51 protein-coding genes are annotated in these 48,890 nt (G+C 44.5%); 21 read left to right on the plus strand and 30 right to left on the minus strand.

All coding sequences use genetic code 11. From position 1 onward, the window contains the following. Nucleotides 1–92: 92 nt before the first annotated feature. The 3 genes from AB4161_RS19170 to AB4161_RS19180 all read right to left on the minus strand — a co-directional run bounded on the left by AB4161_RS19170 (nt 93) and on the right by AB4161_RS19180 (nt 2,978). Nucleotides 93–584, minus strand: a complete 492-nt coding sequence (locus AB4161_RS19170) for a VOC family protein (RefSeq protein WP_102393691.1) — start codon at nt 582–584, stop codon at nt 93–95. A 246-nt stretch (nt 585–830) separates the two neighbouring features. After that, nucleotides 831–2,207: a uracil-xanthine permease family protein gene (locus AB4161_RS19175; protein WP_372083948.1), complete on the minus strand. Its 1,377-nt coding sequence runs from the start codon at nt 2,205–2,207 to the stop codon at nt 831–833. Between the two features lie 279 nt (nt 2,208–2,486). Next, a complete protein-coding gene (locus tag AB4161_RS19180) occupies nt 2,487–2,978 on the minus strand; it encodes a VOC family protein (protein ID WP_017065982.1) in 492 nt (163 codons plus the stop codon). Between the two features lie 461 nt (nt 2,979–3,439). On the opposite strand from AB4161_RS19180, the gene ahpC reads away from it, so the two are divergent. After that, on the plus strand, nt 3,440–3,997 hold the full coding sequence (gene ahpC, locus AB4161_RS19185) for an alkyl hydroperoxide reductase subunit C (protein WP_016798107.1): 558 nt from the start codon (nt 3,440–3,442) through the stop codon (nt 3,995–3,997). A gap of 198 nt (nt 3,998–4,195) precedes the next feature. Beyond that, nucleotides 4,196–5,788 (plus strand): alkyl hydroperoxide reductase subunit F, encoded by a 1,593-nt coding sequence (ahpF, locus tag AB4161_RS19190; RefSeq protein WP_372083950.1) that lies wholly within the window; start codon nt 4,196–4,198, stop codon nt 5,786–5,788. A 136-nt stretch (nt 5,789–5,924) separates the two neighbouring features. Here the strand turns inward: ahpF and AB4161_RS19195 are convergent, their stop codons facing one another. Further along, nucleotides 5,925–6,524 carry a LysE family translocator gene (locus AB4161_RS19195; protein WP_372083952.1) on the minus strand — a complete coding sequence of 200 codons (600 nt, stop codon included), beginning with the start codon at nt 6,522–6,524 and terminating at the stop codon, nt 5,925–5,927. Between the two features lie 122 nt (nt 6,525–6,646). On the opposite strand from AB4161_RS19195, the gene AB4161_RS19200 reads away from it, so the two are divergent. Continuing rightward, nucleotides 6,647–7,132 (plus strand): Lrp/AsnC family transcriptional regulator, encoded by a 486-nt coding sequence (locus AB4161_RS19200; RefSeq protein WP_017065258.1) that lies wholly within the window; start codon nt 6,647–6,649, stop codon nt 7,130–7,132. A gap of 99 nt (nt 7,133–7,231) precedes the next feature. Here AB4161_RS19200 and AB4161_RS19205 read toward each other — a convergent pair whose 3' ends face one another. After that, entirely contained in the window at nt 7,232–8,602 is a 1,371-nt protein-coding gene (locus AB4161_RS19205) for an L-serine ammonia-lyase (RefSeq protein ID WP_017065257.1), read from the minus strand. Nucleotides 8,603–8,628: 26 nt separating this feature from the next. Next, nucleotides 8,629–10,170: a sodium:solute symporter family transporter gene (locus AB4161_RS19210; protein ID WP_017065256.1), complete on the minus strand. Its 1,542-nt coding sequence runs from the start codon at nt 10,168–10,170 to the stop codon at nt 8,629–8,631. Nucleotides 10,171–10,518: 348 nt separating this feature from the next. On the opposite strand from AB4161_RS19210, the gene AB4161_RS19215 reads away from it, so the two are divergent. The 4 genes from AB4161_RS19215 (at nt 10,519) to AB4161_RS19230 (ending at nt 15,534) form a co-directional block, all read left to right on the plus strand. Then, nucleotides 10,519–11,823, plus strand: coding sequence for an MFS transporter (locus AB4161_RS19215; protein WP_017065255.1), 1,305 nt, complete (start codon nt 10,519–10,521; stop codon nt 11,821–11,823). A 125-nt stretch (nt 11,824–11,948) separates the two neighbouring features. Beyond that, entirely contained in the window at nt 11,949–12,965 is a 1,017-nt protein-coding gene (locus tag AB4161_RS19220; protein WP_017065254.1) for a nuclear transport factor 2 family protein, read from the plus strand. A 248-nt stretch (nt 12,966–13,213) separates the two neighbouring features. Further along, a complete protein-coding gene (locus AB4161_RS19225; protein ID WP_372083954.1) occupies nt 13,214–14,299 on the plus strand; it encodes a porin in 1,086 nt (361 codons plus the stop codon). A 197-nt stretch (nt 14,300–14,496) separates the two neighbouring features. Continuing rightward, a complete protein-coding gene (locus AB4161_RS19230; RefSeq protein ID WP_017065252.1) occupies nt 14,497–15,534 on the plus strand; it encodes a LacI family DNA-binding transcriptional regulator in 1,038 nt (345 codons plus the stop codon). A gap of 56 nt (nt 15,535–15,590) precedes the next feature. On the opposite strand, the gene AB4161_RS19235 is transcribed toward AB4161_RS19230, so the two are convergent. Together AB4161_RS19235 and AB4161_RS19240 are read right to left on the minus strand one after the other, a co-directional pair. Further along, the gene (locus tag AB4161_RS19235; protein WP_372083957.1) at nt 15,591–17,093 is read right to left on the minus strand and encodes an arylsulfatase; all 1,503 of its coding nucleotides are present in this window, start codon (nt 17,091–17,093) and stop codon (nt 15,591–15,593) included. Between the two features lie 9 nt (nt 17,094–17,102). Further along, nucleotides 17,103–17,492 carry a DUF4345 domain-containing protein gene (locus tag AB4161_RS19240; RefSeq protein ID WP_017071827.1) on the minus strand — a complete coding sequence of 130 codons (390 nt, stop codon included), beginning with the start codon at nt 17,490–17,492 and terminating at the stop codon, nt 17,103–17,105. 138 nt (nt 17,493–17,630) lie between these two features. Between AB4161_RS19240 and AB4161_RS19245 the strand changes: the two genes are divergently transcribed. After that, nucleotides 17,631–18,401, plus strand: coding sequence for a DUF481 domain-containing protein (locus tag AB4161_RS19245; protein WP_102320542.1), 771 nt, complete (start codon nt 17,631–17,633; stop codon nt 18,399–18,401). A gap of 111 nt (nt 18,402–18,512) precedes the next feature. Here the strand turns inward: AB4161_RS19245 and AB4161_RS19250 are convergent, their stop codons facing one another. From AB4161_RS19250 to AB4161_RS19265, 4 genes are all read right to left on the minus strand, one after another. Further along, nucleotides 18,513–18,932 carry a globin gene (locus tag AB4161_RS19250; protein ID WP_017065249.1) on the minus strand — a complete coding sequence of 140 codons (420 nt, stop codon included), beginning with the start codon at nt 18,930–18,932 and terminating at the stop codon, nt 18,513–18,515. A gap of 136 nt (nt 18,933–19,068) precedes the next feature. After that, complete coding sequence (locus AB4161_RS19255; protein WP_017062185.1) at nt 19,069–19,449, minus strand: VOC family protein; 381 nt, start codon at nt 19,447–19,449, stop codon at nt 19,069–19,071. Nucleotides 19,450–19,594: 145 nt separating this feature from the next. After that, nucleotides 19,595–20,044 (minus strand): redox-sensitive transcriptional activator SoxR, encoded by a 450-nt coding sequence (gene soxR, locus AB4161_RS19260; RefSeq protein ID WP_017062186.1) that lies wholly within the window; start codon nt 20,042–20,044, stop codon nt 19,595–19,597. 153 nt (nt 20,045–20,197) lie between these two features. Then, nucleotides 20,198–21,157 carry a LysR family transcriptional regulator gene (locus AB4161_RS19265; protein WP_372083958.1) on the minus strand — a complete coding sequence of 320 codons (960 nt, stop codon included), beginning with the start codon at nt 21,155–21,157 and terminating at the stop codon, nt 20,198–20,200. Nucleotides 21,158–21,287: 130 nt separating this feature from the next. Here AB4161_RS19265 and AB4161_RS19270 point away from each other — a divergent pair, with 130 nt between their 5' ends. Continuing rightward, on the plus strand, nt 21,288–22,100 hold the full coding sequence (locus AB4161_RS19270; RefSeq protein WP_136975921.1) for an enoyl-CoA hydratase/isomerase family protein: 813 nt from the start codon (nt 21,288–21,290) through the stop codon (nt 22,098–22,100). 118 nt (nt 22,101–22,218) lie between these two features. Here the strand turns inward: AB4161_RS19270 and AB4161_RS19275 are convergent, their stop codons facing one another. Together AB4161_RS19275 and AB4161_RS19280 are read right to left on the minus strand one after the other, a co-directional pair. Next, nucleotides 22,219–22,740 (minus strand): NADPH-dependent FMN reductase, encoded by a 522-nt coding sequence (locus AB4161_RS19275; RefSeq protein WP_372083960.1) that lies wholly within the window; start codon nt 22,738–22,740, stop codon nt 22,219–22,221. Between the two features lie 325 nt (nt 22,741–23,065). Beyond that, complete coding sequence (locus tag AB4161_RS19280; RefSeq protein ID WP_372072968.1) at nt 23,066–24,628, minus strand: glutamate synthase-related protein; 1,563 nt, start codon at nt 24,626–24,628, stop codon at nt 23,066–23,068. A 435-nt stretch (nt 24,629–25,063) separates the two neighbouring features. Here AB4161_RS19280 and AB4161_RS19285 point away from each other — a divergent pair, with 435 nt between their 5' ends. Both AB4161_RS19285 and AB4161_RS19290 read left to right on the plus strand, forming a co-directional pair. Beyond that, nucleotides 25,064–26,725 carry an amidohydrolase family protein gene (locus tag AB4161_RS19285; RefSeq protein WP_017071822.1) on the plus strand — a complete coding sequence of 554 codons (1,662 nt, stop codon included), beginning with the start codon at nt 25,064–25,066 and terminating at the stop codon, nt 26,723–26,725. Between the two features lie 17 nt (nt 26,726–26,742). Further along, nucleotides 26,743–27,129 carry a hypothetical protein gene (locus AB4161_RS19290; protein WP_017071821.1) on the plus strand — a complete coding sequence of 129 codons (387 nt, stop codon included), beginning with the start codon at nt 26,743–26,745 and terminating at the stop codon, nt 27,127–27,129. A gap of 59 nt (nt 27,130–27,188) precedes the next feature. On the opposite strand, the gene AB4161_RS19295 is transcribed toward AB4161_RS19290, so the two are convergent. Next, entirely contained in the window at nt 27,189–28,097 is a 909-nt protein-coding gene (locus AB4161_RS19295) for a LysR family transcriptional regulator (RefSeq protein WP_017039121.1), read from the minus strand. A 583-nt stretch (nt 28,098–28,680) separates the two neighbouring features. On the opposite strand from AB4161_RS19295, the gene AB4161_RS19300 reads away from it, so the two are divergent. From AB4161_RS19300 to AB4161_RS19310, 3 genes are all read left to right on the plus strand, one after another. Then, nucleotides 28,681–29,892: a carbohydrate porin gene (locus tag AB4161_RS19300; RefSeq protein ID WP_017039122.1), complete on the plus strand. Its 1,212-nt coding sequence runs from the start codon at nt 28,681–28,683 to the stop codon at nt 29,890–29,892. An 80-nt stretch (nt 29,893–29,972) separates the two neighbouring features. Next, entirely contained in the window at nt 29,973–30,176 is a 204-nt protein-coding gene (locus tag AB4161_RS19305; RefSeq protein ID WP_017069640.1) for a hypothetical protein, read from the plus strand. A gap of 2 nt (nt 30,177–30,178) precedes the next feature. Then, nucleotides 30,179–30,337: a hypothetical protein gene (locus AB4161_RS19310; RefSeq protein WP_372050963.1), complete on the plus strand. Its 159-nt coding sequence runs from the start codon at nt 30,179–30,181 to the stop codon at nt 30,335–30,337. A 216-nt stretch (nt 30,338–30,553) separates the two neighbouring features. Here the strand turns inward: AB4161_RS19310 and AB4161_RS19315 are convergent, their stop codons facing one another. Next, a complete protein-coding gene (locus AB4161_RS19315) occupies nt 30,554–31,111 on the minus strand; it encodes a DUF1439 domain-containing protein (protein WP_372083961.1) in 558 nt (185 codons plus the stop codon). 162 nt (nt 31,112–31,273) lie between these two features. Here AB4161_RS19315 and AB4161_RS19320 point away from each other — a divergent pair, with 162 nt between their 5' ends. The 4 genes from AB4161_RS19320 (at nt 31,274) to AB4161_RS19335 (ending at nt 34,495) form a co-directional block, all read left to right on the plus strand. Next, complete coding sequence (locus AB4161_RS19320) at nt 31,274–31,660, plus strand: thiol-disulfide oxidoreductase DCC family protein (RefSeq protein ID WP_017062190.1); 387 nt, start codon at nt 31,274–31,276, stop codon at nt 31,658–31,660. A 397-nt stretch (nt 31,661–32,057) separates the two neighbouring features. After that, nucleotides 32,058–33,401 (plus strand): ABC1 kinase family protein, encoded by a 1,344-nt coding sequence (locus tag AB4161_RS19325; RefSeq protein ID WP_372083963.1) that lies wholly within the window; start codon nt 32,058–32,060, stop codon nt 33,399–33,401. Between the two features lie 84 nt (nt 33,402–33,485). Beyond that, a complete protein-coding gene (locus tag AB4161_RS19330; RefSeq protein ID WP_372072976.1) occupies nt 33,486–34,031 on the plus strand; it encodes a glutathione peroxidase in 546 nt (181 codons plus the stop codon). Next, nucleotides 34,028–34,495: a DUF3429 domain-containing protein gene (locus AB4161_RS19335; protein WP_017062213.1), complete on the plus strand. Its 468-nt coding sequence runs from the start codon at nt 34,028–34,030 to the stop codon at nt 34,493–34,495. The genes AB4161_RS19330 and AB4161_RS19335 overlap by 4 nt, the downstream gene beginning before the upstream one ends. A 74-nt stretch (nt 34,496–34,569) precedes the next feature. Here the strand turns inward: AB4161_RS19335 and AB4161_RS19340 are convergent, their stop codons facing one another. From AB4161_RS19340 to AB4161_RS19360, 5 genes are all read right to left on the minus strand, one after another. Then, a complete protein-coding gene (locus tag AB4161_RS19340; RefSeq protein WP_017062214.1) occupies nt 34,570–35,004 on the minus strand; it encodes an N-acetyltransferase in 435 nt (144 codons plus the stop codon). A gap of 151 nt (nt 35,005–35,155) precedes the next feature. Continuing rightward, nucleotides 35,156–35,770: a LysE family translocator gene (locus tag AB4161_RS19345; protein ID WP_102320553.1), complete on the minus strand. Its 615-nt coding sequence runs from the start codon at nt 35,768–35,770 to the stop codon at nt 35,156–35,158. A gap of 130 nt (nt 35,771–35,900) precedes the next feature. Continuing rightward, a complete protein-coding gene (locus AB4161_RS19350; RefSeq protein WP_017070274.1) occupies nt 35,901–36,218 on the minus strand; it encodes a hypothetical protein in 318 nt (105 codons plus the stop codon). A gap of 75 nt (nt 36,219–36,293) precedes the next feature. After that, entirely contained in the window at nt 36,294–37,730 is a 1,437-nt protein-coding gene (locus AB4161_RS19355) for a lipopolysaccharide biosynthesis protein (protein WP_017067059.1), read from the minus strand. 16 nt (nt 37,731–37,746) lie between these two features. Beyond that, complete coding sequence (locus AB4161_RS19360; RefSeq protein ID WP_017062218.1) at nt 37,747–38,673, minus strand: glycosyltransferase; 927 nt, start codon at nt 38,671–38,673, stop codon at nt 37,747–37,749. Nucleotides 38,674–38,989: 316 nt separating this feature from the next. Here AB4161_RS19360 and AB4161_RS19365 point away from each other — a divergent pair, with 316 nt between their 5' ends. After that, entirely contained in the window at nt 38,990–40,138 is a 1,149-nt protein-coding gene (locus AB4161_RS19365; protein ID WP_372083966.1) for a glycosyltransferase family 4 protein, read from the plus strand. Nucleotides 40,139–40,323: 185 nt separating this feature from the next. Here the strand turns inward: AB4161_RS19365 and AB4161_RS19370 are convergent, their stop codons facing one another. From AB4161_RS19370 to AB4161_RS19390, 5 genes are all read right to left on the minus strand, one after another. Next, nucleotides 40,324–41,097, minus strand: coding sequence for a ribonuclease H family protein (locus AB4161_RS19370; RefSeq protein ID WP_136982855.1), 774 nt, complete (start codon nt 41,095–41,097; stop codon nt 40,324–40,326). An 81-nt stretch (nt 41,098–41,178) separates the two neighbouring features. Continuing rightward, the gene (locus AB4161_RS19375; RefSeq protein ID WP_136982856.1) at nt 41,179–41,484 is read right to left on the minus strand and encodes an NIPSNAP family protein; all 306 of its coding nucleotides are present in this window, start codon (nt 41,482–41,484) and stop codon (nt 41,179–41,181) included. Nucleotides 41,485–41,546: 62 nt separating this feature from the next. Beyond that, nucleotides 41,547–41,876 carry an AzlD domain-containing protein gene (locus AB4161_RS19380; RefSeq protein WP_050644634.1) on the minus strand — a complete coding sequence of 110 codons (330 nt, stop codon included), beginning with the start codon at nt 41,874–41,876 and terminating at the stop codon, nt 41,547–41,549. Nucleotides 41,877–41,878: 2 nt separating this feature from the next. Beyond that, a complete protein-coding gene (locus AB4161_RS19385; protein WP_136982857.1) occupies nt 41,879–42,607 on the minus strand; it encodes an AzlC family ABC transporter permease in 729 nt (242 codons plus the stop codon). 104 nt (nt 42,608–42,711) lie between these two features. Further along, nucleotides 42,712–43,545, minus strand: coding sequence for an AraC family transcriptional regulator (locus AB4161_RS19390; RefSeq protein ID WP_372083968.1), 834 nt, complete (start codon nt 43,543–43,545; stop codon nt 42,712–42,714). 236 nt (nt 43,546–43,781) lie between these two features. Between AB4161_RS19390 and AB4161_RS19395 the strand changes: the two genes are divergently transcribed. Further along, entirely contained in the window at nt 43,782–44,120 is a 339-nt protein-coding gene (locus AB4161_RS19395) for a hypothetical protein (protein ID WP_017084570.1), read from the plus strand. A 64-nt stretch (nt 44,121–44,184) separates the two neighbouring features. On the opposite strand, the gene AB4161_RS19400 is transcribed toward AB4161_RS19395, so the two are convergent. The 4 genes from AB4161_RS19400 to AB4161_RS19415 all read right to left on the minus strand — a co-directional run bounded on the left by AB4161_RS19400 (nt 44,185) and on the right by AB4161_RS19415 (nt 47,342). Continuing rightward, nucleotides 44,185–44,724 (minus strand): lipocalin family protein, encoded by a 540-nt coding sequence (locus tag AB4161_RS19400; protein WP_017062226.1) that lies wholly within the window; start codon nt 44,722–44,724, stop codon nt 44,185–44,187. A gap of 52 nt (nt 44,725–44,776) precedes the next feature. After that, entirely contained in the window at nt 44,777–45,244 is a 468-nt protein-coding gene (locus AB4161_RS19405; RefSeq protein WP_017062227.1) for a MarR family winged helix-turn-helix transcriptional regulator, read from the minus strand. Then, a complete protein-coding gene (locus AB4161_RS19410) occupies nt 45,207–46,220 on the minus strand; it encodes a DUF2955 domain-containing protein (RefSeq protein ID WP_017070267.1) in 1,014 nt (337 codons plus the stop codon). The genes AB4161_RS19405 and AB4161_RS19410 overlap by 38 nt, the downstream gene beginning before the upstream one ends. 72 nt (nt 46,221–46,292) lie before the next feature. Then, entirely contained in the window at nt 46,293–47,342 is a 1,050-nt protein-coding gene (locus AB4161_RS19415; RefSeq protein ID WP_017062229.1) for an HlyD family secretion protein, read from the minus strand. A 286-nt stretch (nt 47,343–47,628) separates the two neighbouring features. Here AB4161_RS19415 and AB4161_RS19420 point away from each other — a divergent pair, with 286 nt between their 5' ends. Then, complete coding sequence (locus AB4161_RS19420; protein ID WP_372083970.1) at nt 47,629–48,390, plus strand: transporter substrate-binding domain-containing protein; 762 nt, start codon at nt 47,629–47,631, stop codon at nt 48,388–48,390. Nucleotides 48,391–48,890 lie beyond the last annotated feature (500 nt).

Below are 48,890 nucleotides of genomic sequence, written 5' to 3' on the forward strand. Positions count from 1 at the left end.
TGCTCGGCGCACCAAAAAAAGGATTGGTATCTCTACCAATCCTCTTTAGGGGGTGTTTCGGTTTATCTACCTTATGGAAGGTAGTAACGCGATTACTCGTAATCAGTCGCGTACGTGTCTTCGTATGTGTGCGAGTAGAACTCGAACAGGTTGCCAAACGGGTCTTCTAGGTAAACCATTTGTGCTTGTTTTAGTTCGTCTTCTGGGTGGTAAGGCATGATGTCCATACGAACCTTACCGCCAAACTCTTCAACACGCTTAATCGCTGAATGAAACTGCTCTTTTGGAAGTTGCAGACAGAAGTGGAAGATACCTAAGCGAGAGAAATCAACTTCGTGACGCTCTTGACGCTCTTTCATTTCGAACAGCTCAACACCGATGCCATCAGATGTTACTAGGTGAGCAATGTTGAAACCTTTAAAGCCTTCACCAAATACTGCAATACACATGCGGCCGATTGCTGATTCGCGCTCTTCCATCACTTTAGTGTTGTTCATTACGATTCTTAGACCTAGCGCTTTTGTGTAAAACTCGACTGCTTTGTCCATGTCGCCAACCATGATGCCTACGTGATTCATTTTCATAACTTTCTCCAAATTCTCTTTAATTCTGTATTTTTCGAAGACTCGCTTCGGTGTTTCGTTTCGATGGAGAGAGTATATGGAGATACGACGATTAACTGAAATTATCATAATTTATATTAATGATAATTTTATGTTATTTACCAAGTTAAGTGAGATGCCAACACGTCACACAATAAGTTAAAGTTGAGAGCCACATATGTCATGTGGCTCTAGTTAAACATCCTTAGTTCAGCACGAAGAAGCCCGTTACGCTTTACTGGTCTGTACGACGTTCGAAATCTGCTTGGCTTTTGTTTCAGGCACCAAAGACATCAACCCGGTAGTCACAAGCGCGGCAATACCAGACATGGTTACAGGTGACCCAAATATGCTTTGCACTAGCTTGGGTGCTTCTTTCAATAAATCCGGCACTAGCATCACCCCAAGCCCTAAGCCTAGTGAGATGGCAATCGTCATAATTCTGCGGCGATCCAGTTTTTCATTGGCGATGATTTTGATGCCCGCCGCAGCAACCGTACCGAACATCACTAATGTCGCCCCGCCCAATACTGGCTTTGGAATCGTCATTAAAACCGCACCTAAGATGGGAAATAACCCTAACAGAAAAAGAATCGCGGCAATGAAGTAGCCGATGTAGCGACTCGCGATCCCCGTAAAATGGATCACACCGTTGTTCTGGCTGAAAGTCGTGTTCGGAAAAGTATTGAATACCGCTGCGATGAGCGAGTTCACACCGTCACCTAGCACGCCAGCCTTGAGTCGATTGATGTATTTTGGCCCCTTAACTGGCTGCCCTGAGAACATACTGTTGGCGGTAAGGTCACCCGTGGTTTCAATAACGGTAATCAAGTAAATAAAAGCGATAGGCAGGAAGGCTTGCCAATCAAAAGCGAAGCCATATTTAAATGGGACAGGAATACTCAATAGCGGTTGAGAAGCAAAAGAAACCATAGACGCTTTACCCATCAAAATGGCAACGCCCCAGCCAACTACCAACCCAACTAAAATCGACGACAGCCTAACCATATTATTGTTACTCAGGTTAAGCACGACTATGGTTCCGAGGACGATGGCACCCAACATCAGATTGCTTCCAGAGCCAAAATCTTCGGCACCAACGCCACCAGCAATATCTGTGACGCCAACTTTAATCAAAGAGATGCCAATTGTGGTGATAACGATTCCGGTTACAACTGGGGTGATCACCACTTTCAACTTTTCGATAAAGCGCGATAGTACGATTTCAACAAATGCACCAAAGAAGCAGACACCGAAAATGGTAGCGAGCATTTCATCTGGCCCACCTCCATTCGCTTTAACCAGAAAACCTGCACCTAATACAGATCCCAAGAACGCAAAGCTGGTTCCTTGGACACAGATCATCCCTGCGCCAACTGGCCCTATTTTTCTCGCTTGAATGAAGGTACCGACCCCAGACACCATCAGTGCCATGCTGATCAGATAAGGAATGTGCTCACCCAACCCAAGCACACCGCCAATAATGAGTGTGGGCGTGATAATACCAACGAAACTGGCTAATACATGCTGCAACGCTGCGTAACTGGCTGCTTTAACTGATGGTCGATCGTCTAATCCGTAGATCAATTCACTGTTCTGTTCCATGTGACTTCCTTTATGTATTTTTTATTGTATACAATTTACATAAAGGCAATAGAGCAACATATATGCCAATGGTTTAACATCATATTTATCAATCAGTTAAGTTTTCAATCAGTCCAATGTTGCACTATAGAGCAACAATGTCGGCTTGTTTTAGTGCAACCGATAGTTTATCCGATGTTCCCAAATTTAGCCCTACAGACACAAAAAAGGATTGGTATCGCTACCAATCCTCTTTAGGGGGTGTTTCGGTTTTTCTACCTATGGAAGGCAGTAACGCTATTACTCGTAATCAGTCGCGTAGGTGTCTTCGTATGTGTGCGAGTAAAATTCGAATAGGTTGCCAAACGGGTCTTCTAGATAAACCATTTGCGCTTGTTTTAGTTCGTCTTCTGGGTGGTAACGCATGATGTCCATACGAACCTTACCGCCAAACTCTTCAACGCGCTTAATAGCTGAATGAAACTGCTCTTTTGGAAGTTGCAGACAGAAGTGGAAGATGCCTAGACGAGAGAAGTCTACTTCGTGACGCTCTTGACGATCTTTCATTTCGAACAGCTCAACACCGATGCCATCAGATGTGACTAGGTGTGCAATGTTGAAGCCTTTGAAGCCTTCGCCAAATACTGCGATACACATACGGCCGATTGCTGATTCGCGCTCTTCCAAAACCTTAGTGTTGTTCATTACGATTCTTAGACCCAGAGCCTTAGTGTAAAACTCGACTGCTTTGTCCATGTCGCCAACCATGATGCCTACGTGATTCATTTTCATAACTTGCTCCAAATTCGTTTTTAATTCTGTGCGTTTCGAAGACTGGCTTCGATGTTTCGTTTCGATGAAGAGAGTATATGGAGATGTGACGATTAACTGAAATTATCATAAATTATATCAATGATAATTTTTTGTTATTTACAGATTGGTATAACAACTCAACTCGCGTAAAGAAACCGTACTTCCCCTTACCTACATAGATACTAAACCAAATACTGCTTACCTAAATAGAGAACAACCTAAAAAGCATAGCTACTCAAATTGGGGTTGTTGATGTTTGATGGCTTTTGTTAATTGTTTTTGTTGATAGCTTTTACCGATAGCCTTTTCCTTTCGAAGATAGGATTCGCCTATTGAATCTATAGAAATGTCCGATTTCACTAATTTTCGGTGGCAATGCAATATATCTACATCGACGCGGGATAGCGTTAAACACTATAAATTAGAAAGAGAGTCAAATCATGATCAACACAGAAATCAAACCATTCAACGCAACAGCATTCAAAAACGGCGAATTCGTAGAAATCACTGAGCAAGACGTTAAAGGCAAGTGGGCTGTATTCTTCTTCTACCCAGCAGACTTCACGTTTGTATGTCCAACTGAGCTAGTTGACCTACAAGACAAATACGCAGAGCTTCAATCTCGCGGCGTAGAAGTTTACTCAGTATCAACTGACACTCACTTCTCTCACAAAGCATGGCACGATACTTCTGACAAAATCGGCACTATCGAATACTTCATGGTAGGCGACCAAACTGGCAACATCACAAATAACTTCAACGTTATGCGTGAAGGTCAAGGCCTTGCAGACCGTGCAACGTTCCTAATCGACCCTGAAGGCGTTATCCAAGCAATGGAAATCACAGCTGAAGGCATCGGCCGTGACGCAGAAGACCTACTACGCAAGGTTAAAGCAGCACAATACGTAGCCGCTAACCCAGGTGAAGTTTGCCCAGCTAAATGGAAAGAAGGCGAAGAGACTCTAGCGCCATCTCTAGACCTAGTAGGCAAGATTTAATCTAAGCCTAGCTAACAAGAATAGCTAAACGGTTCTACAGGCGCGCTTCGGCCCCCCTCCTAAAGGGCAGTCGCGCGCCACCCTTTCAAAACATCAACACCACAATATTTGCCGACTTGCGCCCCCTTTTTATTTTCCTTTTTCAGCAAGAAGGTATTGGTCAATACCAAGACACAGAATTTAAGAGCAGGCACGATTATGTTAGATCAAGCAATGAAGCAGCAGCTAAAAGCATACCTAGAAAACCTAAAAACCAATGTTCAGTTAGTGCTTAGCCTGGATGGCAGCGACACCGCGAACAAACTTCAAGATCTGGCGAATGACATCTCGTCTTTAACCGATAAAATTGAAGTGACTCGCGATGACAGCGCAAGCACTCGCAGCCCTATCATGCAGGTCGTGAACCAAGAGAAAGGCACCGCGATCGGTTTTGCCGGTTTGCCAATGGGTCACGAATTTACGTCACTGGTTCTAGCACTGCTTCATAGTGGTGGTCACCCTATCAAGCTTGAAGCGGACGTAATCGAGCAAATTAAAGAACTCGATCAAGAGCTTAATGTAGAGATTTTTATCTCGCTCTCATGCCAAAACTGTCCAGAAGTGGTTCAAGCCTTCAATATGATGTCGGCGATTAATCCTCTGGTTAAGACAACGATGATCGACGGCGCAGCATTCCAAGATGAAGTGAAGTCTCGCGACATCATGGCAGTACCAAGTGTATTCGTTAATGGTGAGCTATTTGGTCAAGGCCGTATGTCACTGGCTGAAATCCTTAACAAGGTTGATTCAGGCGCAGCGGAAAAGAAAGCAGCAAACCTAAACCAACAAGCACCGTTTGATGTATTGGTTGTAGGCGGCGGCCCTGCAGGTTCTTCAGCGGCAATTTATGCTGCACGTAAAGGCATTCGTACTGGTGTGGTTGCTGACCGATTCGGCGGCCAAGTGATGGACACCATGGCGATTGAGAACTTTATCTCAGTAAAAGCGACAACTGGCCCTAAATTAGTGGCAAGCCTTGAAGAGCACGTAAAAGAGTACGGTGTTGAAGTGATGACTGAGCAGCGCGCTGCAAACATCATTGCAGCAGAAGACACTGAAGACGGCTACATCCACGTTGAGCTAGAGAGCGGCGCAACACTACGAGCTCGCACGGTTATCACAAGTACCGGTGCTCGCTGGCGTGAAATGAACGTTCCGGGTGAGCAAGAGTACCGCAATAAAGGCGTCGCTTACTGCCCACACTGTGACGGTCCATTGTTCAAAGGCAAAAAAACAGCGGTTATCGGTGGCGGTAACTCAGGTATTGAAGCGGCTATCGACCTAGCAGGTATCGTGGAACACGTAACTGTGCTTGAGTTTGCGGACACACTGCGCGCTGACCAAGTACTTATCGACAAAGCGAACGCAACGCCAAACATCGAAATCATCAAGATGGCTCAAACCACACAGGTATTGGGTGATGGAACTCGCGTAACTGGTCTGGAATACAAAGACCGCAACACCGATGAACTTAAACAGATCGAACTCGCAGGTATCTTTGTACAAATCGGCCTGATGCCAAACAGCGAATGGTTGAAGGGTTCAAAGGTAGAGCTTTCACCACGCGGTGAAATTGAAATTAACGCTCATGGCGCAACATCTATGAAAGGTGTGTTCGCAGCGGGTGACGTGACAACCGTACCTTACAAACAGATCATCATTGCGATGGGTGAAGGTGCGAAAGCAAGCTTAGGTGCATTTGACCACCTAATCCGTAACTCAGCTCCAGTTAAAGAGGCTGAAACCGCTTAACCTTTACACTGAAAAGCTTAAAGCTTTTAACTCAAGTTCCTTAAATATTTGTTAACTTAATTCTTTACTGTTAACGACTTAGTCGACATTTAGACGCCACTCCTATGGATTTATGAGTGGTTTTTTTCTTTGTGATTTACGCCGGTTGATAAAGCATAAAGGCAACCACCATCGCTAAGCTTCCGCCCAAGCAACGGTTCACAAACATCATCTGTTTTGGTGATTGCAGTAGCTTTTTAAGCATGGTGCCGCAATACGCCCACACCAACATGCACGGTACACCGGTAATCACCATACCCGCGATAATGGTCACGACTTGAATCAAGTAATCTGCATTCGGAGTGATGAACTGCGAAAACACGGTTAATGACGCTATCCAACCTTTAGGATTTAACACCTGCACCAACACACCCGACACAAAGCCTGAACGATTGTCGGTGGTGCTTTCTTCGATTTGCATATTCGCAATCGACCACGCCATGAACAGCAAATAAGCCGCACCCGCGTATTTCAAAATGCTGTATAGCTCTGGGTAAAGGGTAAATAGGCTCACCAAACCGACACTAGAACCCGCCAGTACGATGATGATGCCAACAGCGTTCCCAGAGATAAAAGGTAAAGTCGCAGCAAATCCATAACGACTTGAAACCCCAAGTAATGCGATATTGCCTGCCCCAGGGGTAATTGCAATTGATGTTGAAAATAGCAAGAACGCCAGCATTAATTGAGAGCTCATTTCCTCTCACTCCTAATAAGTAAAGTATTTATAGGGGGAGAGTTTACAGATTCGACTAGGAATTAAATTGCTATATAGGCTAATATTAATCCAAATTTGAGCAAGACTTTTCTAAAATAGCCATGAAACAGAAAGAATCCACCAAAGAAGTGTTAGATGACACAGATATCGCCATCTTAGAGCATATCCAGCAAGACGGACGCATGAGCAACAGCAAGCTCGCAGAGAAGGTCAACCTCAGCGAAACCCCATGCTGGCGTCGTTGGAAACGCATGGAGGAAACTGGCTATATCGATGGTTACGCCGCTAAGCTGAATCGTAAGAAATTAGGCTTTCATGTGGCTGGTTTTACTCTTGTGACCTTGGGTAACCATGAAGTTGAAAACACAGAACCATTCGAAGAATTTGTCGCGGTAACCGATTGGATTCCTATGTGTCACTGCATTGCAGGCGGCGCCGATTACATGGTGCAAGTGTTGGCCAAAGATTTGGAAGAGTACTTTGAGCGTATTAGCTCGATCAGACGAGTCAAAGGCGTGAGTGCGATTCAGTCGAACATCTCAGTAAAAGAGTTGAAAAACAGCTATCGATTACCGCTTTCAGATTAGCTCCCTAAAACACATAAAACAAAAAGCCCAGCCGCGATAGATTTCTAAAGTCTAAGGCTCTGGGCTTAACGTTATTATTTACTGGGTTAACTGGCTTAGCTATTCACAAGGATGAGCTAAATGGATCAAGGCTAAACCACCGAGTGATGTTTCACGATATTTCTTGTTCATGTCTTTACCGGTTTGGTACATGGTTGCGATGACCTTATCGAGTGAGATCAAAGACTTGCTGTTTCGCTTCAATGCCATGCGAGATGCATTAATTGCCTTCATCGCACCCATCGCATTTCGCTCGATACACGGCACTTGAACCAAGCCGCCAATTGGGTCACAAGTCATACCCAATGAGTGTTCCATCGCGATTTCCGCCGCAATACAGATCTGCTCATTGCTGCCACCGCGTAGTGCCGTTAATCCCGCAGCCGCCATAGAGGATGATACGCCTACCTCACCTTGGCATCCCACTTCCGCACCAGAGATCGAAGCGTTAGTTTTGTACAGAATACCAATCGCGCCCGATACCGCTAAGAAATCTTTTAACTGCTTAGTATCCAACTCTTTAATGAAGCGATGGTAGTACATCAACACAGCAGGAATAACGCCCGCCGCACCATTGGTTGGTGATGTTACCACTTGGCCACCAGCCGCATTTTCTTCGCTAACCGCAAACGCAAACAAGTTAATCCAATCCATGATTTCCATTGGGTCGTTTTCAACCGCCGCATTCGCTTCTAACTTTTTCAGTAGGTTAGGCGCACGACGAGTTACGTTCAAACCACCATCAAGAATGCCTTCGGTTTCAAAGCCACGCTCCATACAACGACTCATCACTCGCCAGATTTGATCCGCTTTCTCTGAAATAATGTCAGCGCCTTCGAACTCCGCTTCATTTTTTAGAATCATACCACCGAGGCTCATCCCACTATTGTCAGCTTGTTGAAGCATTTCATCGGCGTTTTTGAACGGGAAAGGAACTTCTACCGCTTGGGTTTGAGTACCATTTTGCAGTTCATCAGCAGTTGCGATAAAACCGCCGCCAATCGAATAATAAGTTTCATCGACAATCACGTTGCCACTCTGGTCAAACGCAGTAATCATCATGCCATTTTCATGCAGAGGCAGATTGTCTTTGTGGAACAACATGTCGGTTTCGTAGTTGAAGGCAATGTGCTTGGTGCCCGCTAAATCCATCTCACCACTGTCTACGGCATGACGCATTGCTTGGTTTGCGCTGGTGATTTTGATGGTGTCTGGTTTATTGCCGAGTAGCCCCAATATTGTAGCTCTGTCGGTGTGGTGACCTATGCCAGTCAATGACAAAGAACCGTATAAATCCACCTGAATACGCGTCACTTCTGCGATTTTATCAGCGATTAATTGTGTGAAATGGAAACCCGCAATCATTGGGCCGTTGGTGTGAGAGCTCGATGGCCCAACACCAATTTTGTAGATATCAAAGATCGATAACATAGATATACCAGTAAAAAATCGGTCAATTAAGAAAGAGCGGCATAAAGCCAATCAGGGATAACAGTACAAGCAGCAATCGTCACAACAGCGAACACCAACAAGCCATAATGACTCGCGGTAGGCTTTGCAAACAAATGCTTTTGCTTTTCTATAAATTCATTTTGTTGCTCGGTTACCTCTCCCCAGAAGCGGCTCACAACAACACCTAACACTAAGAAAACCACAGTGCCAATCAAGGCAAACCAAGGCCAAGCTATTCCGCTGTATTTGGCGATGAATACGACGGCCACACTGCCAATACTGCCCGCAATTACGCCTTTCTCGTTTGCTTGTTTGAAGAACAAACCCAAGATGAAAGAGCCAAGGCGAATACCAACAAAAATAGAGGTTAAGCTCGCAATCGTTTTAAGCACTGATTCATTAGAAACAGCCAGTAACGCAGGCACAACAACCGACGCTGCAGCAACCAGGCTCATTTTTCTAGCCACTGATTCATAGTGCGCGTCAGAGGCTTGCTTACGGAAGAAGCGCTTATAGAAATCGAACGTTGCGACCGTCGCCATTGAGTTATAGGTGGAATCCAATGTCGACATTGCCGCAGCCGAAAGTGCTGAGATCACCAAACCAACAATGATTGGGTTGGTATGGTTAAACACAAAATCGAGAATCACTTCGTTGCTGTTTTCAAAACTGCTGTCTTGATAAAAGACACTTAACAGCACCCCCATCACAGCAAAGAACAGATAAACAAAAAATGCGCCGTAGCCACAAAGCAACATCGATTTTTGCGCTGTTTTAACACACTTAGTCGCCAATGTTCTTTGAATAATCAGTTGGTTAGTGCCATACACACTCAGGTGCAAGAAGCTCACAGCCACTACGCCGGCCCACAATGTGGTATCGACGCCTAAGTCAAAATCGAGATTGATGATATTCAAATGTTCAGGAGACAACATCTCGCCCGCATCGATTTTCATCAGCAATAAAACAAAGATCGCAATGCTGCCGATAATCAACACTGCTGACTGAAGCATGTCAGTCCAGATTACAGTCGAGATACCACCCGCATAGGTATACAACGCAGTAAATACGCTGATGTAGATGATCGCCTCAGAGATACTCACTGGCAGCACTTGCACTAAGATCAGGGCTACCGCATACAGAATAACCCCTGCCGAAATACACTGAACCACAATGAACACGATGGAATTGATCGTGCGAGCAACAACGCCAAAGCGGTGCTCTAGGTATTCGTAAATCGAGGTTAGGCCGAGCTTGTAAAACACCGGAACAAAGAAAAGCACAGTGAAAAAGATCACTATTGGATAGTTCAAATGTACGCTCATCGCTTCCATGCCTGAGCTATAAACCCAGCCCGGCATGCCAACGAACGTCATTGCGCTGATGTAGGTTGCAAGAATCGACACACCTGCCGTAAACCAACCAAACTGTTTTCCACCAGTCGAAAAGTCGCCACCGACGCTATAGCGCCTATTAACTAAGTAGCTGATAAACAAAGTAGTTAGCACATAAAGAGCAATAACCACAAAACTTGAGTACGTAACCATTTTTAGATTCCGTTTATTGTATGTCGCAATTAATTCGCTGCCAATAGTACTCAAAAATGGATGTTTTCCCTCAAAAACCCACAATAAGTGTGACTATTATCACTAAGATAGACGATTAAACACTCAAACCACCCCACAAAGCACAAAAACCCAGTTAAATGAGATCAAGATCACTAAAATGCACAAAATGGGTACGCACTCATTTTAAAATTGACTTTGATCACGGATCTAACAACCACAAAAATTCTATTATCTCTCCCGAAATGAAGACGGTGTGATGAAACTAAACAATCAACACACAATAATTAAAACCAAAACCACCCTATATAAAATAAAGGTTTATCGGTCATGACCATTAAAAAACACATGAGCGAAGTTCCTATGATTCAAAGGGTAGCCGCATATCTAGCAATTCTAGTAGGTTACTTTTTTTATTGTTATAACTTTGTAATTATTGACTACGTACGCCCATACATTGTGGAAGAATATGCTGGTATTAGCCTTTCTGATACCGCTCAGTTCTACACTTGGCAGTCGGTTGGTGCTCTGATTGGTGCTCTGAGCTGTGCATGGTTCGCAACCAAGTTCGGCAAGAAGTCCACACTAATAGCAATTACGGCATTAAACGGTGGTGCAACCATCATCAACATGATGTTTACCGACTACGCCACTTGGGCTGCAATGCGTTTCATCATTGGACTATCTTTAGGTGGTTACTTCACTGTAGCTGTATCTTTGATGATTGGCCTATTTACACCAACGGTTCGCGGTAAGTTGACTGCTTTTGCTTCTTCAATGTTCTCTGTTGCTTTAGTGGCAATGGGCGCTTACGCAGCCTTCATTACAAGTGTTGATGCACCTTGGCAGAGCCTAATGTGGGTAGGTGGTATTCCACCGCTTGTAGCAGCAGCGTTAATGATCTTTGTATTACCAAGCGACAAAACTGTGATCGCCTACGGTGAAGAAGATCAACAAACAACAACCAATACAGCTGGGGAAGTAACCGAAGCTAAAAAAGGTTCTTGGGGTGAGATGTTAAGCAAGCCTTACCGCAAAATTACGATTACTTGTTTACTTCTTTCTGGTCTTAACTTCTACGGATTCCAATTCTTCGGTGGCTTTGTAACTACCTACCTGAAAGATGTTCGTATGTTTGATGGTGCAACCATCGGTTTGATCTTCTCTATCTCAGCATTTGGTTCACTCTTCGGTGCTTGGTTCTGGGGATGGGCAGCAGATAAGTACGGTCGTAAGATCAACGCGTTCGGCTTCATCCTCGCAGGTATCATGGTTTCTATCTTCTTTGTCGCACCTGGCGACATGATGATTGGCGGCCTAAACATGCTGGCTCTTCTGGGTCTTATCTACAACTTCGGCCTGTCTGCTTCTGCAGTATGGGGCGGTTACTTCTCTGAATTGTTCCCAGCACGCTTGCGTAGCTATGGTGCAGCTTTATTCCATGGCGGTCGTATTATCGGCATGTGGGCACCAATGGTTCTTATCTTCATCCAAGAGCGTACCGACCTACAAACAGCAATGTGGGGCTCACCAATCGTATGGATTATCGCCGGCCTACTATGGCTAACACTGCCTGAAACTCTAAAAGGTGGCGTCTTCGATAAGAGCAAAAAAGCTGAAGCAGCAAAAGCTTAATTCGACACTCATACGCTGAAGTTCAAATACGAAAAGTTTAAAGCCGGCTGATAAATCAGCCGGTAACAAAATCCAAATCGAGTCCTGTTCCGAATGTTGACTCGACAACACAAAGAGAAATTATTATGTCTAAATATCAAGAAGCGAAACGCATTGTTCGTGAATACTTCGATGCAATGGAAAACGCAACTCACGAGAACGTTGCTGAAGTTTTAAAAGCACACACTTCTGAAGATTACTTGTGGCGCGGTGTTTACCCATTCCGTGAGCAAGAAGGCGCACAAGCAGCAGCTGACGTATTCTGGGCACCAATGATGAAGTCAATGACTCGCATGCAGCGTCGTCAAGACATCTTCATCGGTGGTAACAACGAAGTTAACCCAGATGAGATTTGGGTAATGAGCATGGGTCACTTCATGGGTCTATTCGACGCTGAATACCTAGGTATGCGCCCAACTGGCAAGATCATGAACGTTCGCTACGCAGAATTTAACTGTGTTGTTGATGGCAAAATCACTAAGACAGGCCTGTTTCTAGACCTACTAGGCATGATGGATCAAGCGGGTTGCTACCCACTTCCACCATCAACTGGTAAGCACTTCGTATACCCTGGCCCACGTAACCACGACGGTCTGCTATTCGAAGACGCGGCTCCAGAAGAAGGTGTTGCGACACTTGCTCTAGTAAACAAAATGGTTGATGACCTGTCTGCTCTTAACGACAGCGGCGCGATGGGTTGCCCACCAGAAGTACTAGCGAAGAGCTGGTCAAAAGACATGATTTGGTACGGCCCATGTGGTATCGGCGCGTCTTACACAATTCCTCGCTACCAACAACAGCACCAACTTCCTTTCCGTAACAACCTGAAAGACAAGAAGTTCAACGGCCACGTTTGTCGTTTCGCTGAAGGTAACTTCTCTTGTTTCTTCGGTTGGCCAAACCTATCAAACACACCAACAGGTGGCTTCCTAGGTATGACTGGCGGTGAAGTACGTGCAAACATGCAAGTAGTTGACGTTTACTACCGTGACGGTGACAAACTGTCTGAGAACTGGGTTCTTATCGACCTTCCTTACTGGCTACAACAGCAAGGTCTAGATGTGTTCGAACGCACTTCAAGCATCATGAACCCAACGCTGTAATCGATACGCTTTAATCCAAAAGATTGAAACGAAATAGTGGCAACCTAAATAGACATCTGATTTAGGTTGCCACGCTTACTGGGGGACCCTTCTCGCTCCTAGTAAGTGCTCCAACCAATTCATTATTGCTCCACTAATAACTGAATCTACTAGTGCCTCATGGATGGGGTACACCCTGCCAAACCATTACCAATATAACGGGCTTGAAAGCACGGTGGCTTTCTACGGCCTGAATAAAGAGAATTACAATGAAAAAGTCGATTCTTTCAGCAGTGATCCTGACAGCACTTACCTCAGGTTCTGCTTTTGCTGCACACACTTTTACCAATGACGCGGGCGATAGCCTTACTTTAGACGGTCGTTTCGACGTTCGTTACCAAGATAAGGGTGGCGACCACAACGGTGAGTGGAACAGCGGTAGCTCTCGTTTCGGCCTTAAAGGTCAAATGGGACTCGATAACGGCTGGACTGGCTTTGGCCATGCTGAATGGGGTTACAACTCAGGTGCTAACGGCGACAATATTTACGACCGACTTCTATACGCAGGCGTAGAGCACGACAAATACGGCAAGATCGCAGCAGGTACTAAGCAATGGTCTACTTTTTATGACGTAGCATGGTACACCGACTTAGGTCGTGTCTTCGGTACTCGCGGCTCAGGTGTTTACAACCTTTCTGACTGGGGTATTGCATCTGGTACAGGTCGAGCAGAAAACTCCATTACTTACCGTAACTCGATCAACGACCAAGTAAGCTACGGCTTCACTTACCAAACGACACGTGAAGAAGTGGCACTAGCGAGTAATGCGACAGCTTCATTGAAAAACGGAATGGGTGCGTCAATCACTTACAAACCGGTTGATGGCGTAACACTAGGTGCAGCTTACCACCAAAATGAAATTGCAGACCTAGACTCAGGTGTGGTTGGCGTAGAAAATGGCGACAACATGCGCATCATGCTATTGGGTGCGAACTACAGCAACGGCGGCTTCTACGCAGGTGCCACTTTCCATGTTGGCGAAAACTGGGAAGCTGTAAGCCAAGGCGGTACGGATGTAATGTTCGATACCCTAGGTGGTGAAATCTACACTTACTACCACTTCGACAATGGCCTACGCCCTACGTTGAACTACAACTACATGGAAGATCGTGATGACCAAACAGATGGCTATGAGCGTAACCTGCTTATTCCTGGTGTTGAATACCACTTCCAGAAGAACAAATTCCTAGTTTGGACTGAGTACCAATTCGACCTAGGTAAAGATCAGTTCGTTGGCGGTAAATTCGAAAACAGAGACGACCAATTCGCTGCAGGTATTCGTTACTACTTCTAACGCCCAGTTAGTCGATTCATAAATTCTTTAAACAAAGCTCTGCTCTTACGCAGAGCTTTTTTGGGTCATACCCAGAATAATATTCAACACTCTCTATTAACCCTTATTTTTCATCCAATCATGGCATATTGTATTTTTGAGTACGTACCTAATTATGTTACTCTATGCACAATCAATTTGGTTCAAAAGTATGGTCTATGAGCTCTCCAAAACACTCCACGGCGTCAAAGCCAACCGTCACCTCTAAAGATGTCGCTAAACTTGCTGGCGTTTCTCAATCAACTGTATCTCGTGTATTTGTCCCGGGCAGTTCAGTGTCTGAAAAGACCAAGCAAAAAGTGTTCGATGCAGCAAAATCGTTGAACTATCGTCCCAATGCCTTTGCCCGCAGTCTGACGACAAATGAGTCCAAATTGATTGGCTTAGTTTTCCCAGATGCCGACTACCCTATCCACATGAAAACTCTGCAGCTTATCTCTACTGAGCTACAAAAGCAGGGTTACTCTGCGGTATTGATTCCTTGGCAAGTGGATGGAAACGACAACCACTCGATTCCTAATATCTTCCAATACCGAGTTGATGGCGTAATTGCTGCTTCGGCGACCTTTAATAAGTCGCTTTATGAAGAGTGTGAAGAGTTCAACATCCCCATTGTTCAGTATGCTCGTGTAGTTGAGGGGACTAAGAGTAGCCATGTAATAAGTGACAACTACGCCGCAGGCCAAGTCGCCGCTCAACATTTACATAGCGTAGGAACAAAGTCAGCGGTTTACCTGACAGGTAACGTGCCAACCTACACCAACGGCGAGCGTGAATCGGGCTTTTGCTCAGAATTCGAAGATCTAACAGGCAAGCAAGCTCGTGTTATTGAAGCTGACTATGACTACCTTGATGCTCTAGATACCATTCGGACTCTGTTTTCAGAACCCACACATCCTCAAGCGATTTTCTGTGCGACAGATAACCTCGCGATGGCAGTAATGGATGTGGCGCGCTTAGAATTTAACCTGCGTATTCCAGAAGATCTTCAAGTGATTGGTTTTGACGATATCCCACAGACTCAATGGTTGAACTACCAACTCACTACCTTCAAGCAAGATTTCAGACGCCTTGCACGTGAATCAGTGAAAATTGTCGTTAGCCAGATTCAAGAGCAAGACACAAGCTTGGTTAAGCTGATGGTGCCAGTGAAGTTCATTGAACGAAACACGACGCTAAAACAGAACCAACGTTAAGACGCTTTCAAACAAAAATCCCGCTCAGTGTGAGCGGGATTTTTTATGATATTTAACTAGTTACCTACACCACCGGTCTTCTCTGCCGGAGAGTCAGGCGTCTTAGGTGGCCACTCTTTGAAGGTCGCTAGGTGTTGCTGTACCGCCGCTTGAGCCGGGCCAAATGCCCACATTTTTTGTCCCATCCACTTCAAGTACATGCCCGATTCTTCGGCCGCTCGCTCATACGGGTCACGGCGCAAGTTAAACAGTAATGGGGCGTTTAGCTCTTCTTTAGGGCCACTCCAACCGTGGTTTTGCACGATGAAATGCGCCTTCCAATCACCAACACGAACCGCTTGCAGCTTGTCTCGTTCGTAGTAGTAGATCTCTTTACGGTTTGACTCGCCTTTCTCGGTCAGCATATCCACTTGGTTGTAACCATCAAGGTGCGCTTTAAAGCCATCGTGACCTTTCAGCAGTTTTTCTTTTAGATCCGTTGGACCACCAGCCGCAGCGACAAGAGTGGGTAACCAATCCATACCATCAAAGATGCCATTGCCTAAAGTACCCGCTGGGATTTTACCCGGCCAGCTAACCAATGCAGGGGCTCTTACGCCACCTTCCCAAGTTGTGCCTTTCTCACCGTGATAAGGTGTCATACCGCCATCTGGCCAAGTCATGATCTCTGGGCCGTTATCGGCAGTGAAAATGATGATGGTGTTGTCAGCAATACCGAGTTCTTCCATCTTCGCCATCATCTCACCGACGTGATCATCAAGATCTTTCATGACCACTTCTTGGAGTCCCCAACCGTTTTGACCGAGCATCGCTTCGTATTCAGGTGACAGGTGCGTCCAAACGTGACCGCGTGATGGACAGTACCAAGTGAAAAATGGCTTATCCGCTTCAACCGCCCTTTCGATGAAGTTGATCGCGTGCTTATTTACTTCATCATCTAGTGTGCGCATACGCTCGATAGTTAGCGCGCCATCGTCTTCAATAGTTTGTCCGCCTTTGCCATCGGATTTCGCGTAAATCACATTGCGAGGCGCAAAAGCATCCAACGAACCGTCTTTTGGCCAGTCTGGATCTTCGGTGTATTCCATCGCATTCAGGTGATACAACCAACCCCAATACTCATCGAAGCCGTGCATTGTTGGTAAGAATTCATCACGGTCACCCAAGTGGTTTTTACCAAACTGACCAGTCACGTAACCCATGGTTTTGAGAATTTCTGGTAGTGTTGGCGTATCCGCATGCAGCCCAACAGGCCCACCCGGTAAGCCCACCGTGTGCATACCCGTTCGCACTGGTAACTGCCCCGTTAAGAATGCAGAGCGCCCGGCCGTACACGATGGCTGCGCATAATAATCTGTGAGTAGCATGCCCTTTTCAGCAATACTATCGATGTTTGGTGTTTCACTACTCATCACACCATTGTGATAAGCACTCAGGTTTGAGATCCCAATATCATCCGTGAAGATAACAAAAATATTCGGTTGCTCTTGTGCTGACCATGCCGATAGCGAAAAGCTACTCAACACACTCATCACAACAAGGTGGAAAATCCTTTTCATAGAATGTCCTTATACTGTTTCAGATTGCTCTTTATGAATCATTTTTAAACCAACTAAACCAAAGCCCAACTCCAATATTAGATAAACAAAAAGTAGCCAATGCGGCATGCCATCCACCACCAAACTGATGACTCGTCCGGCAGCTAAACCCAACATGAATACCACCAAACTATAGAGCGCTGGCAGTCGATACTTTTTGAACAGTGCGCCAAACACCCAAAACAACGCCAGAGCCAAATAAAGCCCCATCACTGCACGAAAGATATGAGTAACGTTGATGGGTGTGGCGTCGATACCAAATAGATAGTCAAGAGAGACTACGGGGGCATAACCATAAGACAGTGCAATAGGTGTTAAACCTAAAACTGCAACGAACAAGAAAATACTCTGTGGCTTCATACCCTAACTCTTTTAACTTGGCTCATTTCAAAAAACATAGTCTACAATCAGCAATATACAAGTTGCATATATGAAAATTGCCCCCCGGAAGGCACATTCATAAACTTGCTACTTCACACAAAAGATAAGGATATCGATATGGCTAAATGGCGTTACCTAATCGCCTCAGTATTAATGGCTAGTTCAACCGTAAGTGCGCAAGAAGCAAGTACACCGATGGATACAAAAAAGTGGCAACATAGTTTCGAAATCTACGCGCTCGCACTCAATATTCGTGGAGACAGCACCATTGGTAATTTGTCAGCAGATGTTGATGTTGATCCTTCATTCATCATGGATCATCTTGATATGACCGCAATGGTGCGTTTAGAGGGTGACTATGACAATCAATGGGGCTATTACATTGACTACAGCTTCATGAAACTAAGCGGAAAAACAAACTCGGTATTAGGATCCAACGCAGAGTTATTAAGAGGCAACCTTGATATCCGACAAGGTGTTTTAGATGTGAAGGGTTTTAAGCGCTACCAATACGATTTTGGCACGATTGATTATCTGTTTGGGCTTCGTTGGTGGGATAACGACATTGATACCAAGCTTTACGGTTCAGGTGGTAGGTTAAGTGTCGACCGATCACTTGATGAAGATTGGGTTGACTACCAAGTAGGTGTGAGATGGATAACGCAGATCAATAAGGATTGGAAGTTTCACGCAACCATTGATGCAGGGCTTGGTAGTGACACCAACTTTACCTCATCTCTGTTAACTGGCGTGCGATACCAGATAAACAGTTGGTCTGACTTAAATGTTGCCTACAAATCGACCTGGGTTGATTACGAAAACAAGGGGACCTTTGAATACGATACCGCATCGCAAGGGTTCCTGATTGGTTGGGCTGCTCATTTCTAGTCAAACAATAAGAGGTAAGCCTGATATCGTTAGGCTTACCTGACAATGTCAATCTTTCAAGAGTTAATGCCGGTTTTAACTAACGAACAAGCAAAACTACCCATCAACGACCTAGTTATTCACAGTGTTTGGAACTACGCACTCTTTCTTCATGATAGTTAAGCCGGCCTCGAGAGTTTCTGTCCAAGCTTGTTCGACGCTTTCATCGTAGTGAGGGTCATATTTTTTAACTGTATTGAGTAACGAATTGAACCACTCGTTGAGTTCTTGCTCAGAGATATCCATTCCTAAATCTTTATGTCGCTTCCCAAGCTTTTTTACCGAGTTTCGTACGCTCGGCAGACCCGCAGAGTTATAGATAAGAATGATCGAGGCTTTAAGCATCTTGGTTTGTTGCTCTAACCCTATATTTTCAAAACGTTCTGAAAATCTTGGATTATGCTCGCAAAAATCCGCCAAAAACGTTTCGAGAAATTCTTGGTCAATCCGGCAGCGCTCAAAACTTTCATAAAACAGTTCGTTCGGTTTCATCTAGCCAGTCCTTTGCAAAATTTTGAGTCATCGGGAAGCTAACAAGTCCAGAGCCGCTACTTAGCCAACTCCGAACCATCAATATGATCTAAGTATACGCCACTGTGGCATAAAATGAACAATGACATAAAGCGAACTATGGCATAAAGTGCGTTGCACAAATCTTGTTTCCATCAGGATCTCGCAAATAAGCCATGTACAAGCGACGCTCGTCAGAACCTCTCGCTCCGGGGCCATTTTCAATGCTGGTACCGCCATTTTCGACGCCAACTCGATGCCACTCATCTACAACTTCAGGAGAAGACGCAAGAAAACCCACCGTCATACCGTTGCCGTGAGTCGCAGGCTGACCATCAATCGGCTTCGTTAAGCCCAACACACCCGTTTGGCTAACGTAAACACAGCGCCCTTTGGGATCAACAGAGCCTTCGCTATAACCAAGCACTTTCATGATTGGGTCATAAAAAGCCTTCGCGCGTTCAATATCATCGGTACCGAGAAAAACATGGCTGAACATAACTAACCTCTTCTTTATTGAAAGAACCATCTAAACTAGACCTATAATTCGTGTTTGTCTAGGCACGCTATTCGGTCACAACTGTTGCTTAACCCATTGAGCAAACACCTGAAACTTAGTTCGCTGTTCCATGCCTTTCGGGAACTCAGTTAGTCTGTTCAACAATTCGTTGTGCGCCCTGCCCTTGGTCATGCAAGATATCATCAGGATTTAGCAAGTTGCACTTTTGCATACTCAAGCATCCGCAACCGATACAGCCGGTTAAGTTCTCTTGTAGCGATTTAATCTGCGCCATTTTACTGTCGAGTTGCCCCTGCCACTTCTTAGCAACGCGCTCCCAATCTCGCTTAGTCGCGGTATGGTTCATCGGCAGTGTCGATAATTCTTCGGTGATCTCTTCCAGCGTGAAGCCTATCGACTGCGCGACTTGGATCAACGCAATTCGTCTCAACATCGCCGACTGATAACGGCGCTGATTTCCGTTAGTACGAATCGAAGCAATCAACCCCTTGGTTTCGTAAAAACGTAACGCCGAAGGAGCCACGCCACTGCGCTCAGCCAACTGGCCTATGGTGAGGTATACGATGTTTCTCATGATCTTTCACTTCCTGTTTGAATAGCCGTTTCTTCCTGATAATAACCAGTATAATATAGTTCATTTTAACTTGAAGTTTGCGTTCAAACTTAGGTTTGGGCTAGATTACAAAATACGCGCAACAAAGCAACCTAACGTATTGATTTTTTTGAGCTATGATTTTGTTCGCTGATTACCATACATGTCGTCAAACCCGGGAATGCCTTGCTCCCACACAGGTTTATCTTCACCGACAATGGTTTTCAATGTATCAATGAAGAGCTTGGTTTTTATGGGTGCATCTCGATGTGGGTACACCGCATAGAAAGTGCCAAAGTCATCCAAGTTTAAGTGAGTCATAATAGGCACTAACTCTCCACTGAGCACTTCATCTTCAATCATCTGCGCCGTGACAACCGCGAGAGTACTGCCAGTTAGCGCGCTCTTGGAAATCATCTCAACGTCATTCACTTTATAAGCGGCATTAAGCTGGAAATGCTGCGCTTGCCCCTCTTGATCGACATAAGAAAACTTATCAGTCAACAAACCCGGAGCGGCATAGATAGTCGCAGGTAATGACTCTAACTTTTCGATGGTGTTGATCTCGCCATGCTGAGCAATGAACTCAGGTGAAGCGACAATCAGCAATCGACTTCTGGCTATCTTACGGCTGATTAGGCTGGAGTTTTTGGGCTTACCAATACGGAAACCAATATCAAACCCTTCTTTAACCATATCGACGATTCGGTCTTCGAGTCTCAATTCAAAATCAACATCTGGATACTGCTTCTGGAAAACCGCAATCGCCTGCTGAACATATTGTCGACCGAACATGGTCGAGCTGGTGATTCTTAATAACCCTCGAGGCTCTGCATGATAATTTTGCGCCAAGCGTCGAGTATCGTTCAACAGTGCACGAAGCTGATGCGCTTGATTGACCATCTCATTGCCTGCAGCTGTCAGAGATAACGAACGAGTGGTTCGATTGAGTAACCGAACATCCAGCTCTTCTTCAAGACGGCTGATCTGTTTAGAGATAACGGAACGGTCGACGTTTCTTTGCTCCGCCACTTTGACAAACGAACCCAGCTCAACCACTTCAAGTAACAATAATAAACGACTCGATATATCCATAACGCCCTTTGTTGCATTTAAGGCACCAATCAAGTGCCAATATGACTATTTTTCTCATCTTATTACAAATCTATAGTAGCTGCACATAACGGAGACAACATTCAGTCCCGACCTAATAGAGGAACACCCCATGACACTACTATCTGTGACTAACCAAAATGGCATCGCAACAGTATCGATCAACAACCCACCAGTGAACGTGCTGACTTTCGACTTGATCAACGAGATCAATGCCTTTGTACTTTCATTGAAAGATGATCGTGATACTAAGGTTGTGGTCTTCAAATCATTACATGAGAGCTTCTTTCTGGCTCACCTAGATCTCAATGTGATCAACGGTACACAAGGTGGACAAGCTGGTTCGATTGAATTCAACCACATGATTGAGAACATTAAAGCGATGAAACAAGTCTCTGTCGCGGTAGTTGATGGCGTAGCTCGTGGGGGCGGAAATGAATTTGTGATGGCGTGTGACCTTGCTTACGGCACTGAAAACTCGGCGTTCGCACAACCAGAAATTCATGTAAACATCCCAACGGGTGGCCAAGGCGCAGTTCAATTTGCAAGACGCATGGGCAAAAACAAAGCGCTACAAGCTTTGCTGCTTGGTAACGATTTTACGGCTCAACAAGCAGAAGAGCGTAACATCATCACGCAGTTTGTACCGAAGGCAGAGCTAGAGGGTTTCTTAGCAGCGACACTCGGTGTAATCAGCCAATTAGAAGTACGTGATATCGTGATGTACAAAGAGATCATCGCTGCCTCAATCAAAGATGAGCAAGCGGGCGCTGAACTAGAACTTCGTTACTTCTTAGAGCGCGCAAAAGAGCAGAAAACCGCAGCAATTATCGGTGCGTTTCTAAAACACGGTGGTCAAACTGAGCGTGAAGCGAAAGACATTCAAGGTATCTTCGTTGACACCGCAGCAGAGTTATCACAATAGATAATGACGCAATTAAATGGCCATCGCTTGATGGCCATTTATGTATGTATCTACTTATTTATCTATTTATCTATTTATCTGTGCACCGATGTAGTAATTCTCTCACTCACTGAAGCAGTTAGATCTGACTCATGATCGATTTCAGGCTCTCGGCCATTTCGGTATTGATGATCTCACCCGTTTCTACATTAAAGTTGTCGTAGAAACTTGGCACCGACATCGACCCCTTCACATCAGCATCAAAGTAAGGTGCGGAATTTACCGCAGACGACAACACAGAGCTTGCGCCACCGGGGCCTGGTGATGTGGAGAGCATAACCACAGGTTTACCTTGATACACTTTCATGTCGATTCGTGATGTCCAATCAAACACATTCTTAAAAGCTGCGGTGTATGAGCCGTTATACTCTGCAAAAGAGATGACCACAGCATCTGCTTCGCCAATCTTGCTAAAAAAGCGTTGAGCGTGTTGATGAACACCTGAATCTTGCTCTCTTTTCTCGCTGTAAATTGGCATCTCGAAATCATTAAGGTCGAGCACCTCGACTTGCGCGCCTTCGACTAAACCTGCGGTGTACGCTGCAAGTTGTTGATTAATTGATGTTGTACTGTTGGTCGCGCCAATCGCTAATACTTTCATTGTTGATCCTTGTTCATTTTTCTCACCTTTTTGCACTCATGACTTCAATTACGGAGCTCAAAATTCATAACTGAAGATTCGTAACGTCTGTTTGATAACATCAAAACCTGCACTAGGCGACAAGGTGATAGATTGTGTTTTTAGATTGGGGATGATGATAAAACCTCAAGTTAACTTGAGGTAAAGCGATATTTTCAAAATATAGGAAATAGTTTAAAAACACTTATAAAGCAGTTGATTATGAAAGGTTTAACATAGGTTGGCATTACACAGGAAAAAGTCAGCACACCCAAAATACATTGAGTGTGCTCTATCGAAGTATTATTTACTTAAAGTGATTTAATGGACAGACACCAGAGTAAGCGACACCGGATAGCTCGGCCATTTCGCGATTCCATGTTGCCAAATCATGAGGGTTAAATTGATTCAAATGATCATGCCCACATGCCCTCGCCATCACTTGCATTAATTCTGTCGAGGCTTCAAAGAAGTTCTTAAGCTGGTTCGATGCTTTCTCGACATTCAAACGCTGACGTAAATCGGCTTTTTGAGTTGCAATACCAGCAGGGCAATTATTGGTGTTACACATTCTCGCCGCCACACAACCTATCGACTGCATGGCACTGTTTGAGATAGCGACACCATCAGCACCAAGCGCCATCGCTTTTACGAAATCCATCGGCACGCGCAAGCCGCCCGTGATGATCAATGTGACTCTGTCACTGACCCCTTGTTTATCGAGATACGCTCTAGCGCGAGCGAGTGCTGGAATAGTGGGAACACTGATATGGTCACGGAACATTTCTGGCGCCGCCCCTGTACCGCCACCACGCCCATCTAAGATAATGTAATCGGCACTGGCATCAAGCGCGAACTGAATGTCTTCTTCGATGTGATTGGCACTTAACTTAAAGCCAATCGGGATACCGCCTGTCACCTCTCGAACACGGTCGGCGAACTTTTTAAAATCCTCGACCGTGTTAAGGTCGACAAAGGTGGGTGGAGAAATCGCTGCCGTGCCCGCTTCAATGCCACGCACCTCCGCGATCTTGCCTATGTTCTTCGCGCCCGGTAAGTGCCCGCCCGTTCCGGTTTTGGCACCCTGCCCGCCTTTAAAGTGGAAGGCTTGAACGTTTTTGAGCTTAGCTTCATCGTAACCAAACTGAGCACTGGCTAATTCATAAAAGTAGCGAGAGTTCGCCGCTTGCTCTTCGGGTAACATACCGCCCTCACCGGAGCAGATACCCGTCCCTGCGAGTTCGGCACCTTTCGCCAATGAGACTTTTGCTTCTTCAGATAGCGAGCCAAAGCTCATATCAGACACAAACAAAGAGATGTCCAATTTAAGCGGCTTCTTCGCTTTGGGGCCAATAATCAGTTCGGTACCAACAGGCACATTTTCTAGCAAAGGCTTAGTCGCCATTTGCGCGACCATCACTTGAATATCGTCCCAGTGAGGTAATAGATGTCTTGGCACGCCCATAGAGGTCATTGGCCCATGATGCCCAACCTTAGATAAACCATCACGCGCTAACTGATGAATAAACTCCACGGTAGGCTCTTCTTTGGTTGCGGTTGCCGCTGGAGATAAATCAGGGGCTGTCGCTTGAATGTTAACTTCAGGGCCTTCTTGCCCAATTTGTTCCGCAGTAAACTGTTTATGAGTGCCATCGCAGAAAGGAAGGTTGTTGGAATACTTACAGCGACAAAGGTAGGCGTCTCCGCTCTCTTCGGCGACAAAGCTTTTCGGTTTGAACCCCGTACCGGCATGAGAACCGTCACAAAACGGTTGGTTTTTCGACTTCCCACAGGTACAGAAGTAATACTTCTCTCCCTTCGTCAGCTCTACTTTAACGGGTTTGTTATCCGCAATTACTGGACTCTTCATGGTTCGCTCACCTTTTCTTTCTTATGATTTGATGACTGAAGCGATGACTTGCTCACAAGAGTAAAGTAAAGGTGAGATACCCAGCGAATTCAATAAACGGATGAAGTAAAGCGACTCCAGTCTAAAGCCTGAATCACCATCAAACCGATAGCCATCGTGCTGATATTCATATCTTGGTTTTATGCCTCAACAATATCTATTCTGTCTAAATAATGGAAAACCACTTTTAAAGACCAACACCAAGGCTCTCATCATCAACTCAAGTTTTAAGTTTGTAGGGTTAGATCAGACAAACTGAAATTTTGTTATATAAAAATTGAGCTAGAATTATCTCAGCTTCCAAAGGTAAGCCAGAAATACAAACGGCAGTACGACAATTAATTTCAGCTGAAATAGGTAAACACTTTAACCTTTCCAGCAACAAAGAGAGAAATCATGAAAGAATCATTCAAGAAAGGCCGCATAAGCGGACTTGTTAGTATCGCATTGTGCCTAGGTGCGTCAGGTGCTTTTGCCGCGGATTACGACCTAGTTATCGAGAATGGACGAGTGATGGACCCTGAAAGCATGCTGGATGCTGTATTAAACGTCGGGATCAAAGATGGTCAAATCATCAAAATCACGGCAGAAAAACTCGACGGTGATGAGACAATCGATGCAACAAATCAAGTGGTTGCCCCAGGTTTCATTGATACCCACTTTCACTCGCTAGATGGTTTATCTATCAAGCTTGCAGCCCTAGATGGTGTAACAACGGGTATGGATCTGGAAGTCGGTGCGATTCGCGTCGGTGAGTGGTATGAAGAAAAAGCGGGTAAATGGCCACTGAACTACGGTACTGGTGTCAGCCACGAAGGAGCTCGTCTTCAAATCCTAGATCCTGAAGTGAAAATTACAGGCCCACATGATGCAACTACGATTCTTGGCTCGCTTCGAACTGAAGCGGCTAAAGACGGTGTGAGTGGCTGGTCTGAGACCAAAGCTGATATCGAGCAGATGAACCAAATCCTGTCTGTTCTTGATCAAGGCTTTGCAGAAGGTGCATTGAACCTAGCTTCAACAACCGCTTATATGAAAGATGGTTTGACGGCATTTGAGATGTACGAGTCCATGAAAGTCGCAGCAAACTGGGACCGATTTGTATCATCACATACCCGTTTTCACGCTAACCCTTCAAATCCAGAAGCACAGCTGGGTTTTGACGAAATCTTTACCAATGCGATGCTTCTCGACTTACCATTTTTGATGCTCCACAACAACGACTTCGGTTGGTGGGAAGTAGAAGAAAAGCTAAAGCTTGCACGAGAGAAAGGCTTAGTGATGTGGTCTGAATACTATCCATATGATGCGGCATCCACTGCGATTGGTTCATCTTTCCTTGTACCGGAGTCTGTGGAAGGGATGTACAACGCGAAGTATGAAGAAATGATGTACGACCCAACACGCGATAAATTTCTGACCAAAGAAGAGTATCTGGTCATTGCCGCTGAAGAACCGGGTCACTTGGTGGTTCTGTTTAGCCCTGCACGTAAAGATTGGATGAAATACTGGCTACAAATTCCAAACATGACCGTTGCAGCAGATTCTATCTATTCAGGTTTAGGTACTGATTCTTGGGATGCCGATCCAACAGAATATCAAGGTCACCCTCGAACTGCGGGTACTCGAGGCAAAGTATTACGTATGGCACGTGAAGAAGGCGTACCATTGTTATTCACACTTGCTCAAACGTCTTACTGGGCAGCAAAGCATCTAGGTGATGCGGGTGTTGAATCAATGAAAGTTCGTGGTCGTATGCAAGAAGGCATGGTTGCGGATATCACCATTTTCGACCCAGAAAACGTAACCGATAATGCGACTTACAAAGCCAAAGAACAAGGCAATCCAACAACCGGTATTTCTTATGTCATCGTAAATGGTGAGCAAGTGGTTAAAGAAGCTGAGTTCCAAAAAGTATGGGCAGGCCAACCCATTCGTAACACACCATCGGATGAATCGCGATTTGAAGGATTGAGCAAAGAAAAGTTCTTGGAAAACCTAACAGTACCAACGATTTCTATCGATGACTCGGGTGCCTCTGGCAATCCGCAACTATAGAAAAAAGTGAGGTAATCATGATCAAAAAGGCTATATGTGCATTGCTACTCACGGGTTCGTTTTCAGGAACGACAAGTGCAACTAGCATCGATGATATGGGATTTGATGTGTCTAGTTTTAAACAAACAGGACAACAAATATCTGTCAAAGAACCGAAAGCGCCAACGTTAGTTCAGGAGAGTAAACTGGCCTCATATGTAAGCGAAGTCGGCGTAGATGTCGCCAATTTGTCTCAGGTGCAAGTTGATGATTTGATCGGAAGTTATGACCAATTGCCATCAGCGATCTTTTGTGATGAACATCAAGAGTTCGAGATTCAGATATCAAGGACGAATATCTGGCAAAGAACGAAACTGATGAAGTTACGACAAGCGATTGGAGACGATCTACCTAACGCGCACTAATATGCCCTCATAACAGCCAGTGATTTTTACTGGCTGTTTTTTCATCTAATAAACCCAAGTTAGAAGTATTCATCATAAACGTGTTGGATGTATTCATTAGCAGCAGTAACGATAGATTCCCTTATCCCTTCAATATGTAAAGAATGTGGGCTCCATAAAGAAATGGGAACCTCTAAACCTTTTTTAATCTCAGTAGGCTTGAGCTCAACTAAATTCTGCTGCACAAATTCAGAGTAAATAACAGAGCGAGGAAGTAACGCCCAACCTAAGTCTAGCCGAACCAATTGGATCACAAGCGCAAGTTGGTCAACAAGCTCATAGTTAGCAGAAAGGGTGACTTTATCTGCCATCCCTTCATCGATTAATGATTTCAAGATTAACTGCTTAGATATTTTTAACTTAGAGAACAGTTCGTTTGGTGGCGTTTTACTCAGTTCACTGCCTTTACTTGCGAATGGGAGCAGCGTAAGGGTTTCTAGGTAAACCGCGTGAAAGCTATTCATCGCCCTACTCTCATGAGTATTCAAAAAACCGAAGTGCAGTGTCCCATCTTCAATCCCCTGCTCAATCTCCTTTTTATTCATGACCAGCATATTGACTCGACAACCTGGAAAGTCTTTTTGTAATTGCATTCTGATATCAGCCAAAATGAGCTGTGGCATAAAGCTTAGATAACCGATATTGATGGTTTCTGGTTCGCCTTGGGAGATGTTGAGCGCTATTTTATCAAAGGCTTTTAGCTGCTCAACGGCTTGCTTGGCATAGCGGTAAAGTAATTTACCTTCTTGTGTTGCTTCAACACTGCGACCTTTGCGCTCAAAGAGTGCGACATCAAGAATATCCTCTAAATTGACAACAACTTGCCCGATGGTACTACGGTGTTTATCTAGCTTAGCGGCAGCCTTGCTAAAAGATTTTTGCTCGTAAACCGTCACAAAGGTGGAGAGTTGCTCGAGGCTGAAATTCATAGATGACTCCAATATTCAAATAATGCTTTATTACTTTCAAATCAATCACTTTGACGTGATGAGTATAGACAGAACATGCATAGGTTACGACTTCCACCTCAAAAAAAACCAACAAGGTTCAAATAGTTTGTCTGATCACGTCAGACAATAGCAATTCTGAGTTTCCATTAAACGTTTATATCATTCCGGCTTATCTAAACAACCTATGTGAAATACCGATACGAATACAAAGAAGACTTTATCCAAAGCGGTGGATTTGGCATCAACAACCAAACCGCGATTGGTGGTACTGCTGCGGCATTCCTGAACGTTAAAAACTGGCGACGATGGCACTTTTTTCACCTTCAATCCGGAATACACATATATCGACGGCGATCTTGAAAGCAGCACCTTGAAAACAACACTCCGTCTAGCAACACCTTTATCACAAGATAAATCTCGCTGGGGAGAGCTTAGAGTTGAGAACACTTATGGCGAAGTAACAATCAAGTTCAGTCATCCAATCCTAAAGTAGATACATCATTATTTTTGCACTCAGCGTATTTGATTAACCAAGCTGAGTCGTAATTACTAAGAGGTTAAAATGAAACATCTTTTGAATATGTCAACGATTGCTCTGATATTGGCATCAGGGGCAACAACCGCTGAAGTAATGTCAGTAGAGTCCTCGACTTCGCGTTCACATTACGATTCATGGAATGAAACCAAGCAAAACCTTCAAAAAGAGCATGGCTTACAGTTGGGCATGGATTACAACATGCTGAGTATGGGAGCGATTGATCCTCTTGGGGATGCATCTGCTGCGGCAGGAGCATTAAGAGTCTTTGGTCAATGGGATCTTATAGAGACAGAAGATGGAGACAAAGGCGGAATTGTATTCAAGTTTGAGCATCGACATAAATACACAGAAAACTCCCCGAAAGAATACGGTTTGGCCGATCTCGGTTACTTAGGTTTTGCTCACTCCTTATATGGTGATCAAGGCTTTAGAACCACTCATTTATTTTGGCGTCAATCTCTACTGCAAGAACAGATGGTGGTTTACGCCGGTTTCTTAGACATGACGGATTACACCGATTTTTATGCGTTAGCTAGCCCATGGAATGACTTCAACAGTGGTGTGTTTACTTCCGGAAGTGGAACGATTGGTGGATTGCCTGATGGTGCACTGGGTGTTATGGCCGGCGGTTTTTTCTCAGATAGCATTTATGGCTCGGCCAGTATTCTTGATGCTAAAGGCAACGCTTCTGACTTAGTTGAAGGAGCCAAAGAGCTCTTTGACACAGGGGCCACTTGGAAAAGCTTAGAACTCGGTTGGACACCAAGTAAAGATATGCTGTTCATCAGCAATGCTCATATCAGCCTATGGCAGCGTGACGCAGTTGGAAACGATGATGAAGGTTACGGTATCAACCTGTCTCTATCAGGTTTAGTGGCTGAACGTTGGTTGCCTTTCATTAGGGCTGGATGGGCTCAAGATGGCGGAGCCATGTATGACGCCTCAGTAAGCGCCGGCTTTGGTTACATTCCTGCACAGAGAAACCAAGACATGTTTGGACTGGCAGTTAACTGGGCAAGCCCAATGGAGAGCACAACGCAAGGGTTGGACTTAGACGACCAATATACAACTGAAGCGTATTACCGAGCTCAAATCACACCATGGCTGCAAATTTCTCCAAGTGTGCAAGTTCTGAATCACACCGCGGTTGATCTGACCAATGGCTTCGACAACATCAATTTAATCCAGAATAAAACCGATGTGGTATTTGCCCTAAAAGCAAAATTCGAGTTCTAAATTAAACACACGTACAAATGATATTAAGGAAAATATCGTTATTAACCTTGCAGGAGTGCTAAATAAATTTCGAGTAAAAAATGAAAGTAAAAATATTCTTGGCGATACTCTTAGGTATGGCTTGTAATACTGCGACTGCGGAAGCAGAAAAAACAAGTAACGATCAAGTACAACGAATTATTCTTGTTCGACATGCCGAAAAGCCAGATGACGGCCTTGGTAACCATTGCTCCAACTGCGATCCAATATGGCATGCCCATCAACACACAATATGGTTGGAATGACTTTGAAGTTATTCTTAGATAAATACCGTAATGCAGATCTTTTACTGGCGTGGGAACACATCAGCATTGAAGTGCTTGTTACTTTGATTAAGCATCGCTTTGATAACGTTGACCCAATCCCAGAATGGCCAAATTCTGATTACGACATGTTTTTAAGTTAATCATCGATTGGAGTAAACCGAGTGATCTGACAATCAATGTTCATAAACAACAGTTTGGAGACATCTCGACTGAATGCCCTAGCACCAAATAAGTTGCTGGTTAATGGCTTTTATCGAACAACAATCAGAAGAGTGAATTAACCTCAGCCCGAGTACACAATAACAAGTTACTCCGTACTCAGGCAAAAACTAGTCAACCTTTAATACAACAAGCCTCTAATCAAACAATTCGATAACCAATTTATTGTCTTTAATCACTAGATTGGGTTCCGATGACTTAATCAACGACTCTTGAACCTTGTTGCTGTCGAGTTTGTAAACCGGAGACTGGGACAAAGCAAAACCTATCATCGATACAACTGGTTTGAGTAGTGTCTCTATTTCAGGCGAAAGCTGTTTGCCTTTTTCTTCAAAGCGCTCTAGTCGCAGCGACTTTAGATACACCTCGCCACTCTCCTTGTCGTATTCGGGAATCGCGCTGAACTCTAAGTCTAAATCCAACCCCATATTAGGCATATTGAACACTTGAACTTTTGCATTGGTATTCGCCAACACGAACACGCGTTGTGCATCGGCTCGACCAATTTGCACTTCTAGATCATCCACAGCCACTTGTGCGTACATCACACTTTGTACACCAACCTCTTGTTCTAGCATCACTGAGTCTTCAAGGTACTTCGTCATTTCTTGCTCGGTAATGCTGTAGCTAACACAACCACTGAGCATCAGGGCTGTCACAGCTATAATCAAACGGTTCATTAACTTTGTTGTCATTGGAGATAGGCTCTTATTTTTTAAATGCATGGAACGGATGTTACCTCGAGATGATACTGTAAATTGGTTGTCACAATAACAGTGTCGGATAACTGGGCAGAATGATCCACCTAAATGGTGATGTCGTATCAATGAGAATTGACGAAAATAGTAAGGAAAACAATGACTGCATTAACGATATTTTACGATGGAACCTGTCCACTTTGTGCAAAAGAGATGGCAGCACTGACTAAGTCTGATTCCAAAGATCAGATCCAGACCGTCGATATCTACAGTGAAGCGTTTTCAAACTACCCGCAAATAGATGCCGAGGCAGCCAATACAATCTTGCATGCACTGGACGAAAACGGAAAGCTGCTGCTCGGTTTAGACGTGACTTACCAAGCGTGGAAGCTAGTAGGAAAGGGTTGGCTGTATGCCCCGTTACGTTGGGCGATTTTTAAGCCAATGGCAGATTGGTGTTATCTACGGTTTGCCAAAAATCGATATAAGATTTCGTTTTGGCTAACCGGAAAATCACGTTGCAACGGTAACAGCTGCACAAAATAGTGTTGAGTTAAGACATGCCGCTGGCGACTTTGTAGTAAACGATGCCAAATAGGGCTGCGAACACCAATACCGTAACGGCCACTTTCAACCAAATAAATTTCATGCTTTGTCCTTTTAATTCTGTTTACTGTTCCACGCGACAAGTTAGCACAACAAAACATACGGTTGTGTAATGATTGATAGAACTTTGTAGTCATACCAATCACAGTAGGTAAGTGTCAAGAAATAGCGCAGGAAAAAAGCTTGAGAACAAGGCGGCTCTTTTCGACAAGAAGTTTAGATAAGTAGTTATTCTACAATCAAAAAATCTAACGACTTTATCGAGATTTTTAACAAGCTAGGGTGAACAGTTATTTACTACGATTGGTATCAACCCTGATTCCCAGAGAGAACCTTTATGTCGGCAAAAGAGAGAAACCTTCCCACACATCGAATTTCTAGATTCAGTAAGTTTGCCTCATTGGCGACAAGGGTCGCGGGCAACGTCCTAACTGAAGGCACCAAGCAGCTTGCACAAGGCAACAGACCCAAAGCAAAAGACTTACTGTTAACGCCACAGAACATTGCTCGCCTGACCGATCAACTGGCGCACCTACGTGGCGCTGCGATGAAGCTGGGGCAGATGCTATCAATGGATGCGGGCGATGTTCTAGAGCCAGAATTAGCCGACATTCTTTCTCGCCTGCGCTCCGACGCTGACCCACTGCCAACAAAGCAGCTCAATCAAGTATTAGAGAGCTCGCTTGGGCACCAGTGGAAAACCGAATTCCTTTCCTTCAACTTTAAACCGATTGCCAGTGCGTCTATCGGACAAGTTCACCAAGCCTATAGCGATGCCGGGGACAAACTCGCCGTCAAAGTCCAATACCCAGGCATTCGAAAAAGCATCGACAGTGATGTGGACAACGTCGGCACACTGCTCAACATTGTTGGCTTGATACCAAAGTCGGTCGACTACAAAGGCTTGTTAGAAGAGGCAAAAAAACAGCTCCATGATGAAGCGGACTACGCTCGAGAGGCTGGCTATGCAACTCGTTATCACAATGCATTAAAAGAGCACTCTCACTTCGTCGTACCTAAGATTCATCCGCAAGTCTCTTCAGAATCCGTGCTCGCCATGGACTTCATCGAAGGCGTCTCTATAGAACAGATAGAAAGTTACGACCAAGACACCCGTGACTTTGTGATGCACAGCTTGCTTGAGCTTCTATTCAGAGAGTTGTTCGACTTTAAGATGGTGCAAACCGATCCCAATTTCGCCAACTACCTTTACGTTGAAAACACCCGACAAATTGGCTTGTTAGATTTCGGAGCAACCCGTGAATACAGTGACCGCTTCAGCGAGGGTTATAGCTTGGCCTTTTCCTCTGTCATTAACAACGATGAGCAAGTGCTCAACCGAGCTTTAGAGCAAATAGGATTCTTTAGCGAGACAATTCTTCCCGAACAACGCCAAGCGATTCTAAATCTAGTGAAGATGGCCTGTGAGCCGATGTTAGTTGACGAAGAGTACGACTTCAAAGCCAGTGGATTGGCACAAAGGCTTCGTGAAGCAGGCACCATTTTGAGCATGGAACAAGAGTATTGGCATACGCCGCCCGCCGATGCGCTGTTCCTGCACCGAAAAATTGGTGGCATGTATCTATTAGCGGCTCGCCTTGGTGCAAAAGTGAATATCAGTCGCTTGGTCGCTCCATATCTTATCTCAGAGAGCAAAAGCACAACTAAAAGCGCGAGTTAATGAGACAGTAAATAATACGCAAAGTGATCATTTCATCGTGCTCAAGAGTAATAACCATTACGCCAACTAAAATGAGCCAACCCTATGAAATGTTCACTACTTTGCTCAACCGCACTGATTACAAGCCTCACGAGTTCCATCGCCTTTGCAGCGAGCTGTCCCGAAATACTTAATGGCAAACAGCGCTTGTTAAACTCAACCGAAGAAATCGCCTTGTGCGATGAGTTTCAAGGCAAAACTCTATTGGTGGTAAATACAGCGAGCCAATGTGGCTTCACTCCGCAGTTTGAGCAACTCGAGCAACTTCATCAAACCTACAAAGACCAAGGCTTCACGGTTATCGGTTTCCCAAGTAATGATTTTCGCCAAGACAAGGGAAGCGAAGAGAAGACGGCAAAGGTTTGTTACCTAGACTATGGCGTGACCTTCCCAATGATGGCGCGAGCTTCACTGTCTGGTAGCAACGCCAACCCCGTGTTTACAGATATACAACAGCAAGCGGGCGTAACGCCTAAATGGAACTTTTACAAATTCTTGATCAGTAAAGAAGGTAAAGTCGTCGCCACCTTCCCTAGCTCCACATCTCCAGTGAGTGCCACGCTCAAAAACGCGATTGAGCAGCAGTTATGAAGGCGGATTACATGGCAACAACTCAAACCCGTAACACCATGGCCAAACTGGGGTACATGGGGTTAATTCCGTTTTTATTCGGTCTTCTCCTTTCGCTCACCGACAGCCAATTTATGGGGATAAGCGGTGAAACGCTGTTCATCACCTACAGCGTGGCAATTTTGAGTTTTCTTTCAGGGATCTTGTGGGCAAATGGCATCGAAAACTTTGAAAGCCAATCAAGTAACAAAGCACTGCTAATAAGCAACGCGATTGTGCTCATCGCTTGGCTGGCAGTATTGCTTGGCGAACAAAAAGAGCTAGTGACAACTCTGATTCTCATCTTTGGTTATATTGCGGTTTGGCGAGCTGAAAGGACGATGAGAGAAGAGAACCAGAGCCAAGGTCCTGATGGCTACTTTGATATGAGGACTCGGCTGACCTCTAGTGTCGTGTTAATGCACGGTATCGTGATGCTAACCTAGAGCTACGAGATTGTCTTTGAAGTGTGAGCCTTTGATTTAGTTAAGCGCCTTTGTTAAAAACCGTTAGCAACAATCTAGATGATGAGCTTCATCACTAACCTCGGCTCATCATCACCAAAGTAGTTGTCTTCTTGCTTGATGGTAACGAACCCCATCGATGCATAAAGCGCACGAGCCGATGTGTTATTTGGGTCTACAGTGAGCAAAAGCCTAGCATCTCGAGGCAACTGCTCAACCGCCTGTTGCATCAGTTTCCGGCCAACTCCCATGCCACGATAATTCTGGTCTACAGCCAATGATAGGACCCAAAACTCATTCTGCTTGTCTGTGGTTGTCGTTAAGGCATAGCCAGCAATCTTTGAGTCTTGCTTAGCAACCAATAAACCTTTTCCCCAGCAATCAAAGGCCTGACGAAAGAAAAACAGCGGATAGGCGTGAGCGCCAAACAAAGCATGTTCAAGCTGGTAGATATCAGCCAGTTCTTGTTTTTCCGCACAAACAACATTCATAGATAGACCTCATTTAAACCGAACCTCAAGTTTAAACATGCAAACTCAAAGGTGCTATTAATAATATATCAACAGCCTAAAGGCTTACGAACTACCTTAACGAAGATGCCACTTAACTAACGCCTGAGGAGTAGATTAGGTTACTTATGTTTTACTGTCGAATAACCAACAAATTTGCGCCAGATAACGCAAGAAAAACCGAGCACGCTTTGTTGAAACGTTTTGCCATTTGTGGCTTAGAGAACCAGTTTCTGAGGTATAAGCCAAATGCCGCGTAGATCGATATCGCGAGCATTTCTAACACTAGAAAGGTGCTACCTAAAACAAAGAATTGAGTATTTACGTTCGCTGAAACATCGACAAATTGAGGAAGGAATGCAGTGAAAATGAGTATCGCTTTTGGATTGCCAGCAGCGAGTGCAAATTCTTGTTTAAACAGACCAAACCAATTCTTATTTCGTTCGATATCCACGACCGGACTGGCGTGTGAGCGCCATAGGTTGAACGCGATCCACAACAGATACATCGCGCCAAATAGTTTGATCAGGAAAAACAGCGTTTCAGAAGTATAAAGCACAACCGCTAAGCCAGATGCAGCCAAAGCAATCATGCCAGAAAAAGCGAGGATTCTTCCTAGGCCTGCGACAAAGGCGGCCTGAAATCCGTAACAACGGGCGTTGTTCATTGATAACAAATTGTTTGGGCCCGGAGTCATGTTGAGCGCAAAACAAGCGGGGATAAACAGCAGTAACTTCCAGATTTCCATTGGTGCTTCCTAATTGCCAAATGCCGTGATTATAAAATCCTTAAACAAGGTCTTATCGTTTATAACAGCATTTCATATCTTTTGTAACTGCATAAAAAATAAGCACCAAATCTATACAGTAAATTTTCAATCAGTTCTCAAAAAACTGTTCGTACTCGGGTGTCGCTAGATTTTCGGCGACACCAATCTCACCGACGAAATAGATAGCGCTCGCAATTGTATCTATCGTTGGGTTTGATTCTCGCTCTGGGAAGTCGCCAACAGCAGGAACAGATTTTGGCGCAGACACCGAACTACAAACAAGGCTATTACATACCCTGTTTTGATTTTCTAAGGAGATAGCTTCAGGAACGTCAAAGTGCTGAGTGAGTACGTCGTGGTTAGACAATTCAGACGAAGCGTACGATAAGGTTGAGAATAGAGCTGAGAGCACAATCCACTTGTTCATGTATCTTTCCATTGATGGCATTCATTGAATTTATAAATACTATCGAATCTCACACATTATGAACAGTGTTTTATTTTAATTTGCGTGAGACTGCTTACCCAGCATCAACTTGTCGAGCAGAGCTTGCGGGACAACGATCACTGAGTATTTAACAAAGGCCACCAGCGCGATTACACCAACAGCCGATCCAAGAATAAAGTCATGGACATCAACCAACACCAATCCCAGAAGTTGATCACTCGCTATCGCTACTAATGCGATGCTAACTGCGGTTACCCACTTGCTGTGTTCATAAGGTAATTGTTCCATCGCTTGGCTTACAACATACAGAAGCATGAGCCGCACAACATAAGTTGCACAAAGAACCGCGACAACACCCCACACGCCATAAATAGGCGTCACTGTGAAATAACCAATGGCCGCCAAGACCGCACATCCACCTTGAATCCACATTTGAGATTGACTCGAATCGCCACTGAAACAACCAAGGTTAAGATAATCACCTGCATTTTTGATAACGCTAATCGCAAGCAGCGCAACAACAATGGCCCCCGCGTAATGATAACTGCTCGGTAAAATGAGAGAAATAAATCCGGGTACCGTTAGAATCATCAACGAACCTAAAACAATGGCGAGGTTCACTCCGACTAACGCCCTATCGGCACACATCTTACTGCCACCCGGCTGTTGAAGCATCGCCACACGGTTTGGAAACCACCAAAGCGCGTAAGGCTGCAACAACAGACCAAGAATCAACGCGAACTTTCCGCTAACCGCATAAATCGCGAGTTCTTCGACACCGACGAAGCTTGCCATTACCCAGCGGTCGAGCCCCATGATCATATACATTGATGCACCGCCAACCAGAACGGGCAGTCCGAATTTTAAGATCTTCGCCGAGTATTTGAAGCAACCAAAAGATCCCATCTCTTGCCATTGATAACGCACTAAACAAACCATTAGCAACACACTGGATACCGCAGCTGAAATCAACACGCCATCTATACCGTATCCAGCCTCAAGCAAAACAAAAGTCATGATGGCTTGAACACCGGCTTTCAACACATTGAGCATGCAAAAACGTTTCGCCATCGCGTTCATACGCATCAGCGTTAGCGGGATAGAAATCGCCCCATCGAGCATGGTAGGAATAAGCAGAAGCAGTATCTGGTAAGGCTGGAATTCAACTGGCAACATTAAGATTAACAACGGCATACTGAGGGCAATCAAGGCGCCCCCAAGCACGCACACCAGCACGCTCAATGTGAAGCAGTTCGAGACGAGCTTTTGCTTTTCATCACCTTCGGCGACACCCACATAACGATACATGGCATCGACAATACCGAAGCTGAACAATATCGTCCCAATGTCTGCCAGCAAGACAATGGCTTCTAAGGAACCATACTCTGCCAACGTCATATTGTGCGTAATGTACGGGATCATCACCAATGAAATCCCTTTCATCATTAATATACCGATGGCGTAGTAAGCTGACTGCTTTAAAGAACCCATAGTCGTCACCTTTTCCTTACCAAGCTGGCTTTAGGAAACTTTTACAGTCTCCAATTAGGTGTCGCAATGTGCGTTTTTGAGGTGACATGACCAAAGAACGGAAACTGTAGGCAATAGCCTGTCTATTCTGTTGTAAACCTCGATAATAGTCAGCATAACCTTCCAGTATTCTCGCCTTTGCGATTTTGAAGCTAGAAGTGGGTAGATTCCATCGTTGACTGTCATTTTGGTAATGTTGAAGAATAGTCTCTATAGACTGCAAATTTCTCAATTTAAGACTTTCAGTTTGGGTAACAGAGCTCGCTCTCATCAAATAGCCAACCTGCACCGAGTTCAACACACCGATCTGATGGTTTTCACTCATTCGAAGCCACAGTTCCCAATCTTCCCCATACTTGATGTCAGCATTGAAACTGTCTGTTTGAGAAAACACATCCGCTTTCACCATGACCGTTGATGTTCCAATCACGTTATTTTCTATGATGAACTCCAACGGGTTCTCGATATTGATGAACAGCTCATCTTGATCTTGAAACTGCGACCAGTAACTAAAGCAGTCGACTATTACTTGGTAATCTTCAGTAAGATGCTCGTAGTTAGTAAAGCTCATCGCGAGATCAGGGTAACGTTGATGAAATTCGAGTTGGCGCTCAATTTTTTCAGGAAACCAGAAATCGTCTGCGTCTAAAAAAGCGATGTATTCACCGGTCGCCTTTTCAATCCCTAGGTTTCTCGCTTGAGGCGCACCAACACCCAATGTGGACAACGTAATAATGCGTTCATCGTCTATAGAAGCAAGATACGTCGACGTTCCATCGTTACTGTTATCGTCAATGACAATCAGCTCAACATCTTGATGAGTCTGCTTTAGTACACTACCAATCGCTTTCGGCAGGTAATCCAAACAATTGTAGGTAGGAATAACAACACTTACTTTAGCCATAATGACGCCCTCAGATTTATCCTTTATATGGCTGACGTTGCATGTTCTATGCCGAGAGTGTCTTGCTATGAAATCACATCTAGATCAGCCACCTACGCGTCCATTCTCAAAATGACGACCAAACACAGATGTTCAAAAAAACTGCAACTCCAATTTGATTATCAATTTGAGAAAACGAGCGACTTCTTAAGGGGTAACCTTCGAAAAGCAATCAGAAAGCCCTCTAAAGCTACGATTCGATCTTGGTTCGTATCTTGCTTTATTGGTTATTACCTTGGCTTGATAGCTTTAGTCATATGGATTTGAGGAGTAAGGAATGAAGAAAGTAGCATTTGTGGCACCAACCTACCCTGTACTCAGTGAGACCTTCATTCAAACAGAAGTCGACTCCGTGAAAGCGTGTGGGCACGATGTGTGTGTAATGACGTTCAAAATTGAAAACAGTGAAAAACAGTTCGACTACGACATTGTCGAAATAGGTAAAAATGTTCGGAAGGGTAAAGTCGCCAGCATTAACTGGATAGGTTTCATCAAGGCTGTCTCATTTATTTCTAAGCAAACCAGCATGCCCAAAAAGTCACTGTTCGCTTATGGGTTTAAATTAGCGCTGCAACTCGCGGAAAACGACGTCGAACACGTTCACGCGCATTTCTGTCAGCACACCACTGCTCACGCCATCGTCGCGGCAAAGCTGCTGAATATCACCTGTTCGTTCGTTGCTCATGGTCATGATGTTTATGAGTTCGCTTATGACATTGAACATAAAATTTCATCGAGTGATTTTGTGGTTGCAGTGTGTAAAGACATGCTTGCTGACTTCAACACCATGGCGAAAGGAAACATTAAACTCTTGCATTGCGGAGTTAATACCAAACAATTCCAACTCAACCCAAAAATCGAAACGAAGCAACTTCGCTTTGTTTTCCTTGGCCGATTAGTGGAGCAAAAAGGTATCCACCATCTTATTGATGCATTGGCGCCGATTGCCGAACCTCTCGACATTCATCTCGATATCGTCGGTACTGGCGATTTAGAGCAACAGTTAAAATTGCAGGTCAAAGAAAATGGGCTCACTCGAAACGTGACCTTTCTTGGCGCTAAGCCTCATGAATGGGTGAAAGAGAAACTATCGAATTATGACAGCCTAATCGCGCCCTTCTGTTTTTCCGAAACCGGATGTGTGGATACAGGGCCTCTGGTTTTAAAAGAAGCGATGGCTGTGGGAACGCCAGTCATTACCACCAACATCATGGGATGCAAAGAGATCGTCTCACCAGAGACAGGTTTTGTGGTTAGCGAAAAAAACGTGGAAGAATTAAGAGAAGCGATTGAGCGTTTCGCGCAGCTGAGCAGTAACGATAAAACATCGATGAGTTTAAAGGCACGTGAGAGAGTGAAAGACAGTTTTAATTCGATCAAACAAGCTCAGCAATTATCTCGTTGGATAGAGAACCCAGCTCAATAAGGATTAACTCAGGCAGTAAGCATCACAAGGACTGCTACGCCTCACAAGAACAACTAAGCACCATAAGAAAACGGAGCACCACAAAAACAAAAGAGCGCTACATCAATTTGAAATGTAACGCTCAACTTAGCACTGCCCAATGATCGCGACTTATGCTTTCAGTAGCTTTTCATTAAGAAGCCTAACTAGCCTGCTCGCAGTGCCAAAATAGACTCAATATCGTCGATGTCACGATATTGAGCGAGTTGTTGCTCTTTCGATGAAATAGCCACAATCGACATTCTATCGGCCAGTTCGTTACCTTCAATACCAACGTGACCGTTCACATGGTAGATGGTAATTTTTGAAGCCAGTTCTTGGTAGAGCGCATACGCAGGCTTAATAATATCGAGGTTTTTGATCTCACCGCCAGACTTGGTCCAGCCCTTTTTCTCCCAACCCGTTGCCCACTTAGTAATACAATCAATTGAGTACTTAGAATCACAATAAATCGCAACAGAGAGGCCCGCGTTTAACTTCTCTTTCGCGAGAATAAACGCTTGCTTAAGCCCATGTAATTCGGCGGTATTGTTGGTACCAACAGGTTGATACAAGCCATACCACAATTCTGTTAATTGGTTGTTTCGGTATACCGCTAAACCCGTCCCCGCTTCACCGGGGTTTGGTTCACAAGCACCATCGGTAAAGATCTTGATATCAAAAGGCATATCAGTGATTTGCTGCTCCGAAAGAGGCGGCACCTTAGCTTTCGTCGCCTTACCCGCAGAGTTTGGCTTTGTCGCTGTAGAACCTGACGCAGACGACGTTTTACCACCGAAAGCAGACTCAGCCTCGCCTAGTGTTGGGAACGATTTATATCTCGCACCAGCAAAGCCATCGACTTGAGACTTACAGTCATTCCAAGTGGTAAAAATACCCGGTGTACGACCTTTCCAAACCACATAATATTTCTTAGCCAAACTAACTCCTTACCAAAACCTAAACACACAAACAGTGAATCAGTACATTAGATGCCACCACGCTATACGTTGCAAGGTCTATCACTCTAAAACAGGTCTAAAAAAGCTGCGTTCATAACTCACGATGCAATCAACTTCGTCTGCAAATTCAAACGCTTTAATACACTCGGCATCGTTCAACGATTTAATCCGATACTCTTCATAGGCAGCCAAACTTTCAAAGGTAAACAGCGCCAAGGCAATATTGTTCGCCCCTTCCGACGGTAAAAAATAACCATTGTGTTGGCCCCCGAATTTAGCGACCAGAGGAATCCACATTTTTGCGTATGCCTCAAACTCATTTACCTTTTTAGGATCAATCACATATCGAACAGAACAAGTAATCATATTTATACAGCCCTTAAATAATAGGAGAAACACAAAGCCTAAGTTGACATTGAAGTTGAAGCTCACGAGAAAAGGTAATCAACCGCGACAAGGTTATAGAACAAAAACACCGCCATGCTAACGCCGATCGTTAGTAGCACATTGCCTGTTTTCCAAATCAATAAGCCAGTCACCACCGCGCCTATCAAGTATGGGTTTTCAAGGCTTGGCCAAAATGTTTGTTCAGGAGCAAATACAATTGGCCCCCAAATCGCAGTCAGCACCGCTGGGCTTGAATAGCGCAATAGGCGCCTTGCGGTTTGATTGAGTCGAAGCGGGATTGCAGGCTCAAGAAACAAATACCGGCTAAAGAAAACAATCGCAGTCATGAGTAATATCGTTAACCAAATCATCTCTATTTCCCCTCCACGATTGTCTTGTTACCGTTGTTTCGCTCTTGGAACGACTCGCTGAAAAAGCCCGCTAACATACCGGCGATCACTGCAATCATTAGCCCGCCCTCAATATTGTTAACCGACATGGCAACCGAAGTGACCAATGAAACCACAACACACACAACGACGGGTAGAGTTCGGATTAATGGGAACACCAAAGCGATAAAGGTTGCTGCGACCGCGAAGTCGAGCCCAATCTCATTAAGCGAAGGAATTTGGCTTCCCGCGACAATGCCGACAAAGCTCGCAATATTCCAAACGAGATAAAAACCGCCGCCTACACCCGCAGCATACCAGCGATTAAATTCTTTCTGAGACTGCCCACTACAAATCGCGAACAGCTCATCGGTGAGCCAAAATCCGAGTAATAGACGCCAACGCGCAGGAAGATGGCTAATTTTGTCACGCATCGATACGCTATACAGAAAGTGTCTTGAGGTGATGAACAGTGTGGTCAACAACATAGTGCCTAAACCAATACCCGCTTTGAACATACCCGCAGCGACAAGTTGCGCTGAGCCAGCAAACAAAATAGCCGACATCGCTTGCGCTTGAAGTTGATTCAATCCGGCATCTATCGCATATGAACCGGCTAGAATTCCCCAAGGGATTACCGCAATACTCAAAGGCATTCCCGCTAAAACGCCTTTCCATAACTGTGTTCGTCTATCCATTGTTTCACTATCCATATCATTCTTTTCTCTCTTTACATTCGCTATTCAATGTAAGAAGAGTGGAGTCGGTTCGATTGTACAAACTTGCTCGATTTCGCGAACCAATTAAGGTGTCCGATTTAGAGCATTTTAATGTATTGCCCCGGCGTGTAGCCATTGGCCTTTTTGAAGTGTCGATGAAAATGGCTTTGATCATGAAAGCCACACTCTTGCGCTGTATCTGAAATGGTATGTCTTTGTTTCAATAACTTACGCGAAAGCCTTAACCGAGATTGGATTTGATACGCATGTGGCGGAAGACCAAACTCTTTTTGAAAAGAACGCACTAAGTGAAACGGGCTCAATGCCGCCAGTTTAGAGAGTTCTTCTAGAGACACATCGGCTTGTGGAAAGTCATCTAAGAACTCTTTCACTAAGACAAGCTGGCGCTGAGTTTTCCCATCGAGTTGAGGGTTAAGCGGCGATTTTCCGTGTCGGCTAATCAGTTTAACCAACATTCCGTACATCAAGGTTTCTCTTAACAAGCGATTGTCAGATTCATCAATCGTGTTAAAGACTAATCTCAATTGATTGGCGAGTTCAGGATCTTCAACAACCGCTCTTGGGAAGTAAGGCGCCCCGTAATTGGGTAGGTTTAGCTCTTGAGTGATCTTGGCAAGTTGATCTGGGAGTGGATACATGGCTCGATACGCCCAACCGCCTTCAGTGGCAGAGTGACCGCTATGGACTTCGTCGGCATTGACCAGAATAATCGCATTTTGTGGCGCAATATGATGTCCGCCCGTTCGATAGAAACGCTGAGCGCCCTGCTCAATAACCCCAAGCGTATAGCCCTCATGGCTGTGGCGCGAGAAGTTCTGCTTTTCGTATTCAGCATTAAGGGTTTCAAGGCCACCGAGCTCTTCTGTGATCTTATATTCGGCCTTTTCTTTAGAGCGTTTCTTGTTCTCCATAACAATTCCCAAGCCTGTTGATTATCGAGCGACTTATCAGTCTACTCTATAGTCTCTTTCAGCTTTTGTACAAAATTGCGCTTTTGTTTGTTAATACTGTTTTTGTCGTTGGCTTAATAACGCTCTCTAACTGGGAGGAAAGTCTTGGTCTATAAATAGTTGGCGAATAATTGACAATAATTTAATTATACATGCCAATACTGTCTTCAAATCATCGGCAATAGACCTGATACACCATGAAAAATACGCTAATCCTTTTCTTTTTCCTGAGCCTTACAGGCTGTACGCACAATCAATCCAAAGCACTGAGCATGAACTCCTCGTCGGTTAATACATACCCACAATCGATGTCGAACCTGCAACTGTGCGACACCTTGTATTACGGGCGCTCAAGTAACCAGACACTGGCCGCTATTGGCAGTGAATTCAATCGAAGAGGATTATCCAAGAGTTGGTGTGACACCGAAACCAACAAGCTTTATCTAACAAAGACAATTGATTGGGTTGCTGACCAAGTAGAAGACAAAGAAGATTCAGAGGAAGAAGCGTCGGCAGTGGTGTTGCCAGCGAATTAGAACGGGTTAGCAATGTTGTTTGCTTATTAGCCGAGCTACCTAGTCAGGACTAGCCGAACTTACTTTATTGTTCAGGCACATCATTGATATGTTGTGACACACGAACTAGCTTACTGGTTTTAAAACCCATGCTCTGCGCCCGTTCAATCAGCGAGTCTAAGTCTTGTTTGGTGAACTCTGCAGTGCGATACAAGATCTGTAAGGTATTTTTGGTAGGACCCACCAACAAAGCCTGAGTGTAATCTTCATTCAAGAAAATTACCTTTCTCTGCTTCTCATAAGGGCTATTCGCTTCGACTGAAAACCACGCTTCGGTTTGAGAGCCCTTAAATGTTGCGGCTTGTTCTTTGGTCTTCCACTCATTCTTTTTCGCGTTGTAGCCTCGAGTTGTCAGCTTAAGATTACCGTCAGATTCAAATAAAAAGCTAAACGACAAAGAACCGAGCTTTGATTGCAATGGATGCGGGATAAAACAAGCGGAATACCATGTACCAGCGAAGCGTTCGGCATCAAAGTCAGAGGCGGGGATTTTAGACGTAGGTTTACTGCCACGAAACGTAAACAACAGCTTAATCATTAGCATCGCTAATATTTTGTATGTCATGTCACTTACTCTTTATTCGATTGTTATTAGACCCACACCTTCGATCGCATAATCAGTCGACGAATTGGTCTGTTTTTACAAGCTTAGCCAACAAGGTCTGTAACTGCTTGGATTCGTCTTCACTCAACGCACTCTGAAACTGCTCGCTGATACTATCGACCATAGGCTCACAATATTCGGCAAGCTTCTTGCCCTCTTCCGTTAAAGAAAGAAGTTTTACCTTTTTGTTCGTTTCACTCTTGCTGGCCTCAATAAGGTTCAGCTTAATCGCGTTATCAACCAAACGCTTGGTCACAGAGCGATTTCGAAGCAAGTAATTGGTTAACTCTTGCTGAGTGATTTTGCCATGCTTATCTAACACTCGAAGCGCACCAAACATCTCTAGAGAAATGCCCGAAGTGGTGCCCATCTCAGCGGTGACTTGAGCTCGAAACTGTTTGTAAGCAAAGCCCATTAAGAACATAGGATTGCTGTCGAGTGCATCAATTCCGGTGATGGATAATGCTGGTTGATTTTCCATATATAATTCCTTGGCAGACCACTAATAATACCAACACGATGGACATTAACTCTGCACGAAAGTAGGTATCTTGCAAACCAAGATCGGTTGCTGAAACATAGAGTTGCAATGGTAGCATAGTTCCTAACATCGCTTCAGTATGCATACCTCGCACGCCACCACGACTGCCGCTGATCCAAATTGCTATCATGGTCACCAAGCTTGTTAGTCCAATGATATACACCCAATTATAGGAGTGTTGCCCCGCTAACAAGGTTACGAAGACCAACGCCAATGCACAACCACCAACGTGGGCTTGTAAACAGTTTTTCACCACCATTTGATAGTTCATGCGTTCACTTTGCGCAGCCGCAATAATCACAGGCATCATACAGAACGTCGCGGCAATCAAATCGACCATCATCAAAAATGCTAAACCAACTCCAAGCATAACCACATATATCACTCGCTGCTGGTACGTCACAGGAACACTTTGCATTGGCAGCGGCGACATCGCTTTGGGCGGCTTTAAGAACAGCATCACAAATCTCACCACAACCATGGTCGTCACCATGCTCACTGCTATATCGCGAACCCAGTCCGTCATCGGCATTGGGCCATGTTGTGCAAACACAATCACCAAAAACCAATTGAGCAATGGGATGTAGATTTTCCCAAGTTTGGCAGGCGTGTCGGCCCACCTTCTTGCTAAATCAAATACCCATAAACTGATCCCCCAAACCACTGCCGGGTGTGAGGCAAATAACTGATCGACAAGCAGAGCCACACAAGCGACACCCAAGATAGGGAGAAACGCTTTGAGCATACCTCTCACTGAGTAGTCGTTAATCTTGGTCGCCGCCATTACCGGATAAAGAGCGAGGTACGCCGCAACACCTAGCTGTAGCCAAAGTTGAGCCAACATACCCAAAGACACGATAGCGCTGATCCAAGCTACTTCAGACCAGTTAATCGGGCCTCGAACTTCGTTATTCATAATCTGCCTCTTAGGTCGTAAATCGTTATTTCGTCAGTGGGTAGTCAGTTAGTCGATGATTGAAGAGCACAGTTAAACTAGGTAACGAATGCGAGCTAGCACTTCCATCCATGCACTTCCGATCACATCCCAAAACGTCGCTTCAGGCACCACCATCACGCTCACTTTAGAGCCTGAGAACAATGAGTGATCAAGTGACGGCAACGTTACTTGTGTACGCACTTTTTGTTGGTCTCGAATCCAGCGATCATCATTCACGACTTTCGCGAGGCCGCTGTTGTCGCTGCTCGCATCATAGATAGCCAGTTCACGACCTTGAATATTTCCCTCAAACACCTCACCAGGCATTGCATCAAACACCAAACGAACGGTTGTTCCCGCAGTCAGATTTGCACTGCCCTTTTCGTTGAAGTCTGCGTTAATCCAAGCATGCTGGCGATCAACCAAAAACAAAACGGGGCTGCCAGCGCCAACATAGGTTCCTGAGTTAAGGTTGAGATTGCTGATTACGCCATCAACAGGCGCGACGATTGTCGTTTTGTCCAAATCCAATTGCGCCAGTTCAACGCGAGTTCGAGCAACAGCCAAAGCACCGTTGTCGCTGCTTTTCTCAAGCTCAGCTTTTATCTGCTCAATATCGGCTTGCGCAGCTTCGACGGCTTGCTGTCTTACAATCGTGTCCGATCGGCTATCGTCTAGCGTTTCTTGGCTAACAAGTTTTCTCGAAATCAATTGCTGGTTACGCTTCAATTTTCTCTCGGCATTCAGAGCTTCGTGTTGGCGCTGACGTAACGTCGCTTCCGCGCCATGCAAGTGCTGCTTGTTTGCTTCATAGCTTTGCTCTGCTTCAACCAAAGCCGCTTCAGCCTGAGTTAACGCCAATTCAAAACGAGTTGGATCTAAGCGAACTAGCAGTTCCCCTTTTTTTACATCCTGACCATTCTTAACAGCCAACTCCACCACTGGCGCCGACACTTCTGCAGCAATACGGCTGGTTGGAATGTGCAATTGAGCTTGAGTTGTGAACGGCGCAAGGTTGTCACTTGCCACCAAGAAAAGAGCAAACAAGGCACTGGTGCCAAGTGTTAGATAGAGCATCCATTGATACGCTTTATTAGCCATAATGTTTCACCTGCAACAAAATAATGCGCTCATTGTATTGATTTTTGTTTCAGATGCAACATAAATCAAAGGTGAGTATCTTAAAGATCTTGCGAGAAGTACAGCAAGCTACTGTTTATGAAAGATATAAATAGAAATTTAGATAAGAAAAAGTCGTGTAGTTAGTTTGGGAAGCAAGAGTTCCAGAAGTTATCTAATGCCTTTGCTCACAATGATATGCATTAACATTGATATTCTTTAACATTTGATTAACCAACTTATCCATTAAAACTATAAGGAAATAAAAATGAAGTGGATATTTGTTGTATTCGTCAGTGTTTTCTCAGTATTTACTTACGCAAAAGATTGGAAGCAAATCCGATTTACGGTGGAAGGAGCATACCCACCATTCAGCTGGACAACGCAAGATGGTGAATTAGAGGGGTTTGAAGTCGATTTAACCAACGCCTTGTGTGTCGAATTAGAAGTAAAATGTATCATCTCAAAAACTGACTGGGACGGGATTATCCCTTCGCTTTTAAGCCGTAAAAACGATGCAATTATAGCGGCTATGACAATTACCGAAGAACGTGAAAAGAAAGTTAACTTCACGATGCCTTACGCTAAAGTTCCCACTCGTTTTGTCATGGAAAAAGGGCGTGAAATCAATATGGATGACGGCAGCTTAAATGAACTAACAATTGGAGTTCAGTGCGCTACCATTGGTGACAAATACCTTTCCGAGATCTACCCAAATGTAGATATCAAGCGTTATGGATCATTCGACGAAGCCTTTACCGATTTACTCAACGGGCGCCTAGATAGCGTGTTTGGTGGTTCTATGGGACTCAATACGGGCTTTCTTGAAACGGAGCAAGGTAAGGACTACCACTTTACGGGTCCTAAATTTACAGAAGAAAAATGGTTCGGGCGTGGTATTGGTGTCGCGGTACGAAAACAAGATAATGAACTCAAAGATCTTATTGATGACGGTATCCAGCGCTTGATCGACAATGGTCAGCATCAAAAAATCGCAAGTAAGTATTTTTCATACAGCATTTACGAATAGTTTGGTATGCAGTGTGGACTAAACTAATTGCGAACTGTGTTCACTTTAGAAAGCATCAGATAGCAAAAAGCCGCTCATAAAGAGCGGCTTTTTTAATGTCGCTGAAACCAAGTTAGAAATTTATAGTAGAAGTAGTACTAAACATTATACTATTTTGTTTTAAATGCATATTTAGTAGTATTTATTTAGTCGTTATTATCCAAGTTATACTAACGTGTTGGTCAATACATATTCACCAACTTAGCGACTTACTAGAATCCAGCTTAACCCCCTTTGACCCATACTTTCCTCTAACACCGTAAGGTCCTAAGTTGATTTTATGCAAATATTCATGCTCATCCCATCACACTCAGAAAATGAGTGCGGCGTTACAGGATGAAATTCCAGTGATGAACAATGTCAATCCATCACTGGAAATAAGTCTTTAATAGCTCCATGATTATATTCGAAGAACGACTAAGTAATTACTTCTAACCAAAACTCATAGACAGAACCTTAAG

It is taken from the genome of Vibrio sp. 10N.286.51.E5 (genome assembly GCF_041469125.1).
GTDB lineage: Bacteria > Pseudomonadota > Gammaproteobacteria > Enterobacterales > Vibrionaceae > Vibrio > Vibrio crassostreae_C.

What these genes read in the sequence shown, in the direction of transcription:
- AB4161_RS19170 (WP_102393691.1), bottom strand. Translation starts at nt 584, where the DNA reads ATGAAAATGAATCACGTAGGCATCATGGTTGGCGACATGGACAAAGCA.
- AB4161_RS19175 (WP_372083948.1), bottom strand. Translation starts at nt 2,207, where the DNA reads ATGGAACAGAACAGTGAATTGATCTACGGATTAGACGATCGACCATCA.
- AB4161_RS19180 (WP_017065982.1), bottom strand. Translation starts at nt 2,978, where the DNA reads ATGAAAATGAATCACGTAGGCATCATGGTTGGCGACATGGACAAAGCA.
- ahpC (WP_016798107.1), top strand. Translation starts at nt 3,440, where the DNA reads ATGATCAACACAGAAATCAAACCATTCAACGCAACAGCATTCAAAAAC.
- ahpF (WP_372083950.1), top strand. Translation starts at nt 4,196, where the DNA reads ATGTTAGATCAAGCAATGAAGCAGCAGCTAAAAGCATACCTAGAAAAC.
- AB4161_RS19195 (WP_372083952.1), bottom strand. Translation starts at nt 6,524, where the DNA reads ATGAGCTCTCAATTAATGCTGGCGTTCTTGCTATTTTCAACATCAATT.
- AB4161_RS19200 (WP_017065258.1), top strand. Translation starts at nt 6,647, where the DNA reads ATGAAACAGAAAGAATCCACCAAAGAAGTGTTAGATGACACAGATATC.
- AB4161_RS19205 (WP_017065257.1), bottom strand. Translation starts at nt 8,602, where the DNA reads ATGTTATCGATCTTTGATATCTACAAAATTGGTGTTGGGCCATCGAGC.
- AB4161_RS19210 (WP_017065256.1), bottom strand. Translation starts at nt 10,170, where the DNA reads ATGGTTACGTACTCAAGTTTTGTGGTTATTGCTCTTTATGTGCTAACT.
- AB4161_RS19215 (WP_017065255.1), top strand. Translation starts at nt 10,519, where the DNA reads ATGACCATTAAAAAACACATGAGCGAAGTTCCTATGATTCAAAGGGTA.
- AB4161_RS19220 (WP_017065254.1), top strand. Translation starts at nt 11,949, where the DNA reads ATGTCTAAATATCAAGAAGCGAAACGCATTGTTCGTGAATACTTCGAT.
- AB4161_RS19225 (WP_372083954.1), top strand. Translation starts at nt 13,214, where the DNA reads ATGAAAAAGTCGATTCTTTCAGCAGTGATCCTGACAGCACTTACCTCA.
- AB4161_RS19230 (WP_017065252.1), top strand. Translation starts at nt 14,497, where the DNA reads ATGAGCTCTCCAAAACACTCCACGGCGTCAAAGCCAACCGTCACCTCT.
- AB4161_RS19235 (WP_372083957.1), bottom strand. Translation starts at nt 17,093, where the DNA reads ATGAAAAGGATTTTCCACCTTGTTGTGATGAGTGTGTTGAGTAGCTTT.
- AB4161_RS19240 (WP_017071827.1), bottom strand. Translation starts at nt 17,492, where the DNA reads ATGAAGCCACAGAGTATTTTCTTGTTCGTTGCAGTTTTAGGTTTAACA.
- AB4161_RS19245 (WP_102320542.1), top strand. Translation starts at nt 17,631, where the DNA reads ATGGCTAAATGGCGTTACCTAATCGCCTCAGTATTAATGGCTAGTTCA.
- AB4161_RS19250 (WP_017065249.1), bottom strand. Translation starts at nt 18,932, where the DNA reads ATGAAACCGAACGAACTGTTTTATGAAAGTTTTGAGCGCTGCCGGATT.
- AB4161_RS19255 (WP_017062185.1), bottom strand. Translation starts at nt 19,449, where the DNA reads ATGTTCAGCCATGTTTTTCTCGGTACCGATGATATTGAACGCGCGAAG.
- soxR (WP_017062186.1), bottom strand. Translation starts at nt 20,044, where the DNA reads ATGAGAAACATCGTATACCTCACCATAGGCCAGTTGGCTGAGCGCAGT.
- AB4161_RS19265 (WP_372083958.1), bottom strand. Translation starts at nt 21,157, where the DNA reads ATGGATATATCGAGTCGTTTATTATTGTTACTTGAAGTGGTTGAGCTG.
- AB4161_RS19270 (WP_136975921.1), top strand. Translation starts at nt 21,288, where the DNA reads ATGACACTACTATCTGTGACTAACCAAAATGGCATCGCAACAGTATCG.
- AB4161_RS19275 (WP_372083960.1), bottom strand. Translation starts at nt 22,740, where the DNA reads ATGAAAGTATTAGCGATTGGCGCGACCAACAGTACAACATCAATTAAT.
- AB4161_RS19280 (WP_372072968.1), bottom strand. Translation starts at nt 24,628, where the DNA reads ATGAAGAGTCCAGTAATTGCGGATAACAAACCCGTTAAAGTAGAGCTG.
- AB4161_RS19285 (WP_017071822.1), top strand. Translation starts at nt 25,064, where the DNA reads ATGAAAGAATCATTCAAGAAAGGCCGCATAAGCGGACTTGTTAGTATC.
- AB4161_RS19290 (WP_017071821.1), top strand. Translation starts at nt 26,743, where the DNA reads ATGATCAAAAAGGCTATATGTGCATTGCTACTCACGGGTTCGTTTTCA.
- AB4161_RS19295 (WP_017039121.1), bottom strand. Translation starts at nt 28,097, where the DNA reads ATGAATTTCAGCCTCGAGCAACTCTCCACCTTTGTGACGGTTTACGAG.
- AB4161_RS19300 (WP_017039122.1), top strand. Translation starts at nt 28,681, where the DNA reads ATGAAACATCTTTTGAATATGTCAACGATTGCTCTGATATTGGCATCA.
- AB4161_RS19305 (WP_017069640.1), top strand. Translation starts at nt 29,973, where the DNA reads ATGAAAGTAAAAATATTCTTGGCGATACTCTTAGGTATGGCTTGTAAT.
- AB4161_RS19315 (WP_372083961.1), bottom strand. Translation starts at nt 31,111, where the DNA reads ATGACAACAAAGTTAATGAACCGTTTGATTATAGCTGTGACAGCCCTG.
- AB4161_RS19320 (WP_017062190.1), top strand. Translation starts at nt 31,274, where the DNA reads ATGACTGCATTAACGATATTTTACGATGGAACCTGTCCACTTTGTGCA.
- AB4161_RS19325 (WP_372083963.1), top strand. Translation starts at nt 32,058, where the DNA reads ATGTCGGCAAAAGAGAGAAACCTTCCCACACATCGAATTTCTAGATTC.
- AB4161_RS19330 (WP_372072976.1), top strand. Translation starts at nt 33,486, where the DNA reads ATGAAATGTTCACTACTTTGCTCAACCGCACTGATTACAAGCCTCACG.
- AB4161_RS19335 (WP_017062213.1), top strand. Translation starts at nt 34,028, where the DNA reads ATGAAGGCGGATTACATGGCAACAACTCAAACCCGTAACACCATGGCC.
- AB4161_RS19340 (WP_017062214.1), bottom strand. Translation starts at nt 35,004, where the DNA reads ATGAATGTTGTTTGTGCGGAAAAACAAGAACTGGCTGATATCTACCAG.
- AB4161_RS19345 (WP_102320553.1), bottom strand. Translation starts at nt 35,770, where the DNA reads ATGGAAATCTGGAAGTTACTGCTGTTTATCCCCGCTTGTTTTGCGCTC.
- AB4161_RS19350 (WP_017070274.1), bottom strand. Translation starts at nt 36,218, where the DNA reads ATGAACAAGTGGATTGTGCTCTCAGCTCTATTCTCAACCTTATCGTAC.
- AB4161_RS19355 (WP_017067059.1), bottom strand. Translation starts at nt 37,730, where the DNA reads ATGGGTTCTTTAAAGCAGTCAGCTTACTACGCCATCGGTATATTAATG.
- AB4161_RS19360 (WP_017062218.1), bottom strand. Translation starts at nt 38,673, where the DNA reads ATGGCTAAAGTAAGTGTTGTTATTCCTACCTACAATTGTTTGGATTAC.
- AB4161_RS19365 (WP_372083966.1), top strand. Translation starts at nt 38,990, where the DNA reads ATGAAGAAAGTAGCATTTGTGGCACCAACCTACCCTGTACTCAGTGAG.
- AB4161_RS19375 (WP_136982856.1), bottom strand. Translation starts at nt 41,484, where the DNA reads ATGATTACTTGTTCTGTTCGATATGTGATTGATCCTAAAAAGGTAAAT.
- AB4161_RS19380 (WP_050644634.1), bottom strand. Translation starts at nt 41,876, where the DNA reads ATGATTTGGTTAACGATATTACTCATGACTGCGATTGTTTTCTTTAGC.
- AB4161_RS19385 (WP_136982857.1), bottom strand. Translation starts at nt 42,607, where the DNA reads ATGGATAGTGAAACAATGGATAGACGAACACAGTTATGGAAAGGCGTT.
- AB4161_RS19390 (WP_372083968.1), bottom strand. Translation starts at nt 43,545, where the DNA reads ATGGAGAACAAGAAACGCTCTAAAGAAAAGGCCGAATATAAGATCACA.
- AB4161_RS19395 (WP_017084570.1), top strand. Translation starts at nt 43,782, where the DNA reads ATGAAAAATACGCTAATCCTTTTCTTTTTCCTGAGCCTTACAGGCTGT.
- AB4161_RS19400 (WP_017062226.1), bottom strand. Translation starts at nt 44,724, where the DNA reads ATGACATACAAAATATTAGCGATGCTAATGATTAAGCTGTTGTTTACG.
- AB4161_RS19405 (WP_017062227.1), bottom strand. Translation starts at nt 45,244, where the DNA reads ATGGAAAATCAACCAGCATTATCCATCACCGGAATTGATGCACTCGAC.
- AB4161_RS19410 (WP_017070267.1), bottom strand. Translation starts at nt 46,220, where the DNA reads ATGAATAACGAAGTTCGAGGCCCGATTAACTGGTCTGAAGTAGCTTGG.
- AB4161_RS19415 (WP_017062229.1), bottom strand. Translation starts at nt 47,342, where the DNA reads ATGGCTAATAAAGCGTATCAATGGATGCTCTATCTAACACTTGGCACC.
- AB4161_RS19420 (WP_372083970.1), top strand. Translation starts at nt 47,629, where the DNA reads ATGAAGTGGATATTTGTTGTATTCGTCAGTGTTTTCTCAGTATTTACT.